52 protein-coding genes, 1 tRNA gene and 8 pseudogenes (1 of these 61 running past the window's edge) are annotated in these 57,671 nt (G+C 56.5%); 45 read left to right on the top strand and 16 right to left on the bottom strand.

The window, feature by feature from the left end; genetic code table 11:
• Positions 1-73, bottom strand: a pseudogene (locus FPT12_RS24725) (asparaginase domain-containing protein) (its annotated part extends 557 nt beyond the left edge of the window); the annotation flags it as partial.
• A 264-nt stretch (positions 74-337) separates the two neighbouring features.
• On the opposite strand from FPT12_RS24725, the gene FPT12_RS24720 reads away from it, so the two are divergent.
• The 8 genes from FPT12_RS24720 to FPT12_RS24685 all read left to right on the top strand — a co-directional run bounded on the left by FPT12_RS24720 (position 338) and on the right by FPT12_RS24685 (position 8,007).
• Positions 338-793: a hypothetical protein gene (locus FPT12_RS24720; protein WP_145021265.1), complete on the top strand. Its 456-nt coding sequence runs from the start codon at positions 338-340 to the stop codon at positions 791-793.
• A 236-nt stretch (positions 794-1,029) separates the two neighbouring features.
• Positions 1,030-1,983 carry a sugar ABC transporter substrate-binding protein gene (locus FPT12_RS24715; protein ID WP_145021262.1) on the top strand — a complete coding sequence of 318 codons (954 nt, stop codon included), beginning with the start codon at positions 1,030-1,032 and terminating at the stop codon, positions 1,981-1,983.
• A 57-nt stretch (positions 1,984-2,040) separates the two neighbouring features.
• Positions 2,041-3,594, top strand: coding sequence for a sugar ABC transporter ATP-binding protein (locus tag FPT12_RS24710; RefSeq protein ID WP_145021259.1), 1,554 nt, complete (start codon positions 2,041-2,043; stop codon positions 3,592-3,594).
• Positions 3,591-4,568, top strand: a complete 978-nt coding sequence (locus tag FPT12_RS24705) for an ABC transporter permease (RefSeq protein WP_054596652.1) — start codon at positions 3,591-3,593, stop codon at positions 4,566-4,568. Before FPT12_RS24710 ends, FPT12_RS24705 begins: the two co-directional genes overlap by 4 nt.
• Before the next feature lie 3 nt (positions 4,569-4,571).
• Positions 4,572-5,591: a LacI family DNA-binding transcriptional regulator gene (locus FPT12_RS24700; protein ID WP_145021257.1), complete on the top strand. Its 1,020-nt coding sequence runs from the start codon at positions 4,572-4,574 to the stop codon at positions 5,589-5,591.
• A gap of 23 nt (positions 5,592-5,614) precedes the next feature.
• Positions 5,615-6,532 carry a ribokinase gene (gene rbsK, locus FPT12_RS24695; RefSeq protein WP_145021254.1) on the top strand — a complete coding sequence of 306 codons (918 nt, stop codon included), beginning with the start codon at positions 5,615-5,617 and terminating at the stop codon, positions 6,530-6,532.
• Entirely contained in the window at positions 6,529-6,933 is a 405-nt protein-coding gene (rbsD, locus tag FPT12_RS24690; protein ID WP_145021251.1) for a D-ribose pyranase, read from the top strand. Before rbsK ends, rbsD begins: the two co-directional genes overlap by 4 nt.
• Before the next feature lie 45 nt (positions 6,934-6,978).
• A complete protein-coding gene (locus tag FPT12_RS24685) occupies positions 6,979-8,007 on the top strand; it encodes a nucleoside hydrolase (protein ID WP_145021248.1) in 1,029 nt (342 codons plus the stop codon).
• A gap of 42 nt (positions 8,008-8,049) precedes the next feature.
• Here the strand turns inward: FPT12_RS24685 and FPT12_RS24680 are convergent, their stop codons facing one another.
• A complete protein-coding gene (locus FPT12_RS24680) occupies positions 8,050-8,253 on the bottom strand; it encodes a hypothetical protein (RefSeq protein WP_054596657.1) in 204 nt (67 codons plus the stop codon).
• Between the two features lie 128 nt (positions 8,254-8,381).
• On the opposite strand from FPT12_RS24680, the gene FPT12_RS24675 reads away from it, so the two are divergent.
• Positions 8,382-8,687, top strand: a complete 306-nt coding sequence (locus FPT12_RS24675; RefSeq protein WP_145021245.1) for a hypothetical protein — start codon at positions 8,382-8,384, stop codon at positions 8,685-8,687.
• A 163-nt stretch (positions 8,688-8,850) separates the two neighbouring features.
• Positions 8,851-9,165, top strand: a complete 315-nt coding sequence (locus tag FPT12_RS24670) for an I78 family peptidase inhibitor (protein ID WP_145021242.1) — start codon at positions 8,851-8,853, stop codon at positions 9,163-9,165.
• A 72-nt stretch (positions 9,166-9,237) separates the two neighbouring features.
• Here the strand turns inward: FPT12_RS24670 and FPT12_RS24665 are convergent, their stop codons facing one another.
• Both FPT12_RS24665 and FPT12_RS24660 read right to left on the bottom strand, forming a co-directional pair.
• A complete protein-coding gene (locus tag FPT12_RS24665; RefSeq protein ID WP_003179963.1) occupies positions 9,238-9,450 on the bottom strand; it encodes a cold-shock protein in 213 nt (70 codons plus the stop codon).
• A 294-nt stretch (positions 9,451-9,744) separates the two neighbouring features.
• Positions 9,745-10,044 carry a hypothetical protein gene (locus FPT12_RS24660; RefSeq protein WP_145021239.1) on the bottom strand — a complete coding sequence of 100 codons (300 nt, stop codon included), beginning with the start codon at positions 10,042-10,044 and terminating at the stop codon, positions 9,745-9,747.
• Positions 10,045-10,429: 385 nt separating this feature from the next.
• Here FPT12_RS24660 and thrS point away from each other — a divergent pair, with 385 nt between their 5' ends.
• The 12 genes and pseudogenes from thrS to FPT12_RS24600 all read left to right on the top strand — a co-directional run bounded on the left by thrS (position 10,430) and on the right by FPT12_RS24600 (position 20,742).
• Complete coding sequence (gene thrS, locus FPT12_RS24655) at positions 10,430-12,352, top strand: threonine--tRNA ligase (protein ID WP_145021236.1); 1,923 nt, start codon at positions 10,430-10,432, stop codon at positions 12,350-12,352.
• Positions 12,352-12,903: a translation initiation factor IF-3 gene (gene infC / locus FPT12_RS24650; protein ID WP_169843736.1), complete on the top strand. Its 552-nt coding sequence runs from the start codon at positions 12,352-12,354 to the stop codon at positions 12,901-12,903. Before thrS ends, infC begins: the two co-directional genes overlap by 1 nt.
• Positions 12,904-12,963: 60 nt before the next feature.
• Positions 12,964-13,158, top strand: coding sequence for a 50S ribosomal protein L35 (rpmI, locus tag FPT12_RS24645; RefSeq protein WP_002553160.1), 195 nt, complete (start codon positions 12,964-12,966; stop codon positions 13,156-13,158).
• 29 nt (positions 13,159-13,187) lie between these two features.
• The gene (gene rplT / locus FPT12_RS24640) at positions 13,188-13,544 is read left to right on the top strand and encodes a 50S ribosomal protein L20 (protein ID WP_007905879.1); all 357 of its coding nucleotides are present in this window, start codon (positions 13,188-13,190) and stop codon (positions 13,542-13,544) included.
• A 109-nt stretch (positions 13,545-13,653) separates the two neighbouring features.
• A complete protein-coding gene (gene pheS, locus FPT12_RS24635; RefSeq protein ID WP_007905876.1) occupies positions 13,654-14,670 on the top strand; it encodes a phenylalanine--tRNA ligase subunit alpha in 1,017 nt (338 codons plus the stop codon).
• A 26-nt stretch (positions 14,671-14,696) separates the two neighbouring features.
• Positions 14,697-17,075 (top strand): phenylalanine--tRNA ligase subunit beta, encoded by a 2,379-nt coding sequence (pheT, locus tag FPT12_RS24630; RefSeq protein ID WP_145021233.1) that lies wholly within the window; start codon positions 14,697-14,699, stop codon positions 17,073-17,075.
• Positions 17,076-17,078: 3 nt separating this feature from the next.
• Positions 17,079-17,381, top strand: a complete 303-nt coding sequence (gene ihfA / locus FPT12_RS24625; protein ID WP_002553164.1) for an integration host factor subunit alpha — start codon at positions 17,079-17,081, stop codon at positions 17,379-17,381.
• Positions 17,362-17,718 (top strand): MerR family transcriptional regulator, encoded by a 357-nt coding sequence (locus FPT12_RS24620; protein ID WP_003179985.1) that lies wholly within the window; start codon positions 17,362-17,364, stop codon positions 17,716-17,718. Before ihfA ends, FPT12_RS24620 begins: the two co-directional genes overlap by 20 nt.
• Before the next feature lie 89 nt (positions 17,719-17,807).
• Positions 17,808-17,884: transfer RNA gene (locus FPT12_RS24615), tRNA-Pro, on the top strand.
• Positions 17,885-18,216: 332 nt separating this feature from the next.
• On the top strand, positions 18,217-19,038 hold the full coding sequence (locus tag FPT12_RS24610; RefSeq protein ID WP_145021230.1) for a transporter substrate-binding domain-containing protein: 822 nt from the start codon (positions 18,217-18,219) through the stop codon (positions 19,036-19,038).
• Positions 19,035-19,297, top strand: a pseudogene (locus tag FPT12_RS24605) (amino acid ABC transporter permease); the annotation flags it as partial. The gene FPT12_RS24610 and the pseudogene FPT12_RS24605, both read left to right, overlap by 4 nt.
• A 62-nt stretch (positions 19,298-19,359) precedes the next feature.
• Entirely contained in the window at positions 19,360-20,742 is a 1,383-nt protein-coding gene (locus FPT12_RS24600) for an LLM class flavin-dependent oxidoreductase (RefSeq protein ID WP_145021227.1), read from the top strand.
• A 132-nt stretch (positions 20,743-20,874) separates the two neighbouring features.
• Here FPT12_RS24600 and FPT12_RS24595 read toward each other — a convergent pair.
• From FPT12_RS24595 to FPT12_RS24570, 6 genes and pseudogenes are all read right to left on the bottom strand, one after another.
• Positions 20,875-21,083, bottom strand: a pseudogene (locus FPT12_RS24595) (hypothetical protein).
• 459 nt (positions 21,084-21,542) lie between these two features.
• Positions 21,543-22,355 carry an oxidoreductase gene (locus tag FPT12_RS24590; RefSeq protein ID WP_145021224.1) on the bottom strand — a complete coding sequence of 271 codons (813 nt, stop codon included), beginning with the start codon at positions 22,353-22,355 and terminating at the stop codon, positions 21,543-21,545.
• Between the two features lie 242 nt (positions 22,356-22,597).
• Positions 22,598-23,596: an NADP-dependent oxidoreductase gene (locus tag FPT12_RS24585; protein ID WP_145021221.1), complete on the bottom strand. Its 999-nt coding sequence runs from the start codon at positions 23,594-23,596 to the stop codon at positions 22,598-22,600.
• A 45-nt stretch (positions 23,597-23,641) separates the two neighbouring features.
• Positions 23,642-24,511, bottom strand: a complete 870-nt coding sequence (locus FPT12_RS24580) for an alpha/beta fold hydrolase (RefSeq protein ID WP_145021304.1) — start codon at positions 24,509-24,511, stop codon at positions 23,642-23,644.
• Positions 24,512-24,609: 98 nt separating this feature from the next.
• A complete protein-coding gene (locus FPT12_RS24575) occupies positions 24,610-25,398 on the bottom strand; it encodes an SDR family oxidoreductase (protein ID WP_145021218.1) in 789 nt (262 codons plus the stop codon).
• A 74-nt stretch (positions 25,399-25,472) separates the two neighbouring features.
• Entirely contained in the window at positions 25,473-26,573 is a 1,101-nt protein-coding gene (locus FPT12_RS24570) for an alkene reductase (protein WP_145021215.1), read from the bottom strand.
• 167 nt (positions 26,574-26,740) lie between these two features.
• On the opposite strand from FPT12_RS24570, the gene FPT12_RS24565 reads away from it, so the two are divergent.
• Positions 26,741-27,340 carry a TetR/AcrR family transcriptional regulator gene (locus FPT12_RS24565; protein WP_145021212.1) on the top strand — a complete coding sequence of 200 codons (600 nt, stop codon included), beginning with the start codon at positions 26,741-26,743 and terminating at the stop codon, positions 27,338-27,340.
• 101 nt (positions 27,341-27,441) lie between these two features.
• A complete protein-coding gene (locus FPT12_RS28460; protein WP_371922608.1) occupies positions 27,442-27,537 on the top strand; it encodes a hypothetical protein in 96 nt (31 codons plus the stop codon).
• 50 nt (positions 27,538-27,587) lie between these two features.
• Here the strand turns inward: FPT12_RS28460 and FPT12_RS24560 are convergent, their stop codons facing one another.
• Positions 27,588-28,517: a LysR family transcriptional regulator gene (locus FPT12_RS24560; protein ID WP_145021209.1), complete on the bottom strand. Its 930-nt coding sequence runs from the start codon at positions 28,515-28,517 to the stop codon at positions 27,588-27,590.
• 190 nt (positions 28,518-28,707) lie between these two features.
• On the opposite strand from FPT12_RS24560, the gene FPT12_RS24555 reads away from it, so the two are divergent.
• Positions 28,708-29,736, top strand: a complete 1,029-nt coding sequence (locus FPT12_RS24555; RefSeq protein WP_145021206.1) for an alpha/beta hydrolase — start codon at positions 28,708-28,710, stop codon at positions 29,734-29,736.
• 148 nt (positions 29,737-29,884) lie between these two features.
• Positions 29,885-31,078, top strand: coding sequence for an MFS transporter (locus tag FPT12_RS24550; RefSeq protein WP_145021203.1), 1,194 nt, complete (start codon positions 29,885-29,887; stop codon positions 31,076-31,078).
• Between the two features lie 341 nt (positions 31,079-31,419).
• On the opposite strand, the gene FPT12_RS24545 is transcribed toward FPT12_RS24550, so the two are convergent.
• A complete protein-coding gene (locus tag FPT12_RS24545) occupies positions 31,420-32,436 on the bottom strand; it encodes an IS110 family transposase (RefSeq protein WP_145021200.1) in 1,017 nt (338 codons plus the stop codon).
• A gap of 434 nt (positions 32,437-32,870) precedes the next feature.
• On the bottom strand, positions 32,871-33,017 hold the full coding sequence (locus FPT12_RS27755) for a hypothetical protein (RefSeq protein ID WP_178098883.1): 147 nt from the start codon (positions 33,015-33,017) through the stop codon (positions 32,871-32,873).
• Positions 33,018-33,212: 195 nt separating this feature from the next.
• Between FPT12_RS27755 and FPT12_RS24540 the strand changes: the two genes are divergently transcribed.
• Entirely contained in the window at positions 33,213-33,833 is a 621-nt protein-coding gene (locus FPT12_RS24540; protein WP_145021198.1) for a TetR/AcrR family transcriptional regulator, read from the top strand.
• Positions 33,834-34,028: 195 nt separating this feature from the next.
• A pseudogene (locus tag FPT12_RS24535) lies at positions 34,029-34,247 on the top strand (outer membrane protein transport protein); the annotation flags it as partial.
• A gap of 36 nt (positions 34,248-34,283) precedes the next feature.
• On the opposite strand, the gene FPT12_RS24530 reads toward FPT12_RS24535, so the two are convergent.
• Positions 34,284-35,744: an efflux transporter outer membrane subunit gene (locus FPT12_RS24530; protein ID WP_145021195.1), complete on the bottom strand. Its 1,461-nt coding sequence runs from the start codon at positions 35,742-35,744 to the stop codon at positions 34,284-34,286.
• Positions 35,745-35,960: 216 nt separating this feature from the next.
• Here FPT12_RS24530 and FPT12_RS24525 point away from each other — a divergent pair, with 216 nt between their 5' ends.
• The 3 genes and pseudogenes from FPT12_RS24525 to FPT12_RS28120 form a co-directional block, all read left to right on the top strand.
• Positions 35,961-37,070 carry an efflux RND transporter periplasmic adaptor subunit gene (locus FPT12_RS24525; protein ID WP_145021192.1) on the top strand — a complete coding sequence of 370 codons (1,110 nt, stop codon included), beginning with the start codon at positions 35,961-35,963 and terminating at the stop codon, positions 37,068-37,070.
• Positions 37,067-40,216 carry an efflux RND transporter permease subunit gene (locus tag FPT12_RS24520; RefSeq protein ID WP_145021189.1) on the top strand — a complete coding sequence of 1,050 codons (3,150 nt, stop codon included), beginning with the start codon at positions 37,067-37,069 and terminating at the stop codon, positions 40,214-40,216. Before FPT12_RS24525 ends, FPT12_RS24520 begins: the two co-directional genes overlap by 4 nt.
• Positions 40,217-40,274: 58 nt before the next feature.
• Positions 40,275-40,465: pseudogene (locus FPT12_RS28120) on the top strand (beta-ketoacyl synthase N-terminal-like domain-containing protein); the annotation flags it as partial.
• Here FPT12_RS28120 and FPT12_RS28115 read toward each other — a convergent pair.
• Positions 40,440-40,604 (bottom strand): annotated as a pseudogene (locus FPT12_RS28115) (IS5/IS1182 family transposase); the annotation flags it as partial. The pseudogenes FPT12_RS28120 and FPT12_RS28115 sit on opposite strands and share 26 nt — an antisense overlap.
• A 148-nt stretch (positions 40,605-40,752) precedes the next feature.
• Here FPT12_RS28115 and FPT12_RS24510 point away from each other — a divergent pair.
• From FPT12_RS24510 to FPT12_RS24440, 14 genes and pseudogenes are all read left to right on the top strand, one after another.
• Complete coding sequence (locus FPT12_RS24510; RefSeq protein ID WP_256676852.1) at positions 40,753-42,513, top strand: ShlB/FhaC/HecB family hemolysin secretion/activation protein; 1,761 nt, start codon at positions 40,753-40,755, stop codon at positions 42,511-42,513.
• Between the two features lie 11 nt (positions 42,514-42,524).
• Complete coding sequence (locus tag FPT12_RS24505; protein WP_145021187.1) at positions 42,525-43,037, top strand: toxin-activating lysine-acyltransferase; 513 nt, start codon at positions 42,525-42,527, stop codon at positions 43,035-43,037.
• Between the two features lie 60 nt (positions 43,038-43,097).
• On the top strand, positions 43,098-46,736 hold the full coding sequence (locus FPT12_RS24500) for a filamentous hemagglutinin N-terminal domain-containing protein (RefSeq protein WP_145021184.1): 3,639 nt from the start codon (positions 43,098-43,100) through the stop codon (positions 46,734-46,736).
• Complete coding sequence (locus FPT12_RS24495) at positions 46,654-51,957, top strand: hemagglutinin repeat-containing protein (RefSeq protein WP_145021181.1); 5,304 nt, start codon at positions 46,654-46,656, stop codon at positions 51,955-51,957. Before FPT12_RS24500 ends, FPT12_RS24495 begins: the two co-directional genes overlap by 83 nt.
• A 3-nt stretch (positions 51,958-51,960) precedes the next feature.
• Positions 51,961-52,476, top strand: a complete 516-nt coding sequence (locus tag FPT12_RS24490) for a hypothetical protein (protein ID WP_145021178.1) — start codon at positions 51,961-51,963, stop codon at positions 52,474-52,476.
• A gap of 187 nt (positions 52,477-52,663) precedes the next feature.
• Complete coding sequence (locus tag FPT12_RS24485) at positions 52,664-53,074, top strand: hypothetical protein (protein WP_145021175.1); 411 nt, start codon at positions 52,664-52,666, stop codon at positions 53,072-53,074.
• 281 nt (positions 53,075-53,355) lie between these two features.
• Entirely contained in the window at positions 53,356-53,607 is a 252-nt protein-coding gene (locus FPT12_RS24480) for a hypothetical protein (RefSeq protein ID WP_145021172.1), read from the top strand.
• A gap of 15 nt (positions 53,608-53,622) precedes the next feature.
• A complete protein-coding gene (locus FPT12_RS24475) occupies positions 53,623-53,859 on the top strand; it encodes a hypothetical protein (RefSeq protein ID WP_145021168.1) in 237 nt (78 codons plus the stop codon).
• 111 nt (positions 53,860-53,970) lie between these two features.
• Positions 53,971-54,480 (top strand): hypothetical protein, encoded by a 510-nt coding sequence (locus FPT12_RS24470; protein WP_145021165.1) that lies wholly within the window; start codon positions 53,971-53,973, stop codon positions 54,478-54,480.
• Positions 54,477-54,965 (top strand): M48 family metallopeptidase, encoded by a 489-nt coding sequence (locus FPT12_RS24465; protein WP_145021163.1) that lies wholly within the window; start codon positions 54,477-54,479, stop codon positions 54,963-54,965. Before FPT12_RS24470 ends, FPT12_RS24465 begins: the two co-directional genes overlap by 4 nt.
• Positions 54,966-55,086: 121 nt before the next feature.
• Positions 55,087-55,647, top strand: coding sequence for a hypothetical protein (locus FPT12_RS24460; RefSeq protein WP_145021160.1), 561 nt, complete (start codon positions 55,087-55,089; stop codon positions 55,645-55,647).
• Between the two features lie 65 nt (positions 55,648-55,712).
• On the top strand, positions 55,713-56,123 hold the full coding sequence (locus FPT12_RS24455; RefSeq protein WP_145021157.1) for a hypothetical protein: 411 nt from the start codon (positions 55,713-55,715) through the stop codon (positions 56,121-56,123).
• Positions 56,124-56,216: 93 nt separating this feature from the next.
• Positions 56,217-56,399: pseudogene (locus FPT12_RS24450) on the top strand (transposase); the annotation flags it as partial.
• A 426-nt stretch (positions 56,400-56,825) separates the two neighbouring features.
• Positions 56,826-57,215 carry a hypothetical protein gene (locus FPT12_RS24440; RefSeq protein WP_145021154.1) on the top strand — a complete coding sequence of 130 codons (390 nt, stop codon included), beginning with the start codon at positions 56,826-56,828 and terminating at the stop codon, positions 57,213-57,215.
• Between the two features lie 144 nt (positions 57,216-57,359).
• Here the strand turns inward: FPT12_RS24440 and FPT12_RS24435 are convergent.
• A pseudogene (locus FPT12_RS24435) lies at positions 57,360-57,464 on the bottom strand (IS5/IS1182 family transposase); the annotation flags it as partial.
• Between the last annotated feature and the right edge of the window lie 207 nt (positions 57,465-57,671).

Raw genomic sequence — 57,671 nt, 5'->3', positions numbered from 1 at the left:
GAGCATCTTTGCTACCCGCTACGGCGACGGCGTTGTACAGGTTGAGCATGCCGTCAGCCGACATCTGCTCGCCGCGAACATTGGCCAATTGGCTCAGTTCTTGGATTTAAAATTCTTTTAACATTTTGATTTATATAGATTTATATCTTTTGTGCGGTGGCGCTCAAGGCGATAGTCGTCCGGGTTTCCGAATATGTGCGATGGAAGTTTTCGGCTATCCGAAATCTCCTACAGCGTAAATCTAGGATTTCCCACATTTTCGAAGGGCATTAGTGCTAAAGAAAGCCGCTCAGAGGTCGATGATCCTTTCAGGATCATTTTTTGTGCAGGAGCTCATATGTCCATTTCAGTAGGTTTTCCAAACGCAGGCGGCATCACGATTGGCGGCAAGTCGCTCGCTACGATCAACGCATTGAACGACGCGAGGGCAGAGGCCGAGACACAACTGACGACTGGCAAGGAAGGTGACAGCAAGCAAGTCAGGACAGGCCCGGTAGGGCAAAACCCAGGCACGGAGACCCAAGCGGATGACGGTGGTAACCAAAGCATCACGGTGAAGATGCTGCTCAAGCGCATGAAGGAACTGCAAGAACAATTGCGCCAGCAGCAACAGCAACTGGCGGCGGCCCAGGCTGCGTCATATCCAACGCCGGAAGCCAAGACCACCGCGGTCATGGCGATTCAGGGGCAGATCGGTGAAACCAACGGTGCGCTAATGGAGGTGACCGGCAATCTGGTCAAGGAACTGGCCAAGGGGGCCGGTAGCGGATCGGTAGTCAACACCACGGCATAATCGGCATTGCCGTTTTTTTCGCCAACCAGACCACAAAACGGTTTTTTCTGACCGTTGACAAATGTCAGCAGGGTTCGCATAGTTCGGTCTAAGCAAACGTTTGCGCGATCCGGTCGACGGTTTGATCCCAGTTGGCCGGCAATCCTCGTTCCCGCGTATCAGAGCGCCGGTGAGCGGATTTGAAGCGTATGCAGTGCAAGCGTTGCTCACAATAATCATAAGAACGGAGTGAACTCATGAAGCTGCCATTCGCTGGACGTCTTCTCGCTGTCGCTATGCTGGCTGCCGCATCCGCCGCTTTGCCCCTCTCTTCGGCGTTCGCCGACACTGAAAAACCTAAAGTCGCGCTGGTCATGAAGTCCCTGGCCAACGAGTTCTTCCTGACCATGGAAGATGGCGCCAAGGCGTACCAGAAAGATCATCCTGCCGATTTCGAGTTGATCTCCAACGGGATCAAGGACGAAACCGACACCGCCAACCAGATCCGCATTGTCGAGCAGATGATCGTCTCCAAGGTTAATGCGTTGGTAATTGCGCCAGCGGATTCGAAAGCGATGGTGCCAGTGATCAAAAAAGCCGTCGATGCGGGCATCACGGTCATCAACATCGATAACCAGCTCGACCCGGCTGTGCTCAAAAGTAAAAACCTCAGTGTGCCCTTCGTAGGTCCGGACAACCGCAAAGGTGCGCGTCTGGTCGGCGAGTACCTGGCAAAACAGCTGAAAGCCGGTGACGAAGTCGGCATCATCGAAGGCGTTTCTACCACCACCAACGCCCAGGCACGCACCGCAGGTTTCAAGGACGCGATGGAAGCGGCGCAGATCAAGGTTGTGTCCCTGCAGTCCGGCGAGTGGGAAATCAACAAGGGCAACCAGGTTGCCTCGTCGATGCTGAGCGAATACCCGGAAATCAAGGCACTGCTGGCCGGTAATGACAGCATGGCGGTCGGCGCCGTTTCGGCAGTGCGCGCAGCAGGCAAGGCGGGCAAGGTACAAGTAGTGGGTTACGACAACATCAACGCCATCAAACCGATGCTCAAGGATGGCCGCGTCCTGGCCACTGCCGACCAGTTTGCAGCCAAACAGGCGGTGTTCGGCATCGAGACTGCCCTGAAAATGCTCAAGGGCGAAAAGGTCGACAGCGGCACCAACGGCGTAATCGAAACTCCGGTTGAGCTGGTTACCCAGTAATCATTCTGGCGACACAACGGCGCTCGCTCGCAAGGGCGAGCGCATGGAGAGTTTTTTATGTCAGTTTGTGCCCCGAACGCGGTCCTTTCGGTCAGCGGTATCGGCAAGACGTATGCGCAACCGGTATTGACCGGCATTGACCTGACGCTGATGCGTGGTGAAGTGCTGGCGTTGACCGGTGAGAACGGTGCTGGCAAAAGCACGCTCTCGAAAATCATTGGCGGGTTGGTCACTCCGACCACCGGCCAGATGCAATTCCAGGGGCGCGATTACCGTCCTGGCAGCCGAACCCAGGCTGAAGAACTGGGCATTCGCATGGTCATGCAGGAACTCAATCTGCTGCCGACCCTGTCTGTCGCAGAGAACCTGTTTCTCGACAACCTGCCAAGCAATGGCGGATGGATCAGTCGCAAGCAACTGCGCAGAGAGGCAATCGCCGCGATGGCTCAGGTCGGGCTTGATGCGATCGATCCGGACACGCTGGTCGGTGAGCTGGGGATCGGTCATCAGCAAATGGTCGAGATCGCCCGCAACCTGATCGGCGACTGCCATGTCCTGATTCTCGATGAGCCGACAGCGATGTTGACGGCTCGCGAAGTCGAGATGCTCTTTGAGCAAATCACCCGCCTGCAAGCTCGTGGCGTGGCGATCATTTATATTTCCCATCGGCTGGAAGAGCTGGCGCGGGTTGCTCAGCGCATCGCGGTATTGCGTGACGGCAATCTGGTCTGCGTCGAACCGATGGCCAATTACAACAGCGAGCAACTGGTCAATCTGATGGTCGGCCGCGAATTGGGCGAACACATCGATCTCGGTCCACGACACATCGGTGCGCCAGCCCTGACCGTCAAAGGGCTGAGCCGTTCGGACAAGGTTCGCGATGTGTCTTTCGAGGTGCGCAGCGGCGAGATTTTCGGAATTTCCGGATTGATCGGGGCAGGGCGCACGGAGCTGCTGCGGCTGATCTTCGGTGCCGATGCGGCAGACAGCGGCACAGTCGCGCTTGGTTCACCGGCGAAAGTGGTGAGCATTCGTTCGCCCGCCGATGCGGTCGGTCATGGCATTGCCCTGATCACCGAAGATCGCAAAGGCGAGGGGCTGCTGCTGACTCAGTCGATCAGCGCCAACATCGCCCTGGGCAATATGCCGATGATCTCCAGTGGCGGCATTGTAAATGCACGTGACGAGATGGCGCTGGCGCAGCGTCAGATCGACGCGATGCACATTCGCAGCTCCAGTCCTGCGCAGCTGGTTTGTGAGTTGTCGGGCGGCAATCAGCAGAAGGTGGTGATTGGCCGCTGGCTTGAGCGTGAGTGTTCGGTGCTGTTGTTCGATGAGCCGACTCGCGGCATCGATGTCGGTGCCAAATTTGATATTTACGCGTTGCTTGGCGAGTTGACGCGTCAGGGCAAGGCGCTGGTGGTGGTGTCCAGTGATCTGCGCGAGCTGATGTTGATCTGCGACCGTATTGGCGTGTTGTCGGCCGGACGCTTGATCGACACCTTCGAGCGCGACAGCTGGACGCAGGATGATTTGCTTGCCGCCGCTTTTGCCGGCTACCAAAAACGTGATGCGTTGCTCCATGAAGCGGCGCCTAGGGATCTCCCATGATAACTGCACTGTCTGCTGGCAAACGTAGTAGCAATTTTTACGGCCTCGGTACCTATCTGGGCCTGGCTGGTGCCTTGCTGGCGATGATTGCGCTGTTCTCGGTCTTGAGCAGCCATTTCCTCTCTTATGACACCTTCAGCACGCTGGCCAATCAGATTCCGGACCTGATGGTACTGGCAGTCGGCATGACGTTCGTGTTGATCATCGGCGGCATCGACCTCTCGGTGGGGTCGGTGCTGGCCTTGGCGGGCTCGACTGTCAGCGTGGCGATTCTCGGCTGGGGCTGGAGTGTCTTGCCGGCTGCGCTGCTGGGCATGGCCGCGGCAGCAGTGGCCGGGACCATCACCGGTTCGATCACCGTGGCCTGGCGCATTCCGTCGTTCATTGTTTCGCTGGGTGTGCTGGAGATGGCTCGCGGCGTTGCCTATCAGATGACCGGCTCGCGCACGGCCTATATCGGTGATGCCTTTGCCTGGCTGTCTAATCCGATCACCTTTGGTATTTCACCGTCATTCATTATCGCGTTACTGGTTATCTTCATCGCCCAGGCGGTGTTGACCCGTACCGTGTTCGGCCGCTACCTGATCGGAATCGGCACCAACGAGGAAGCTGTGCGTCTGGCGGGTATCAACCCAAAACCATACAAGATCCTGGTGTTCAGCCTGATGGGGTTGCTGGCGGGTATTGCCGCGCTGTTCCAGATTTCGCGTCTGGAAGCGGCGGACCCGAATGCCGGTTCCGGCCTGGAGCTGCAAGTCATCGCTGCCGTGGTGATCGGTGGCACCAGCCTGATGGGCGGTCGTGGTTCGGTGATCAGCACCTTCTTCGGCGTCCTGATCATTTCTGTACTGGCTGCCGGACTGGCGCAAATCGGCGCGACCGAACCGACCAAACGCATCATTACCGGCGCGGTGATCGTGGTCGCGGTGGTGCTGGACACCTACCGCAGCCAACGTGCAAGTCGACGGAGCTGAATCATGGCGACTATCAAGGATGTAGCAGCGCTCGCGGGGATTTCCTACACCACGGTTTCCCATGTGGTGAACAAGACCCGGCCGGTCAGTGAAGAGGTTCGGCTCAAGGTCGAGGCCGCGATCAAAAGCCTGGATTACGTGCCCAGTGCGGTGGCGCGCTCGCTCAAAGCGAAAACCACCGCGACTATCGGTCTGCTGGTGCCCAACAGTCTCAACCCGTACTTCGCGGAATTGGCCCGTGGTATCGAGGATTACTGCGAGCGTAACGGTTATTGCGTGATCCTCTGCAACTCCGATGACAACCCCGACAAGCAGCGCAGTTACCTGCGCGTGCTGCTGGAAAAACGCATCGACGGGCTGATTGTCGCGTCCGCCGGCGGCGATAGCGGGTTGGCGCAAGGGCTGGCGGGCGTGCGCACGCCGATGGTGATCGTCGACCGTGGCTTGGAGGGACTCGATGCGGACATGGTACGCATCGATCATGAATACGGTGCTTATCTTGCGACCCGGCATTTGCTCGAGCTGGGCCATCGCGACATCGCCACTATTGGCGGTCCGGCACATACCAGCGTGGCGCAGATGCGTCTGGCAGGTTACTGCCGGGCCTTGAAAGAGGCAGGCGTCGAAGTGCCGGGAGAATGGATGCTCGAAAGTGATTTCACCAGCATCGGCGGTTACAACGCGGCGACGATGTTGCTGGAAAAGCACCCGCCCAGCGCAATTTTTGCCGGTAACGACATGATCGGTATCGGCGTACTGCGGGCCGCCGCCGAGCGCAATATCCGGGTGCCGAGCGAGCTTTCGGTCATCGGTTTCGACGATATTCAGATGAGTCGTTATGTCTATCCGGCGCTGACCACCGTCGGCCAGTCGATCCTGCAGCTTGGCGAAATGGCTGCGGAGGTACTGTTGCGACGGATCGCGACACCCGAACTGGCGACCGATCAGCGGATCGTGACGCCTAGCATTGTCATGCGAGAGTCGACCGCGCCGCTGGCCGGCGTATTCGACCAATACCGCTGAAGCGAATTGATGAGTAGGGATGTATGCCAGCAAAAGTAGTGGTTGTAGGCAGTCTGAACATGGACCTGGTGACCCGCGCCCAGCGGTTGCCACATGCCGGAGAAACGCTGCATGGCGAGTCGTTTGCCACCGTGTCGGGCGGCAAGGGTGCTAACCAGGCGGTCGCGTCTGCCCGGCTGGGTGCGCGGGTGTCGATGATCGGCTGCGTGGGTGACGATGCTTATGGCGAGCAATTGCGCGCAGCGCTGCTGGCAGAACAGATCGATTGTCAGGCGCTGACATCGGTCGAGGGCTCCAGCGGCGTGGCGCTGATCGTGGTCGATGACAACAGCCAGAATGCGATTGTCATCGTTGCGGGCGCCAACGGTCAGCTGACACCTGACATGGTCGCGGGGTTCGATGCGGTGCTTGCAGCGGCCGACGTGATCATCTGTCAGCTTGAAGTGCCGATGCACACGGTTGGTTATGTCCTCAAACGCGGTCGTGAGCTGGGCAAGACGGTGATCCTCAATCCGGCGCCGGCAACGAGCCCATTGCCGGCCGACTGGTATTCGTCAATCGATTACCTGATCCCCAATGAAAGCGAAGCGTCGGCCCTGAGCGGTTTGCCGGTGGACTCTCTGGAGAGCGCCGAGCTGGCCGCGAGCCGATTGATCGCCGCCGGTGCCGGCAAGGTCATCATCACGTTGGGGCCCCAGGGTTCATTGTTTGCCAACGGGCAGGGCTGCGAACATTTTCCGGCACCCAAGGTCAAGTCCGTCGACACCACGGCGGCCGGTGACACCTTTGTCGGCGGTTTTGCCGCGGCATTGGCTGCTGGCAAAAGCGAAGTCGAGGCCATTCGTTTTGGTCAGGTCGCGGCAGCCTTGTCGGTGACGCGGGCCGGCGCACAACCCTCGATTCCTTCCTTGTCAGACGTACAGGCCTTCAAAGCATCATGAAAAAAACACCCTTGCTCAATATCGCGTTGTCGCGGCTAATTGCCTCTCTGGGGCACGGCGACATGCTGGTGATTGGCGATGCCGGTCTGCCGGTGCCGCCTGGCGTTGAGTTGATCGACCTGGCGTTGACCCAGGGCATTCCGGACTTTGTCAGTACCTTGCGCGTCGTACTCAGTGAAATGCAGGTGGAAAGCCATGTGCTGGCGGAAGAAATCCTGCTCAAGCAGCCGCCGGCGCTGCAGGCGATCGACGAGCTGACGGCCAATGCCGCGATGGGCCAGCGGCGGTTGCTGAGTCATGAAGAATTTAAAGTCCTTAGCCGACAGGCGCGGGCGATTGTTCGTACGGGCGAATGTCAGCCGTACTGCAACATCGTGCTGGTCGCAGGGGTGACTTTCTAGTCCGCCATATCCCGATTCGATTTATCCACGCACAAGGAGTGCGCTATGTACCGCTATGCTCAACGACTGCACCACCTGATCCGGAGTCTGCTGCTTTTGTCCTTGCTCACCGCTACAGGCGCCCACGCGGCGGAAAAAATTGATCTGATCATCGACACCGATCCAGGTGCCGACGACGTAGTGGCGCTGCTGTTTGCCCTGGCATCGCCCGAAGAACTGAATATTCGCGCACTGACAACCGTTGCCGGTAACGTGCGCCTGGACAAAACCTCGCGCAATGCGCGGCTGGCCCGCGAGTGGGCAGGGCGTGAAGAGGTGCCGGTTTATGCAGGGGCACCGAAACCGCTGATGCGCTCGCCGATCTATGCCGAGAACATTCATGGCAAGGAAGGCCTGTCGGGTGTCACGGTGCACGAGCCGAAGAAAGGTCTGGCCAAAGGCGATGCAGTCACTTACCTGATCGATACTTTGCGCGCGGCCAAACCTCACAGCATCACCATTGCAATGCTCGGGCCGCAGACCAACCTGGCGCTGGCGTTGATTCAGGACCCGGAAATCACCCAGGGCATCAAGGAAGTGGTGATCATGGGTGGGGCGCATTTCAACGGCGGCAATATTACTCCGGTGGCCGAGTTCAACCTGTTCGCCGACCCGCAGGCAGCTGAAGTGGTCCTCAAGAGCGGCGTCAAGCTGACCTATCTACCGCTGGACGTCACTCACAAGATTCTGACCAGTGACGCTCGCCTGAAGCAGATTGCTGCGCTGAACAACAATGCCAGCAAACTGGTGGGCGATATTCTCAACGAATACGTCAAAGGCGACATGGAACACTACGGTATTCCTGGTGGCCCGGTGCATGACGCCACGGTGATCGCGTACCTGCTCAAGCCCGAACTGTTTACCGGTCGTGCGGTGAATGTGGTGGTCGACAGTCGCGAAGGGCCAACCTTTGGCCAGACCATTGTTGACTGGTACGACGGTCTGAAAGCCCCGAAGAACGCGTTCTGGGTCGCGAACGGCGATGCTCAGGGCTTCTTTGACTTGCTGACGACGCGTCTCGCCCGTCTCAAGTAAGTTATGTCCCCGCAGGTGCCAGCCTGCGGGGTTTTACTCCCTTTACGTGTGGGCGGCGCCCATATCGTCGATGGGGTACTTCTCGAATACCTGCTCGATGAATTGTTGAGCGGCTTTCGTGCCCAAGTCCTTGACCAACAGGTCTATGCCAATGATTGCCAGCTCTTCCGGGGTGCTGGGGCTGTAAGAGCTGTGGCCTTGAGGCCAGCTGACTTTGATATCGGCGTCGATGGTCACGGTGGTCATAAATGTCTCGCGAGGTCGGGAAGTCTGTCCGTTGAGTTAACCACCTTGCGCAGCTTTTGGCACTCCGACTTAGGCATGAACGGAGGGCTATGCGACACTTGGGCTTTGTAGATTTCAAGGACAGTGCTGTGCAGATCGATTTGAATACCCCGGACGGTTTGACGCTTGAGGCTGTGCGCCAGCTGCTAGCGTCTGCCAGCGACGATATGCATACCCAGTTGCGGGTCAGCAAGTCAGGTATTGCCTACATTTCGTCGGGTGTTGTCGGCGGAACGGATATTGACGGGCTGCTGTTTCGCCTTGAGACGTGGGCCAAAGGCTCCGGGTATGTAGGCATGGTTGCCGCCAGTGATGAGGTTTGGGTCATGCAGATATTCAACGCATTGAAACAGAACTGGCCGAAACCGCCCTTTGATTACATTGATATCTACTGAGCCTGCTCATATTCAGTCACGATTGCGCACTGAACAGCAGGGGATAGCTCAGGCAAACTTGCGTGTTTGACGGCTTTGAGGGCGGGGGATGTCACTGACCATGAAACCAAACGCCCAAACGGCTGTCGCACGAATTCAGTTCAACTATTGAAAAGGAGGCGTCATGCCTTGGAAGCTCGCGTCATTGGGTACTTTGCTGGCCGCCGTCATGTTGGCGGGTTGCAGCAGTACCTCCGAGTCGGCAAAAGACCCTGTGGTAGCCGGGGCCGGTAATGGCCGTTGTGAGGCAAAGGCTGCCGAATTCACCATTGGCAAAAAAGCTTCGCCAGAGTTGCTGGAACAGGCCCGCACACGTTCCGGGTCGCAGACTGCACGAGTCCTCAGGCCGAACGACATGATCACTCTGGAATACCGTTCGGATCGTTTGAATCTCAACACCGACGCCAACCTGGTGATTACCCGCGTCAACTGCGGCTAATCGCTTCAGGCTTTGGTTGCGCCCATAAAAAACCCCGTCACATGGACGGGGTTTTTTTAGTGCGCCAGGAAATTACTCTGGGCGAACTTGTGCAGCTTGCATACCCTTTTGGCCTTTCTCAGCCACGAAGGAAACGGTTTGGCCTTCTTTCAGGCTTTTGAAACCGTCGCTTTCGATAGCTTTGAAGTGTACGAACAGGTCGTCACCGCCACCTTGAGGAGTGATGAAGCCGAAGCCTTTTTCATCGTTGAACCATTTAACGGTGCCGGTTTGGCGATTAGACATGGTGTATCTCCAAGAAACATATATTTTCAGTAGTACTGTGCTGCTCAGGCCAACTGGGCACACCGGAGTATCATAGTCGAAATGTTCGATTTGGGAGCCCCCCGGACGTGCTGTTTGCCTTCGTATCGCCTGTTCTTTGTCGTTGTGTATGGCTGGAAGCCCCGGTTTAAAAGGCCTGCAGCCAAATACATGACCTGTAAAAAAAGCTGTAAAAGCTGCGTAATTTGTCTGAAATAGCGGTTTTTTGGCTATTTTCTACTCGCCAAAGGCGTTGTTTTTCAGCCCTGCGGCAGCTTATTTAACGACTCTGCAGGCCGCAATGGCGTCCAGCGCCTTGGTTCGCAGCTCCGCACTCGGCTGTTTCGTCTTGCTCATCAGCTCGCTGATTTCGGCCGTTGTAAACTTCTCGTTCAGCTTGTCCGCGCCACAGGCACAATGCTGTTCGGCTGTCTTCTGGTCGACGCTCTGACTGGCGGCACCAACGCAGTCCTTCATATAGCTTTCGCGAACCCCGGCAGGCCAGGCAGCCTGCGCGCTCAGCGGGAGCAGCATGATCAGTGGGGAGGCAAGGGCGATAAGGCGGATAAGACGCATAGCTGGAACTCCGTGAGGTCGATAATGTGTGGCGATTCTCAGCCTATTTGAGGTGGGTCGTACATCTCAAGTTCACTTTTTGATGCAAAAGCCCTGAATTCGGCGTTGGACAAACAAGGTCGCGTCGACGACCGTTCATCTGTGCTAGGATCCAGCGCTTGGGTATTTTCAGGCTCTGGACGATCTGTTCGCCAGTAGCGGCCAATACCCGAATAACCCTGATTTGATCTCCAGTCACTCTGGTTCGGTTCCCGGTTGGCCGCAAGGCTCCTGCCGCTGTAAGGCAGGCGTTCATTATTGAATGGCCTGGACTGAGTCGCGTACTGGCTGCTCATCCCAACCCACGTGACCTTTGGTAGGGGTCACCACTAGGAGAGGAGGCGCCATGCCCACTATTACTCTTCCCGACGGCAGTCAACGTTCCTTCGATCATCCGGTTTCCGTAGCCGAGGTCGCCGCATCCATTGGTGCCGGTCTGGCCAAGGCCACCGTGGCCGGCAAGGTCAACGGCAAACTGGTTGACGCCAGCGATGTCATCGACAGCGACGCGACCCTGCAAATCATCACGCCCAAGGATGAAGAGGGAGTGGAGATCATTCGCCACTCTTGCGCTCACCTGATTGGCCACGCGGTCAAGCAGCTGTACCCGACGGCGAAAATGGTGATCGGTCCGGTCATCGATGAAGGCTTCTATTACGACATCGCCTACGAGCGTCCTTTCACTCCGGACGACCTGGCGGCGATCGAGCAGCGCATGCACCTGCTGATCGAAAAAGATTACGACGTCATCAAGAAAGTCACTCCGCGCGCCGAAGTGATCGACGTGTTCACCAGCCGCGGCGAAGACTACAAGCTGCGCCTGGTCGAAGACATGCCGAACGAACAGGCCATGGGCCTGTACTATCACGAAGAATACGTCGACATGTGCCGCGGTCCGCACGTGCCGAACACCCGCTTCCTGAAATCCTTCAAGCTGACCAAGCTGTCCGGCGCCTACTGGCGCGGCGATGCCAAAAACGAGCAACTGCAGCGCGTTTACGGCACTGCCTGGGCTGACAAAAAGCAACTGGCGGCTTACATCCAGCGTATCGAAGAAGCTGAAAAGCGCGACCATCGCAAGATCGGCAAGCGTCTCGGCCTGTTCCATACCCAGGAAGAAGCGCCGGGCATGGTTTTCTGGCACCCGAACGGCTGGACCCTGTACCAGGTGCTCGAGCAGTACATGCGCCAGGTTCAGCGTGAAAACGGCTACCTGGAGATCAAGACCCCGCAAGTGGTTGACCGTAGCCTGTGGGAGAAATCCGGGCACTGGGCCAACTACGCCGAGAACATGTTCACCACGCAGTCGGAAAGCCGCGACTACGCGATCAAGCCAATGAACTGCCCTTGCCACGTGCAAGTGTTCAATCAGGGCCTGAAAAGCTACCGTGAACTGCCGATGCGTCTGGCCGAATTCGGTGCTTGTCACCGTAACGAGCCGTCCGGTGCGTTGCACGGCATCATGCGCGTGCGCGGGTTCACCCAGGACGATGCGCACATCTTCTGTACTGAAGAGCAGATGCAGGCCGAATCCGCCGCGTTCATCAAGTTGACCATGGATGTCTACGCCGATTTCGGCTTTACCGACGTCGTAATGAAGCTGTCCACTCGTCCGGAAAAACGCGTCGGCTCCGATGAGTTGTGGGATCGCGCAGAATCCGCGCTGGCCGCAGCCCTTGATAGTGCGGGCCTGCCGTACGATCTGCAGCCAGGCGAGGGGGCTTTCTACGGCCCGAAAATCGAGTTCTCGCTAAAAGATTGCCTCGGTCGTGTCTGGCAATGTGGTACCTTGCAGCTCGATTTTAACCTGCCGATCCGTCTGGGAGCCGAATACGTCTCCGAAGACAACAGTCGCAAGCACCCGGTGATGTTGCACCGGGCGATTCTGGGTTCCTTTGAGCGATTCGTCGGGATTCTGATCGAGCATTACGAGGGCGCGTTCCCTGCGTGGCTGGCTCCGACTCAGGCAGTGATCATGAATATCACTGATAAACAGGCAGATTTTGCCGCTGAAGTTGAAAAAACTCTCAATCAAAGCGGTTTTCGTGCCAAGTCTGACTTGAGAAATGAAAAGATCGGCTTTAAAATCCGCGAGCATACTTTGCTCAAGGTTCCCTATCTCTTGGTTATTGGAGATCGGGAAGTCGAGATGCAGACTGTCGCTGTGCGTACTCGTGAAGGTGCTGACCTGGGCTCGATGCCCGTCGCCCAGTTCGCTGAGTTCCTCGCGCAAGCGGTTTCCCGGCGTGGTCGCCCAGATTCGGAGTAATTATTATTAAGCGTGAAATGAGACAAGATAAACGAGCTGCACCGAAAGCCCCGATCAACGAGAATATCTCGGCACGCGAGGTTCGGTTAATTGGCGCTGACGGCGAGCAGATTGGCATCGTCTCGATTGATGAAGCGCTTCGTATTGCTGAAGAAGCCAAGCTTGATCTGGTAGAAATCTCCGCAGACGCAGTCCCACCGGTTTGCCGTGTGATGGACTACGGCAAATCGATCTTCGAAAAGAAGAAGCAGATTGCTGCGGCGAAGAAAAACCAGAAGCAGATTCAGGTTAAAGAAATCAAGTTTCGTCCAGGGACGGAGGAAGGGGATTACCAGGTAAAACTGCGCAACCTGGTACGTTTCCTGAGTGACGGGGACAGGGCCAAGGTATCCTTGCGATTCCGCGGCCGTGAGATGGCCCACCAGGAGCTGGGGATGGAACTCCTCAAGCGGGTTGAAGGTGACCTGCTCGAGTACGGTTCGGTCGAACAGCATCCTAAGATGGAAGGACGCCAGCTGATCATGGTCATCGCCCCGAAAAAGAAGAAGTAATCAACAGGGCACGGCAGGCCTTGCGATTATGTTTATCAACTGAATGCGGAGTATCCGAACATGCCAAAGATGAAAACTAAAAGTGGTGCTGCTAAGCGGTTTCTGAAAACTGCTAACGGTATCAAGCACAAGCACGCTTTCAAGAGCCACATCCTGACCAAAATGTCGACCAAGCGTAAGCGTCAACTGCGCGGTAGCAGCTTGCTGCATCCGTCTGACGTGGCAAAAGTCGAGCGCATGCTGCGCCTTCGTTAATTTTTGGTTAAGAATAGAGGAAGTAACTCATGGCTCGTGTAAAGCGTGGCGTCATTGCCCGTAAACGTCACAAAAAAATTCTGAAACTTGCTAAAGGCTACTACGGCGCTCGCTCGCGCGTATTCCGTGTTGCCAAGCAAGCGGTAATCAAGGCAGGCCAATACGCCTACCGTGACCGTCGTCAGAAAAAACGTCAGTTCCGCGCTCTGTGGATCGCTCGTATCAACGCTGGTGCACGTATCAACGGTCTGTCCTACAGCCGTTTCATCGCCGGCCTGAAAAAAGCGTCCATCGAGATCGACCGTAAGGTTCTGGCTGATCTGGCAGTGAACGAAAAAGCGGCGTTTGCTGCGATTGTCGAGAAAGCTAAAGCCACCTTGGCTTAAGTACCCCCGACAGTCACCCGGCCTCACCTCTGTGGGGCCAGGTGTTAAACGTCATAAATAGGGGAAGAGCCTTCAAGCTCTTCCCCTATTTTGTATCTGGAGTCTGTACATGGAAAACCTGGATGCGCTGGTCTCTCAAGCACTAGAGGCTGTGCAAAGCGCTGAAGATATCAATGCCCTGGAGCAAATCCGGGTTCACTACCTTGGCAAAAAGGGTGAATTGACTCAGGTGATGAAGACCCTGGGGAATTTGCCGGCAGAAGAGCGTCCGCAAGTCGGCGCCCTGATCAACGTTGCCAAGGAGCGTGTCACAGAGGTTCTCAATGCGCGCAAGGCACTGTTTGAAGAGGCCGACCTGGCCGCCAAACTGTCCGCCGAATCCATTGATGTGACCCTGCCTGGCCGTGGTCAGACCTCCGGTGGTCTGCATCCGGTTACTCGCACTCTGGAACGTATCGAACAGTTCTTCACCCATATTGGCTACGGCATTGCCGAAGGCCCTGAGGTCGAAGACGACTATCACAACTTCGAGGCGCTCAACATCCCAGGCCATCACCCGGCCCGGTCGATGCATGACACCTTCTATTTCAATGCCAACATGTTGCTGCGCACCCATACCTCGCCGGTACAGGTCCGCACCATGGAGTCAAAACAGCCGCCGATCCGCATCGTCTGCCCAGGCCGTGTGTACCGCAGCGACTCCGATATCACCCACTCACCGATGTTCCACCAGGTCGAAGGCCTGCTGGTCGACCGCGATATCAACTTCGCCGACCTGAAAGGGACTATCGAAGAGTTCCTGCGTGTGTTCTTCGAAAAAGAACTGGCAGTGCGTTTCCGTCCTTCGTATTTCCCGTTCACCGAGCCGTCCGCCGAAGTCGACATGGAATGCGTGATGTGTAGCGGTAAAGGCTGCCGCGTCTGCAAGCAGACTGGCTGGCTGGAAGTGATGGGCTGCGGCATGGTTCACCCGAACGTGCTGCGCATGTCCGGGATCGACCCGGAAGAGTTTTCGGGCTTTGCCTTCGGCATGGGCGTTGAACGTCTGGCCATGCTGCGTTACGGCGTGAACGACTTGCGTCTGTTCTTCGACAACGACTTGCGGTTCCTCGCGCAATTTCGCTAGTCGTAACGAATTCTTAGGAGAGCAGGATGAAATTCAGTGAACAATGGCTGCGCGGCTGGGTAAGCCCGCAGGTAAGTCGCGACGAGCTGGTTGCTCGTCTGTCGATGGCCGGTCTTGAGGTCGATAGCGTTACGCCGGCCGCCGGTGAATTCAGTGGCGTGGTCGTGGGCGAGGTGCTGAGCACCGAGCAGCACCCGGACGCCGACAAGCTGCGTGTTTGCCAGGTCAGCAATGGCGCGGAGACCTTCCAGGTAGTTTGCGGCGCGCCGAACGTGCGCCCGGGCCTGAAGATCCCGTTCGCCATGATCGGTGCCGAACTGCCAGGCGACTTCAAAATCAAGAAAGCCAAGCTGCGTGGCGTTGAGTCCAACGGCATGCTGTGCTCGCAGGCCGAACTGCAAATCGGTGAAGGCAACGATGGCCTGATGGAATTGCCGGGCGATGCGCCGGTCGGTCAGGACATTCGTGAATACCTGAGCCTGGACGACGCCAGCATCGAGGTCGACCTGACCCCGAACCGTGGTGACTGCCTGTCCCTGGCCGGTCTGGCCCGTGAAGTCGGTGCGCTCTATGCTGCCGAAGTCACGCGCCCGGTCGTTGCCAGTGTTCCAGCCGCGCATGATGAAGTGCGTTCGGTTGAGGTCCTGGCACCTGCCGCTTGCCCGCGTTACCTGGGGCGGGTGATCCGTAACGTCGATCTGTCCAAGCCTACACCGCTGTGGATGGTCGAGCGTCTGCGTCGCGCTGACGTGCGCAGCATCGACGCTGCCGTCGACATCACCAACTATGTGATGCTGGAGCTGGGTCAACCGCTGCACGCTTTCGATCTCGCCGAAATCAATGGCGGCATCCGCGTACGCATGGCCGAAGAAGGCGAGAAGCTGGTGCTGCTCGACGGTCAGGAAGTCAGCCTGCGTAGCGATACGCTGGTGATCGCCGACCATTCCCGTGCTCTGGCGATTGCTGGCGTGATGGGTGGCGAGCACAGCGGTGTTTCCGCAACCACTCGCGATGTGTTCCTGGAAAGCGCGTTCTTCGATCAGATCGCCGTTGCTGGCAAGGCTCGTTCCTACGGCCTGCACACCGACGCCTCGCACCGCTACGAGCGTGGTGTGGACTGGCAGCTGGCCCGTGAAGCCATGGAGCGCGCCACCGGCCTGCTGCTGGAAATCACCGGCGGCGAAGCTGGCCCGATCATCGAAACCGTCAGCGAGCAGCACCTGCCGTCGATTGCTCCGGTCACCCTGCGTGCCCAGCGCATCACCCAGATGCTGGGTATGGAAATGGATTCGGCCGAAGTCGAGCGTCTGCTCAGCGCTTTGGGTCTGAAGATTTCCGCCGACGGGGCAGGGCAGTGGCGCGTAGAAGTGCCAAGCCATCGCTTCGACATCAGCCTGGAAGTCGACCTGATCGAAGAGCTGGCCCGCCTGTACGGTTACAACCGTCTGCCGGTTCGCTACCCGCAAGCCCGCCTGGCACCGCAAGCCAAGGCTGAAGCGCGTAGCGATCTGCCTGAACTGCGTCGCCTGCTGGTGGCTCGTGGTTATCAGGAAGCAATCACCTACAGCTTCATCGATCCGAAGCAATTCGAACTGTTCAACCCGGGCGTCGAGCCTCTGTTGCTGGCCAACCCGATCTCCAACGACATGGCCGCCATGCGTTCGTCCCTGTGGCCGGGTCTGGTCAAGGCGCTTCAGCACAACCTGAACCGCCAGCAAGACCGCGTCCGTCTGTTCGAAAGCGGCCTGCGCTTTGTCGGTCAGCTGGAAGGCCTGAAGCAAGAGCCGATGCTGGCCGGTGTGGTTTGCGGTGGCCGTCTGCCGGAAGGCTGGGCCCAAGGTCGCGATACCGTGGATTTCTTCGACGTCAAAGCCGACGTGGAAGCAGTGCTGGGCTTTGCCGGTGCGCTGGACTCTTTCACGTTCGTACCTGGCAGCCACCCTGCGTTGCACCCGGGTCAAACCGCGCGCATCGAACGTGAAGGTCGCGTAGTCGGCTACATCGGCGCTATTCACCCTGAATTGTCGAAAACCCTCGGTCTCGACCGTCCGGTCTTCGTTTTCGAGCTGGTACTGGCCGAAGTGGCGTTGGGCAAAATGCCTAAATTCAGCGAGTTGTCGCGCTTTCCTGAAGTGCGTCGTGACCTTGCGCTGCTGGCGGACAAAGACGTTGCAGCCAGTGCCGTACTGGACGTAATCCGTGAAAATGCAGGCGAATGGCTGACGGACCTCAGGCTATTTGACGTGTATCAGGGTAAAGGTATTGATCCGCATAGAAAAAGCCTTGCAGTTGGCTTGACCTGGCAGCATCCATCGCGCACTCTTAATGACGATGAGGTGAATACCACGACGCAAAACATCCTCACCTCGCTCGAACAAAGGTTGAACGCCACGTTAAGGAAGTGACGTATGGGGGCTTTGACGAAAGCTGAGATGGCGGAACGTCTGTATGAAGAGCTGGGCCTGAACAAGCGGGAGGCCAAGGAATTGGTCGAACTGTTCTTTGAAGAAATCAGGCACGCTCTTGAAGACAACGAACAGGTGAAGTTGTCCGGTTTCGGCAACTTCGACCTTCGTGACAAACGCCAGCGGCCTGGCCGCAATCCGAAAACGGGAGAAGAAATCCCGATCACGGCTCGCCGTGTGGTCACCTTTCGTCCAGGGCAGAAGTTGAAGGCCCGAGTTGAGGCTTATGCTGGAACCAAGTCATAACGACGAGCTTCCCGTCATCCCAGGCAAACGCTACTTCACCATTGGTGAAGTCAGCGAGCTTTGTGCGGTAAAACCGCACGTGCTGCGCTACTGGGAGCAGGAGTTTCCTCAACTCAACCCCGTCAAGCGCCGCGGAAATCGCCGGTACTATCAGCGGCAGGATGTGCTGATGATCCGGCAGATCCGCGCGTTGCTCTACGACCAGGGGTTCACCATCGGCGGAGCGCGCCTGCGCCTTTCCGGCGATGAAGCCAAAGACGACACCACCCAATACAAGCAAATGATTCGCCAGATGATCGCCGAGCTCGAAGATGTTCTGGTGGTACTCAAGAAATAAATTCCTGCTTTTAAATACTTCCAGTTTTCAAAAGCTTGCGATATATTCTTAAGCGTTCCTCGAGATGAGGAACAGGTTTCACGCCTAGTCGGGGCGTAGCGCAGTCCGGTAGCGCACTAGCATGGGGTGCTAGGGGTCGAGTGTTCGAATCACTCCGTCCCGACCATATAATTTAAGGGGTTGCGAGATTTTATCTCGCGACCCCTTTTTATTTTATAACGTTTTTACCCCTACAAAACGACTGGCTCTCGGTGGATTCCTCACCTCTTTCGGAGGGGATGGACGCAAGATTTCTGTGTGCCAAAGTCCTCCCTTCCCCGCAGGAAGCTTGGCGATGGAGGGCAGGGATGGACCTCGTTGACGGCTCGTAAGTAGCGTCTGAATCGCTAGATCCAATATAGCTTGAATGCAGTCTTATATTCCATAAATGTAGTATTAACTATTTTTATAGTGCGTTTTAATCTATTCGGTATTTTGAATCGATTGGAGCACTTGTCTGTGAAAACTAAGGCGCTTTTACCTTTTGGCTTGGCATTATTGGCTACATGCTCGACGGCTTTCGCTGGCGCCACTCTGGATCGCGTGACCAAGAGCGGAGAGCTGACCGGCGTTTTGATGGAAAATTATCCGCCATTCTCCTTTCTCAATGAACAGAACCAACTGGACGGGTTTGACGTAGATGTCGCCAAAGCTGTCGCGCAACGGCTAGGCGTGAAGCTCAAACTGGAAACACCATCTTGGGATGTAATTGCTGCTGGACGCTGGAGCGGACGATATGACATCTGCGTCTGCTCTATGACCCCGAGCAAGGCACGTGCCGAAGTGTTCGACTTCCCGGTCGAGTATTACCAATCACCGGCCGTGATTGTGGTGAATGCCAAAGACAAGAGCATTGTCACGGGCAAGGATCTGTCAGGTAAAAAAGTCGGTGTGATCAGTGCGTCGACCTATGAAGCCTATCTGAACAAAGATCTGGTGATTGAAGGCGCCGAGGACAAGCCGTTGAGCTATCCATTCGAAAGCGTCCAGATCGCGCCATACGACAACGAAACGGTAGCCTTCCAGGATCTGGCTTTGGGCACGGGCGTGCGCCTGGATGCAATGGTCACCAACCTCATCACTGCTCGCGAACGCACCGTCCAGGATCCTCGCTTTAAAATTGCTGGCGACACGCTGTATGCGGAGCCCAACGTCGTAGCGATCGAAAAGGGCGATCCACAATGGAATGTCAAAATCACTGAAGTCGTCACTCAGCTCAAGGCCGACGGCACATTAAGCAAGATTTCACAGAAGTGGATCGGTGCCGATATCAGCCAATGACAGCCCTCAATCCATACCCAGCCAAGGCGACTGTCGCCCCCGTAACCGAGACGCGCCATTTCAGCCGGCTACTTGGTTTTCGCACTCGCCTGTACTTGACCTGGGTGGTGCTGTTCGGCTTGTGCGTCATGTTTTTCATGAGCTTCGATCTGAAGTTCTCGATCATTCTGGAGAAGTTGCCCAATCTGGTCGGCCTGCATTTGGGGCCGAACGGCTTCTTGCAGGCGCCGCACTGACGCTGTTTTTGTGTTTCTGCTCGCGGGAAAGGTTTCAAGAATCAGCGGTGAACCGCCCCGTTCATTGATTTTTACAGGAACTACGATGTCCGATCCAAAACCTCTTTTGTTTGCGCTGTATGAGCAAGCCAGCGTTGGCTGTGGCGGCGCGCCAAGCCTCTGGACGCACCCGGCTGATGAACGACTGACCATCAACTCTCTGGGCTACTGGTCGAACCTGGCACGTGTCGCCGACCAGGCTCATCTCGATATGTTGTTTTTTGGTGATGTGTTGGGCTTCTACGACGTGTTTGGCGGTAATGCCGACGCGGCCGTGAAGTGGGCCGTGGAAGCCCCGGCCAACGATCCGTTGATGATCATCCCGGCATTAGCTGCGGTGACGGAAAACCTGGCCTTCGGCGTCACTGTCACTACCAGTTACGAACATCCTTTCACCCATGCCCGTCGCTTTAGCACGCTGGATCACCTGACCAATGGCCGAGTCGGGTGGAATATCGTCACCTCCTACCTGACCAGTGCCGCTCGCAACTTCGGCCTGGAGCAGATGATCAAGCATGATGATCGTTATGAGCGCGCCGAGGAGTTTCTCGATGTCGTTTACAAACTCTGGGAAGGTAGCTGGGCAAACGATGCTGTGGTTGCCGACAAGTCTCGCCAGATCTATGCCAAGGGCGATCGCGTGCGACCAATCAACCATGTTGGCGAGCACTACCGGGTGGCCGGGCCGCATTTGACTTCTCCATCACCACAACGCACACCTCTGCTGATCCAGGCCGGTTGGTCAGGTCGTGGTCGTGAGTTTGCGGCCAAACACGCCGAACTGATTTTCATCGCCAAGTCCAACCCGCTGGAGATTCGCCACGGATTGGAAGATATATGGACACAGGCCAGGGGTCGGGGTCGTCACGCTGAGGATGTAAAATCACTGACGGTACTTCGGATCGTCACGGCCAAAACGGAGATAGAAGCCCAACGCAAATATGATGAACTGCAAAGCAACTACCACTTGCAGGCGCAACTGGTGAGTTATGCCGGCGATACCGGTATCGATATCAGCCGCTACGCGGACGGCGACGCGTTGTCGACTCACACCGAAGGCATGACCTCCTATGTGATGCGTCCCGATGGCAGTGGCAAGCCTTTGACCGCCGGCGATGTCAAACAGCGCTTTGCCAACGTCACCCGGGGCAGTGACCTGATTCTGGTGGGAACACCGCAACAAGTGGCCGATCGGATAGAGGAGCACGCCCGTATTTCCGGAACCAGCGGCTATATGCTCAACCCGCTGATTAGCCCGGGCAGCCTCGAAGACTTCGTTGAGTTGGTCATTCCTGAACTACAAAAACGTGGCTTATATCGTACTCAGCCACAGAGCGGTACTTTCCGTTCGCGGTTACGGGCCGATGGCGCTAACCATTTGCCGGATTCCGCTTATGGAGCCTCGTTCCGTTTTGATAAAGATTTGTAGGGTAAAGGTGCCTGTCTCGTTGAGTCGGCACAAGAGGAGGCGGCTCAACTCGCCATGCGTATATGGTCGGCGAGAGTTGGCCCCGGTGTGTACGGATAGCTGCTTGTCATGAAGGGCAGCTTTCGATAGCAGTCACTTGGGCGCCATCATCACCGCGAGCGTCTACCGATGAATTCTTCATTCTTGTCGATGGCGTCCTGGGCGCCGTGGACATTATCGGCAACCTCGGCCGCACCTCGCTGCTCTACCCAGTTCGAAAGCTCCATAATTGTGGCTTCTAATGCGAGCTGGCTTTCGTTGATCTTGAACAGCAAGGAAGGGAGCAGGTCTGCGTTGGACATAGTGATTCCTCCGTGGAAGAGGTCAGCGTAGCAGGAGGAAAAATGAGGAGGGACGCTTTCAGGAGGGGGGATCATTATCTTGAATCCGCGTAACCCAACTAATAACTAGACTGCGATAGCAGCCAGGCGCCTACCTTTTCCTGCTTGCTCAGCACACAAAGCTTTGGCCTCCTTACGTCTCGGAGGTCGAGCAATCGTTGCCTGTCCATCTCTGATGGAAACCACTCGTTGACTTCGACATGACATTGCAGTATTGGGACTCGCTTAGTGCCCACCTGATGATCATGCCCGGTGCGGCCCGGTAGTGATCTGCCATGGACAGAGTCCGCCCCTCTGAAGCCCATCCGCACCGAGCGAGCAGGTCGGTGCCATCGAAGATCCCCGTTGCACCAAAAATCCTGTGGTACCCGGGGAATGGATCCCTGCCAACGAGACCTAGGCGACCGCAGGCCCTGTGGTTCAGACCGGCAGGCGGAATTGCTTGCGCAAGCTCTTATCAAACATTCCTGCGGGGGCGAAGCGGCGCAGCATGCTGATTTGTTGCGCTGCCTTGCCGGCAGTATAGCGATGCTGCGGGCGGACATCGGTCGCCGCTTTCAGCACTACAGCCGCCACAACTTCTGGCAGATCGGCTTTTGGCATCACCTCGTCTAGCAACGCTCTGAACCCGGCTCGAGCCTGATCGTACTCCTTCAATAGCGAATCCGGCTCAATCCCGTTCTGATCGAAGACGGTACGCACGAATGCCGGCTCGATGACCGAGACTCTAATATTGAAGGCACGAACCTCGTGATCAAGAGATTCCGAATAGCCCTCTAAAGCGTGCTTAACCGCCGAATAATGAGCGGAGTAGGGCGCTGGTACCAATCCCAAAATCGATCCGATATTGATGATGCGCCCCTGGCCACACTGCCGCATCGACGGTAACACCGCATTGGACATGCGGATTACTCCAAACAGATTGACATCGAACAGTGCCTGCACCTGTGAGATCGAAAACTCCTCAGCGCCACCAAGCAGGCCGACGCCAGCATTATTGACCAACAAGTCGATCCGCCCGGTCTGCGCGAGTACAGTTGAAACGAGAGCACTGACAGAGTCACCATCTGTCACATCGCAAATGAGCATGGACACCTGCGTTGGACTGTTGCCGGCCTTGCGGCTCGTGCCAAATACCGTATATCCCGCCCGCACCAGAGCCTCGGCGGTCGCGCGACCAATACCAGATGATGCACCGGTCACTATCGCGGTTCTTTCGGAAAGTGCACTCATTCGATACTCCAGTGCCAAAGGGCTAGATGTAAGAAATTTTGTTATGAACATAATCAGGTATTGCGATCATAATTCATTGCCGATATGTGGAAGCCAGTAATCAGTAATGACGCCGGACTGACGAGCGGGTTCTTTTATTAACAACTTCAATCAATGGAGTTCGCTGCTGACATACCGATAGCATCGGAATGCCAAGACATGCTGCTCAATCTAATCTCTCGTCATAGAGTGGTGGCGGTTAGTTATTGTATTTTAATAATGACCTTGCCTTTTGATCTCCCTTGCCCGATATAACTCAACGCCTCGGCTGTCGATTCGAAAGGGAAGGTTCGGTCGATCACCGGCTTTATAATGCCGGACTCGATGAGCGCCGTTATCTCATCCAGCTGGGCACCACTGGCACGCATAAATACGAACGCATAGTTGATGTTTTTTTTGCGCGCTTTTCTGCGGATCCCGCTGCTCAACATACGCATGATCAGGCTCAATACCCAGGGCAGCTTTTGCTCTTGGGCGAACTGTGGCGTCGGCGGCCCTGAGATGGATATGAGCTGGCCACCAGGCCTCAGAATGGTGAGCGACTTTTCCAGCTCATCAGCGCCCAGGCTATTCAATACGACGTCATAATCTTGCAGAATACTTTCGAAGTTTTGCTTCTTGTAGTCGATAACAACGTCTGCTCCCAGTGCCTTGACCCAATCCACATTGTTTGTGCTGGTGGTTGTCGCGACGAAGGTGCCCAGATGCTTGGCGAGCTGGATGGCGAGGGTGCCGACGCCACCGGAGCCGGCGTGGATAAACACCTTCTGGCCTTTTTTCAACCTGGCTGTTTCAACCAACACCTGCCAGGCCGTCAGAGCGACCAAGGGGAGAGAGGCGGCTTCTTGCATATTGATATTTTGGGGTTTTAACGCCAGCGCATTTTCCTTCACTGCAATGAGCTCAGCGAACGTGCCTATGCGCTCTTGAGGAGGGCGCGCGTAGACTTCGTCACCTGGCTTGAAGCGCTGCACAGCGGATCCAACGCTAGTCACGACCCCAGCCAGGTCGTTTCCCAATATCAGCGGGAATGAATACGGCAGGATCAGTTTGAATTCGCCTGTGCTGATCTTCGTATCGAGCAAGTTCACGCTTGTCGCATGCACTTGAACCAGAACGTCATGATCACCCACCTCGGGAACGGCCACCTCGCCAATACGTCCCGCTTTTTTGCCATAACGGTCGATTAAAAATGCCTTCATGATGAGTCAACTCTTATAGCTTCAAATGGGAATGGCGGAACATCCTCAGGCATCGAGGAATGCTGTTGCTTTCGCCACGAAGTCGGCATGATGTTGGAAAATCCCGCCATGCCCGGCGTCTTCGTAAATGATTAGGTGTGAATTCGGGATCCGGTTTGCCAGGTCGGTGGAGTTCACCGTTGGAACCATGATGTCGGTATCACCGTTGGCGATCAGCGTCGGTACCTGTATGCGGCTGAGGTTTTGCGAAGGCTGTCTGCCCCACGCGTTAATGGCTTTCAACTGCCGCATAAAAGCGGTTGGCGTAGAGTTTTCAACTCGATCTTTCCTGCGCTCTTTCAAGCGCTTCAGAAAATCCTTGGCGGCTCGCCGACCATTGACCGTCGAGGTGAAGAATAGGTAGGTCTTTGGATCGCGCAACGTCAGCAATCCTTTAAGCATCAACGGCCAGGACACTGACCAGACTTTGTCGATGCCCTTGCCGCCGGCGGGCCCCGTGCCGGTCAGAATTAGTCTTCGCACCAGGTCAGGGGCGCTAAGGGCAATTTCCTGGGCCACGAACCCTCCGAGTGAAAAACCCAGCAGGTCGATTTTTTTGAACCCCAGCGCCCGAATCACGGCGATGGAATCGTTTGCCATTTCCCTGACTGTCGCCGGGGCGGTACCACCTGATGCGCAGATTCCCCGATAGTCAGTGGCGATGATGCGTCTGGTGCTTGCGAGCCCATCCATGACCCGTGGGTCGAAGTTGTCCAGCACTGCGCCCCAATGGTTAAGCAGAACGAGCGGCAACTCACTCTTGGGGCCTATGTCACGGTAAGCGAACGCTGTTCCTTCGACCTTGATCCATTGGTTCGCTGCATTTACGAACGGCGTGTGCGACCCGGGATGAAGTTTTGTGTCTTGAATATTCATGTTTGCCCCGTGTTGCGGGTCGAAAAACTGCAAGTGAGACTGTGTGTTGCAGGCGCTTTTAAATCGAGAGCTGCGCACCAGCGCCTGCTGCACGATGATTACGCCTTGGCTTGATAACGCTCGGCGACATCGGATTGCCTGATCTGCGACAGCAAGCCCTGACGTGCACCCTGCAATGCATCCCAACGTGCGGCGTCATGTAATGGTGGAATGGTCACGGGCTCGCGACGATCAAATCCGACCAGCGCGGCATCGACCAGATCACCCACTTCCATGACGTCACTGAGGGTATTGATGTCGATACCCGCTCGCTCCCAGATTTCGGTACGAGTGGCTGCTGGCAGAACGGCTTGCACATAGACGCCTTTGGGCGCTAGCTCCAGGCTCATACCTTGTGAAAGAAACAACACAAACGCCTTGGTCGCGCCGTAGACCGTCATGCCGAACTCAGGTGCCAGGCCAACAACCGAGCCTATGTTGATAATCGCTCCGTCCCCGGCTTGTGCCAGGCGTGGGGCGATGGCGCTGGCAAGCCGTACCAGTGCGGTAGTGTTGAGCGTAACCAACTGAGCAACGCTGTCGGTGGATTGTTCGATAAAGCTGCCGGATTGTGCGGCGCCTGCATTGTTCACCAGGATGCCAATGCTGGCGTCATCGCGCAGGCGAGCCTCGACCGTGGTCAAATCTCTGATTTGGGTCAGGTCAGCCAGGAGAACATCAATGGTGATGTTGTGTTTCTCACGCAGCTGGGCTGCAAGAGCATCCAGCCGCCCTTTGTCGCGGGCAACCAGTACGAGGTCGTGTCCGCGCTGTGCAAAGCGCTCGGCATAGGTGGCGCCGATGCCAGTGGAGGCGCCGGTAATGAGAACAGTGGTAGGGATGCTCATGAATTGATCCTCTGTTTCAGATATCGATAGGCGAGTCATGCGTGGTGTCCGGAGGACGTGCGCAGACGTGATTTTTAGCCGTGTCGGGTGCTGGATTCAGCAAGGGTTGGGTAGTCGATGTAGCCTTCTGCACCACCGCCATACAGGGTCGCAGAATCGAATGCCGACAAAGAGGCAGCGTTTTTAAGGCGCTCCACCAAGTCCGGGTTACCTATGAAGGGACGTCCAAAGGCGATCAAGTCAGCCTTGTCATCGTTGAGTTGAGAGGTGGCCAAATTCGCGTCGTAGCCATTGTTCGCGATGTAAGTGTTTTTGAAGCGTTGGCGCAAAGAACCAAAGTCGAAGGGCGCAATATCGCGCGGCCCGCCAGTCGCGCCTTCGACCACATGGAGGTACACAATGCCCAAGGCATCGAGTTGGTCGACAATGTAGTCAAACTGGGCCTGCGGTTCGCTGCTGGAGACTCCATTGGCTGGCGAAACTGGCGATATACGGATACCTGTGCGTCCGGCACCGACCTCGTTTACTACCGCCGCCGTCACTTCCAGCAGTAGGCGAGCGCGATTTTCAATCGAGCCACCGTAGGCATCGGTGCGGATATTGGCACCGTCCTTGACGAACTGATCCAGCAAATAGCCGTTTGCGCCGTGGATCTCTACGCCATCGAATCCCGCAGCGATGGCATTTGCCGCCGCTTGGCGAAAATCATTAACGATCTCAGGAAGCTCGCTGATATCAAGCGCTCGCGGCTCTGAAACGTCCCGGAAGCTATTGTTGACGAACACCTTGGTCACGGGACGGAGAGCGGAGGGTGCTACCGGAGCGGCACCGTTCTCCTGCAGGTCAACGTGCGATACGCGTCCGACATGCCACAACTGCAGGAAAATTCGTCCGCCTTTTGCGTGGACGGCATCGGTGACCTTGCGCCAGCCATCAATCTGCACCTGCGTGTAGATGCCGGGCGTGTCCTGGTAGCCCTGTCCCTGCTGCGAGATCTGCGAGGCTTCGGAGATCAACAGGCCTGTAGAAGCTCTCTGGCTGTAATAGGTTGCAGCGAACTCGCTCGGGACGAAGCCTTCCCCCGCACGGTTACGCGTCAGCGGAGCCATCACGATTCTGTTGGAAAGTGTCAGCGAGCCGAGCGTGTACGGCTCAAATAACGTCTTATCGTTCATATCGTTTCCATACTCGTTGATTAATGAAGGCAACATGCGCCGTGCCAGGGAAGATTCGCGTTGGTGTATTTATGATGTCGATCATGCTCAAAGCTGTCAACGCTTTTGATTGTGATCGACATCATAGTATGATGGGGGCATAGCTTTGAGATGCAGAGGCGCACGAAATGAAGATCACCAAGGCGCAATCACTCGCCAATCGAGCTCACATCGTTGAGACGGCTTCAGAGCTGTTTCGCGAGCGTGGCTACGATGGCGTGGGGGTGGCGGAACTAATGGCTGCAGCCGGTTTTACGCAAGGAGGTTTCTACAAACACTTCGGCTCCAAGGCTGATCTGATGGCTGAAGCGGCAGCGAACAGTCTTTCGCATTCGCTGAACAGTTCCGAAGGTCTCGACGTTGCTGAATTCGTCGATCTTTATGTGTCGAGGGATCACCGAGACGGCAGGGGCAGCGGTTGCACCATGGCGGCCCTTTGTGGAGACGCTGCGCGTCAATCAGATGAGTTGAAAGCCACCTTTGCCAGCGGTGTAGAAAGCGCGCTGGCAGCGCTTGAAGAAAAGTACAAGGCGAGGCAAGACGCGCCGCAGGATGGGGTACGGGCAAAAATGATCGACATGCTGGCGCATGCAATCGGTGCGGTCATGTTGTCACGCGCCTGCCCAGATGATTCTTCTCTGGCTGATGAAATACTCGAGGTTTGCCACGCTGAGATAATTGCTTCATTGCCGTTTTCGCCAGTCAGTGAACCGTGGGGGAACACATAGATGGACGCCCCTAAATAGGGTGTTGGCTCCATTGGCGATTAGATCAAGTTGCCTAAGGCGTGCAGTGCAGTGCAGTGCAGATCTTGATCATTTAGCCAGGCATTGAAGGTGCTGCGAGAAATGTTGTCGTTGAGACAATGGGTGGGAATCACCGAACCTTGAAAGAGTTGGTGGATAGCTACGGCTCTGACTCGTAGCGTCCTGGCTCAGCATTGCCCCGGAAAGTAGGCACCATCTTCCGTGAACGTTATTCAGCAGTCTCTAAACTTCGCCCAAAACTCTTCAGCGGATCACCTCGAAGAGCATTCAGAACAAGCGAAAAAGCCGGTGTTGGCAAGCGACGGCTTGGGTAGTACAGGTGATAGCCCGAGAACAAAGGGCACCAGTCCTCTAGCACCCGTACCAAGCGGCCATCCTCAATATGCGGTGCAAATTCCTCTTCCGGCAAATAGGCGATGCCCAAGCCGTTAACTGTCGCCGCTGGGACATGTGTGCTTGTGTTCAGAATGACCTGGCCACCGACACGCACATTAACCTTGCGACCACGCTTTTCGAACTCCCAAACAGCAAGCCCGCCAAGAGTTGGATAGCGTATGTCGATGCACCTGTGATTCACGAGATCCTGCGGCTTCTTTGGCGCACGGTTGCTTGCGAAATACGATGGCGACGCTACTGCCGCCATCCGTACTTCTGGCCCGATTGGAACGGCGATCATATCTTTATCGACGGTGTCGCCAAATCTGATGCCCGCATCGAAGCGGTCGGCAACGATGTCTCGGAAGCCATAGTTGATATCAAACTCAACCTTGATGTCGGGGTATTCGAGAAGCAAAGGTGTGAGTCTGGGAAGCAGGATTGTTCTCAGGACAAAATCACCACAGGTGATGCGTACCGTGCCCGCTGGCTTGTCACGAAGCTCGATCAAAGTATCCAGCTCAGCTTCGATCTCGTCGAAGCGATGACCGATGGTGTGCATCAGTCGTTCACCGGCGCTGGTCGGCGAAACGCTGCGAGTGGTGCGCGTCAGTAGTCTTATCTTCAGGCGCTTTTCAAGTCCGGAAATCGTCTGGCTCAGTGCAGACTGCGTGACACCCAAGTGGGCGGCCGCTCGGGTAAAGCTGCCTTCCCTTGCGACTGTCACAAAGGCCAGTAGGTCGTTCAAATTATGTCGTGGCATCGAAGCCGCCTATCGATATTGATTAGCTGTTCTTATAACTTCAACAAGCTTTCATTAGATTATCAAGCGTGGCGTATTCCCAGAGAATAGGGCAAGCCTCACCTGTCGTCACAGGTATGGCCCAAACCACTCGCTGATCCAGACCCAAGAACCCGATCGATCAGCACCTATTCACCTATGGGAGCAGCCCATGAGAAAATTCGTTATCTTGCTCGGCCTTCTGATGGCGTCGCTCTCCGCACTGGGAGCAGACATGTCTAACGGAGCTGATAATTTTTATAAAAGTGAGAAGGTCACGATGCGAAAGGTGACCTTCAAAAATCAGTACCAGATGAAAACTGTGGGCAATCTATTTGTCCCTAAAGATTCGAAGCCCGGTAGCAAAAGTGCAGCGATCATCGTTGGCCATCCCATGGGGGCGGTCAAAGAGCAGAGTTCGAACCTATATGCCCAGAAACTGGCTGAGCAAGGTTTCGTGACCCTTGCCATCGATCTGTCGTTCTGGGGCGAAAGTGATGGTCAACCGCACAATGCGGTTTCGCCAGAAGTCTATGCAGAAGACTTCAGTGCGGCCGTGGATTACCTCGGCACACAGACATTCGTTGATCGGAACCGGATTGGTGTCCTGGGCATCTGTGGTAGCGGCAGCTTCGTCATCAGCGCTGCCAAGATCGACCCTCGAATGAAGGCCGTTGCCACGGTCAGCATGTACGACATGGGCGCGGCCAATCGAAACGGCTTGAAGCATTCCGTCACTGTCGAGCAGAGGAAGCAAGCCATCGCCGCTGCCGCCGAGCAGCGTTATGTCGAGTTCACTGGTGGCGAAACCAAGTACACCAGCGGAACTGTCCATAAGCTGACGGAGAAATCCAACGCTATTGAGCGCGAATTCTATGATTTCTACCGCACGCCACGCGGTGAATTCACCCCCAAAGGCCAGTCACCGTTACTGACCACTCACCCGACGCTGACCAGCAATGCCAAGTTCATGAACTTCTATCCGTTCAACGATATCGAGACTATCTCGCCACGCCCGATGCTGTTCATCGCCGGTGAGAATGCGCACTCGCGTGAGTTCAGTGAGGAGGCCTATCGACTGGCTGGCCAACCCAAAGAGCTTGTCATCATTCCAGGTGCGGGCCATGTGGATCTCTATGATCGGGTCAACCTTATCCCGTTCGCCAAGTTGACTTCGTTCTTCCAAACCAATCTTAAGTGACATTTATCGTTGGGCGTTCAGGCAACTGAGTAGCAGGCCCCTCGATTGAGTGGGGCCTTTCGAATTATCCAGCTCAACCGTTCTGAGCTGATGCCGACGGCATGAATTGTTCGACGGTGTTGGCGCTTTGCGCATTGGGGGAGACTAGATGAGCAGCACCGCTTTACCTATTCAAACAGCGAGCCGCCAAGTGTGGGGCGCCGTCCTGGCGATGTCGCTGTGCGCCTTCGCTCTGGTAACTTCCGAGTTTCTGCCGGTGAGTTTGCTCACACCAATTGCCACCGATCTCGCGCTGACAGAGGGGCAGGCCGGACAAGCGATTTCAATTTCTGGCCTCTTCGCGGTCATCACCAGTCTTTTCATCTCTTCAGTCATTCGCCGACTCGACCGAAGGCCCGTTTTGCTTTTCCTGACGGCCTTGATGATTGCCTCTGGCACGCTCGTCGCCTTTGCCCCGAACTACTCGACACTGATGGTGGGCCGGGCCATTTTAGGGATCGCGATTGGTGGCAGTTGGTCAATGTCGACCGCCGTCATGATGCGGATTGCACCCGATAGTTTCGTTACAAAAGCCATTGCTTTGATCCAGGGCGGTACTGCACTCGCCACGGCGGTCGCAGCCCCCATTGGCAGTTTCATGGGCGGGCTGATCGGCTGGCGAGGTGCATTCTTCTGTGTGGTTCCGCTCGCTGCTCTGGCGCTCTGTTGGCAGGCATTCACGTTGCCGAAAATGCCAAGTCAAAATGAGTCTGGATCTGCAATTGATGTGTTTCGGCTGTTAGGTAGCGCCAAAGTCTCACTGGGCATGGCTGCGGTGGCATTTTTGTTTATGGGGCAGTTCGCGTTATTCACCTATCTGCGCCCGTTTCTTGAGTCGGTGACCCGCGTTGATGTGTCTGGATTATCCTTGCTACTGCTGATCATTGGGATGGCCGGATTGGCGGGCACGATGGTGATCGGTTCAGTGCTGAACCGAAGTCTTTTTCAAGTGCTGATGCTCATTCCGCTGTTGATGTCGGGAATTGCCGTGGCTCTAATTGTCTATGGCAGATCAATGGCGGCTACAGCCGTTTTGCTGGGGATATGGGGTCTGATCGCTACGTGCGCACCCGTGGGCTGGTTTACTTGGCTATCACGCGTACTTCCACAAAATGCAGAGGCGGGCGGCGGCTTAATGGTGGCCGTGATTCAGCTGGCAATTACGCTCGGCGCGACCGTGGGTGGGATTCTGTATGACGGCGTTGGCTATCAGGCGACATTCATCACCAGCAGCGCATTTCTTCTGGGGGCTGCTGTACTAGCGTTGCTTGCATCGCGAGCCGCAATGCCTCGATCACGATGATCCTCTGAGGGGGATGTGATGCGCGACAGGGTACCTTCGACTACAAAATGGAACGGTCAGGCTTCGTTCGGCTAGAGGCGTCCGTATATGGACTCCTCCTCATTGCAAGCCTCCTTTGCTTTGGCGCCCGTGCCGACTGCACATGTATATTCGGCCTCTGACTTCGGCATCGATTCGATGCAGGGCCATGATGGGCTATTCGCGCGTCGGCTCCCAATCGCTTCTACGTGCTTTGCGCACCTGGACACTTGAGGGTTTTGCCGACGCCGGTTCGACCGGTTTGCCATTGCTCGGGTTGCTTCGCAATCGTGGTGTGGGGTGCTTCTCCCGGGATGAATAGGTCAGGCCGCTGCTCGATCCGGTTGGTAATCAGTGCCGTTGCGCAGCATCGCCCAAGCCATGCGTGCAGTTTTGTTAGCCAGTGCGATAGCGGCCACGTTGGGATGTGAGCGCTCGGCTAAACGGACAGCCCACTGGCTGAGTCGATCGTCTTTGGATTTGGCTGTGCGCAGTGCCGAGCGCGCACCGTGGATGATCAGCGTTCGCAGATAAGCATCCCCGCGTTTGCTAATGCCAAGCAGTCGATCCTTGCCGCCAGAGCTGTGTTGCTTTGGCGTCAGGCCTAGCGAGGCGGCCAGTTGTCGGCCATTGGCAAACTGGCTGGCATCACCGATGGCAGCAACAAGTGCGGTGGAAATCATCGGGCCGACGCCACGCAGCTGTTGCAAACGGGCGGCCGCTGGGTCACTTGCCGCGATCGCTGATATCTCGCCATCGAGTTCTCTCACGCGGTCATCAAGTGCTCGCAGGTCGTCCCACAAACCGTTCAGCAGACGACGAAAGCGTGCCGTCAAACCATTATCGGCATCTTCTAGCCAGCACGGTATTGCGCGACGCAGCATCAGTAACTCCTTCGGCGCTACGAGGCCGTACTCGGCGATCAACCCACGAATCTGATTGGCTTTGGCCGTCCGCTGTTCGATTAAGCCGGCCCGGATGCGATGCGTCGCCTGGATATCCTGTTGTTCGATGGTCTTGATGGCGACGAAGCGCATGCTGGGACGGCTCATCGCTTCGCAGATTGCCTCGGCATCGTTGGCGTCGTTTTTGTTGCTCTTGACGTACGGCTTGACGAACTGCGGCGCGATCAGCCTCACCCGAAATCCGCGTGCTTGTAGTTGCCGCGCCCAATGGTGCGCACCACCGCAACTTTCCATGCCGATCTCACAGCCGGGTTCGATCTTCTCCAGCACCGTTTGCAGCCAGCGATCGCGAGGCAGACGCTGCCGCCAGACTGGCTGCTCATGACGATCCACGCCGTGGATCTGAAACACGTTCTTGGCCAGGTCGACCCCCAATGCGCATAAGCTTCATGTGTGGACTCCTTCTCACGGTTGACTGCGGTTCGCACCTTCAGTCTGGCACTCAAGATGCCGAGGTGAGGAGGAGTCCATCCCATTGCTTCTGGTCAAGAGTGTGTAAAAACGTTTTCAGGCCGCAGCGCGTCCCTACGCAAATTTTAGCTCTGCTTACCAAGCGGGCGGCAGCCGAATTTACATAGCAACGCAGACTTCAAAGAGACGGGTACGTGTTTACACAACCTCGGCCGATATCTGCCTGTGTTAAGGGCAGCTGTCGCCTCAAAGCGGATACCTATGGAAGGGCGGCGATATCGGCGAGCTAAGGCGGCCGCACTCGCGATTGAAGGACTATCAGATAATGTTGTTCAATAAATCACTAGTGCGTCGCGTTCCAAAAAACGTGGTTTACGAGTGGGTCAGTGACGAAGAATTCAGCGGGCCACGTTGAAGCTGCGATTAAATGCAACCATGTCATCATGCGAAGGATTTTTGGCGAACAGGGCAGGGAGTTGCGTATTGAAGGCCTCGCGCTTCTGTGCTGCTGCTCCCTTGACTGCGGCATTCAGCGCCGGATGCATCTCATCAGCGATGTAGTCACAGCGTCTAGCGTTAGCGACAATGAACTTTTGGAACGCTAATCCGCCATGTGCGATTACTCAAGCGTCAGCCCGTTTCAAATCTGATCAACTGTGGTTTCCAAACGTTCGATTTGTGACTATATGTCTAATTAGTCACAGTTTGTAAGTCCTCGATAGGGTGAGTAAGCTATTTCCATGAATCAGCCATCAATATCTTCGCCCAGCCCACGTGGCCCAGCCGATCACGACATTCGAGACCAGATTGTCGCGGCTGCCAACGAACACTTCAGTCAATACGGCTACGGCAAAACCACGGTTTCCGACCTGGCTAAGGCCATCGGGTTCTCCAAGGCCTACATCTACAAATTTTTTGATTCCAAGCAGGCGATCGGTGAAGCCATCTGCGCAAATTGTCTGGCAGAAATCGTCGCGGCTGTGGAGCAGGCTATCAATGTAGAAGACCTGTCGCCGACGGAGCGCTTTCGACGCTTGGTCAAAACTGTGATCGCCACAGGTGTGAATCTGTTCTTTAACGACCGAAAACTCTATGACATTGCAGCGTTCGCGGCGTCGGAAAGCTGGCCCAGTTCGCAGGCTTATGACGCACGCATCAAACACTTCGTGTTGCAAATCGTGCGGGAGGGACGAGAGATCGGCGAATTTGAACGCAAGACTCCGCTGGACGAGACAGTAGAAGCGATACATCTCGCGCTGCGACCATTCGTTAACCCCTTGCTGCTGCAGTACAACCTCGATTTCGTCGAGGAGGCGCCCACGCTCACCTCCAACCTCATCTTGCGTAGCCTCATGCCTTGACCTTCGGCTGAAGATTTACGGCATACCCGGGTAAGCGACAGATCATCAAACGGCTTTTTACTTTGCCCTTCTTTCATCCGTCGAAGGGCATTTTATTTACCTGTGTCGTGACTATTTACTGATTTGGTCACGTGAGCAAGTATGGGGGAGTCGCTTCTACTGCTTCATCTCAGTGATACCCATAGAGTTCAAACAATGAAAAAAATAGTGTTCAAGAGCCCATTTGGCCTTGCTGTCGTGCTCGCATCTTCAAACGTTTTTGCAAGCGGCTTCGCTCTCGATGAACAAAGCATCAGTGGGATGGGATCGGGGTTTGCCGGTCGCTCCTCCTCCGCTGAAGACGCGAGCACGGTCTTCGGTAATCCTGCGGGTATGTCTCGCTTGAAAAGGGAGCAGGTCAGCGTGGGCGCGGCGAGGCGCGTGCATCAAGTGCTATGTCGCCTGGTTAAATCATCGTGTCGCAACAGGCTGGGCTTCAGGAGGTTGCCAGCCACCACCTAGCGATTTGAATACCGCTACCGCCGCCCGTGCCGATTCCGTTCGCGCTTGCGCCCGGGCATCGGAAGCCTGGAGCATCGTCTCGTCAGCGTGCAGGACATCGATCAGGCTGGCCGTGCCTTTCTCATAGGCAATGAACGACGATTGGCGAGCCTGTGTCAGAGACGCCTCCCCCCCGGTGAGGGTGTTTGCTTGAGCTTCCCGATTCACCAGTGAGGAGAGCGAGTTCTCGACATCCTCGGTGGCGCGCAGCACAGACTGACGGTAAGCGGCCAGGGTTTCGGCTTCCTGTCCCTTGGCTTGGTCGATTTGGGCGTTGATGCGACCGAAGTCGAAGAGTCTCCAGCGCAGTCCCAGTACGCCCACCGACTGGCTGGCACCGCCGGTAAAAAGGTTGCCTGCGGATACAGCCGTGGCACTGCCCAGCAATGCGCTAAGGGAGAATTTCGGATAGTACTCAGCAATCGCCTCCCCGATGCGTGCGTTTGAGGCCGCAAGGCGGCGCTCAGCCACAATGAGATCTGGCCTGCGGCGCAGCAAATCGGCCGGCGTTCCCATCGCCTTTAACTGCGGCGCTACAGGAATGCTCCCCGCACCTGCCAGTTGCGTGCGGTGAGTGCCGGGTGGCGTGCCGAGCATCACATCCAGCGTATTCATGGCCGCATCCAGACCGGTCTGCAGGACCGGCACTGTCGCTTGGACCTGCGATAGCTCCCCCTCGGTCTGACGAACCTGATAATTGGCGGCGAGCCCCTTGCTGTAGAGCAATTGGACTTTCTCTAGTAGCGCCTGCTGCGTTTTGACTTGCCGATTCGCAATGTCCAGCCGGGTCTGCAATCCGCGGATAGTGATGTAGATATCGGCGGTCTGCGCGGCGATGGCCAGTCTTGTGGCAGCGACGCTCGCCTCGGAAGCCTGGTACTCGGCCAGTGCGGCCTCGCGTCCGCGTCTCAGGCCGCCAAAGACATCTGCCTCCCAGCTGGCACCGAGGTTGACCTCGTAGGAACTTCCGTACCGATCATAGCCAGGCGTTGAGTTCAACACCTGGCCGAGTGGGGTCTCGATTGACTGGTAGGAACGCGCGGCTTGGCCGTTGATGTTTCCCGAGGGTAATAAAGCGGCATTTGCGGCGCCTAGTCCGGCCCGTGCCTGCGTTACTCGCGCCGACGCCTGCGCCAGATCCAGATTCTGCGCAAGTGCCTTGGAGACGAAGTCGGCTAGCAGTGGATCACCGAAGCCTTCCCACCAAGCAACAAGGTTGGTCGGCGTCGCTCCAGGCCGCTGTTCGACAGAAGGCTGACCCAAGTAACGATCCGAGAGCGGAGCGTCCGGACGATGGTAGTCCGGACCGACCGCGCAACCTGCCATTAAGCCGGCGCTCACCAAAAGAGCAATTGGACGGAGGGGAGGCATTGAGATTCCTTCAATCGAGGATATTGGTGACTATATTACGTGCTGGTCACATCCTGTCAATTGACGTTATTTGAGCAAAGCCAGATTTTATTATTGATTGCCGTGGTTTCTGTTCTGAGTTTGAGGAGCTATACGCATCACAATTAGTGACCATTGACACAATCGGTCACAAGGCTGAAAATATGACGCTCGTCCTATTTTTAAGTAAGGGAACCTATGCGCCGGCTTCGACCTTTCCCCATTGCCGCTTGCTTGTTGCCTCTCGTCCTGACGGCGTGTGGCGACTCATCCACCGTTGAGGATCCGCGTACGCTTGCCCCACTGGTGAGGGTCTCTGCGGTTCAGGCTTCGTCCGACGTCTCGCGTTCCTTCACAGGTGTAGTGGCTTCCCGCGTCCAGGGCGACCTGGGTTTTCGGGTATCAGGCAAGGTACTTGAGCGTCTGGTTGACACTGGTCAGACCGTTAAACATGGTCAGCCGCTTATGCGCCTCGACCCCATCGACCTGGGGTTACAGGCGCGAGCACAGCAAGAGTCGGTCATAGCCGCTCGGGCCCGAGCCAAGCAGACAACGGATGACGAGGCTCGATATCGCGACCTGGTCGCCGCAGGCGCTATTTCTGCATCGGCCTACGACCAGATCAAAGCCGCAGCGGATACCGCAAAGGCGCAGCTTAGCGCCGCTGAAGCGCAGGCTGATGTAGCCCGCAATGCTTCTGGTTATGCGGTGCTGTTTGCGGATTCCGACGGCGTTGTGGTGGAGACGCTCGCCGAGCCAGGGCAAGTCGTCAGCCCGGGGCAGCCCGTGGTTCGACTGGCGCGGGCAGGTCAGCGCGAAGCCATCGTGCACCTGCCCGAGACGTTGCGCCCCGCAGCAGGATCCACCGCACAAGCGACGCTTTATGGCAATACCACGGGTGCTGTTACAGCGAAGCTGAGGCTGCTTTCTGACTCGGCCGACCGTATGACGCGCACCTTTGAGGCGCGGTATGTGCTTGAGGGCGCGCTGGCCAATGCACCGATAGGTTCGACCGTCACGCTTCGGATCGCTGAAGGCACCGCGCAAGGGCAAGCGATGCAAGTGCCGATCGCAGCCGTTTATGACCCAGGCAAAGGCACTGGCGTGTGGGTCATTGTCGGTAATCCTGCGAAGGTGGCCTGGCGACCTGTTCAAGTCTTGGGTCTGAGCGACGACTCGGCCCGAGTCGCGGGCGATCTCAAGGTCGGTGAGCAGATCGTAGCGTTAGGCGCACATCTGTTGCGAGAGGGTGAAGAAGTGAGATCGCCTCAACAGGATCACGCCAAAGTTGCCGGAGGTCGTCCATGAGCGAGGGGCGCTTCAATCTTTCCGCGATCGCAGTTCGTGAGCGCTCTATCACGGTGTTTCTGATCTTCCTGATTGCCGTTGCGGGCATCTTGTCGTTCTTTCAGCTGGGACGTGCGGAAGATCCTCCGTTTACGGTCAAGCAGTTGACGGTCATTACCGCGTGGCCGGGCGCCACGGCGCGGGAGATGCAGGATCAGGTAGCAGAGCCACTTGAAAAACGCCTGCAAGAACTGAAATGGTACGACCGCACGGAAACCTACACCCGTCCTGGCCTCGCTTTCACGATGGTGTCACTGCTCGATAGCACGCCGCCCTCGCAAGTGCAGGAGGAGTTCTATCAGGCACGCAAAAAGCTCGATGATGAGGCCCGGAAGCTGCCGGCGGGTGTCATCGGGCCAATGGTCAACGACGAGTTTTCGGACGTGACATTTGCGCTTTTCGCCCTGAAAGCCAAAGGCGAGCCGCAGCGACTGTTGGTGCGTGATGCAGAGTCGTTGCGCCAACAACTGTTGCATGTGCCGGGCGTGAAGAAGGTCAACATTATTGGGGAGCAGCCCGAACGTATCTTTGTTTCCTTTTCCCATGATCGGTTGGCCACCTTGGGCGTATCTCCTCAGGACATCTTTGCCGCGCTGAATAATCAAAACGTGCTCACGCCCGCCGGTTCGATCGAAACCAATGGACCGCAGGTCTTCCTCCGGCTGGATGGCGCCTTCGATAAGGTGCAGAAGATTCGTGACACACCCATTGCGGTTCAGGGGCGCACGCTCAAACTCTCTGACGTGGCGACGATCGAACGTGGTTATGAAGATCCGGCAACCTTTCTCGTGCGCAATAACGGTGAAGAGGCCTTGTTGCTGGGGATCGTGATGCGTGAGGGTTGGAACGGTCTTGACCTCGGCAAGGCGTTGGACGCGGAGACGGTCAAGATAAATGAAGGCATGCCGTTGGGCATGACGCTCTCCAAGGTCACCGATCAATCTGTAAATATCAGTTCGGCCGTCGGCGAGTTCATGGTCAAGTTTTTCGTCGCGCTGCTTGTGGTGATGCTTGTCTGCTTTCTTAGCATGGGCTGGCGGGTAGGCGTTGTGGTCGCTGCGGCTGTGCCGTTGACGTTGGCTGTGGTGTTTGTGGTGATGGCGGCCACTGGAAAGAACTTTGACCGTATTACCCTCGGCTCGTTGATCCTGGCGCTTGGACTGCTGGTGGACGACGCCATCATTGCTATCGAAATGATGGTGGTGAAAATGGAAGAGGGCTACGACCGCATCAAAGCTTCCGCGTACGCCTGGAGTCATACGGCCGCGCCGATGCTGTCCGGTACCCTGGTGACGGCGATCGGCTTTATGCCCAACGGATTCGCGCAGTCGACAGCCGGCGAGTACACCAGCAACATGTTCTGGATCGTGGGCATTGCCCTGATTGCCTCCTGGGTGGTCGCGGTAGCTTTTACCCCGTACCTGGGGGTGAAGGTGTTGCCGAACATCAAGAAGGTCGAGGGTGGTCACGCGGCCATCTACAACACCCCTAACTACAACCGCTTCCGCCAGGTGTTGACGCGGGTCATCGCTCGAAAATGGCTGGTGGCCGGTACTGTCATCGCTTCGTTTGTCGTGGCGATCCTCGGCATGAGCCTGGTCAAGAAGCAGTTCTTCCCTACCTCGGACCGTCCAGAGGTATTGATTGAAGTGCAAATGCCGTATGGCACCTCCATTGAGCAGACCAGCGCCACCACCGCCAAGATAGAGGCCTGGCTGCAAAAGCAGGGTGAGGCAAAAATCGTCACCGCTTATATCGGGCAAGGCGCGCCGCGCTTCTATCTGGCGATGGCGCCGGAACTCCCTGATCCGTCGTTCGCGAAGATTGTGGTGCTGACGGACAGCCAGGAGGAGCGCGAGACCCTCAAGTTCCGTATCCGCGAAGCGGCGGCTGAGGGACTTGCCCCAGAAGCGCGTGTCAGGGTGACTCAGCTTGTGTTTGGTCCGTACTCGCCATTCCCTGTTGCCTACCGGGTGATGGGACCTGATCCGTCAACGTTGCGCGGGATTGCGGGCCAGGTACAGGACGTGTTGCAGTCGAGCCCGATGATGAGAACCGTCAACACCGATTGGGGGCCGCTGACGCCGACGCTGCATTTCGCTCTGGATCAGGATCGCTTGGAGGCGGTGGGGTTGACGTCAAGTTCAGTCGCGCAACAACTGCAGTTCCTGCTGGCGGGCGTACCGATCACCGCGGTTCGTGAGGACATTCGTTCGGTGCAGGTGGTGGGTCGCGCAGCGGGTGATATTCGGCACGATCCCGCCAAGATAGAAGGCTTTACGTTGGTAGGTACTGCGGGTCAGCGGATTCCGTTGTCCCAGGTGGGAGCGGTCGATGTGCGTATGGAAGATCCGATCCTCCGACGTCGAGACCGCACGCCGACCATCACCGTGCGCGGCGACATTGCCGAAGGCTTGCAGCCACCGGACGTCTCGAGCGTGATCATGAAGGAGCTGCAGCCGGTCATCGACAAGCTGCCTGGCGGGTACCGGATTGAGCAGGCGGGTGCAATCGAGGAGTCGGGCAAGGCCGGTAAAGCGATGTTGCCGTTATTCCCGATCATGATTGCCATGACGCTGCTGGTCATCATTGTGCAGGTCCGTTCGATCTCGGCGATGATCATGGTGTTCCTCACCTCGCCGCTGGGGTTGATTGGTGTGGTGCCGACACTGCTTATCTTCCAGCAGCCGTTTGGTATCAACGCTCTGGTCGGTCTAATCGCCCTTTCGGGCATTTTGATGCGCAATACGCTGATTCTGATTGGGCAAATCCATCACAACGCGCAAGAAGGGCTGGACCCGTTTCACGCAGTGGTCGAAGCCACGGTACAACGTGCCCGCCCGGTATTGCTGACAGCACTCGCCGCAATCCTGGCGTTCATTCCGCTGACACACTCCGTCTTCTGGGGGACGCTGGCCTACACGCTGATCGGAGGCACGTTCGTCGGAACCATCATGACGCTGGTGTTCCTGCCGGCGATGTACTCCATCTGGTTCAAGATCCGTCCTGACAATACGGGTCAAACTGAAACAGCGAATAAGCAAGCAAACCTGGTGGATAGGACGCCACCCCGTCCTCTCTCCGTTCACCTGACCACAAAGCTTTAGCCATAGGCCATAACTTGCTGCTTTTAGTGGGCGTCGACTGAAAAATGAAGAGGGTTCAATGATTAATCTCGAAGGTCAAAAGCGGATCGTAGTCACGGGCGTCGGAATTGTCGGGCCTCTGGGGGCGGAGTAGAAGAAGTCTGGAAGAGACTGCTGGCTGGGCGTTCTGGCATCCGTAACCTGCCCGACGATATTACTGAGGGTACGGGCGTTGCAGTAGGCGGTCAGGTGCCGTCTCTAGAAGATGATTGATACTCGATTCAATTTCTTCCATGCGCCGCTTCAGTTTGGCGCTGGTGAAATTGCGGTCGCGATTGTTGACTGCCTTGAATTTACTGCCGTCGATGGCAACCAGATTTTCTCTGAATAATCCCAGCTGCTGGCACAGAGATGCCTCCTTTGTTTCCCTGAGACTGGGGGCTTCTCTGATTGAATGTTGCTAATTGTTTCGATCCTGTCACCTTTCGATTACAATTGTCCGACAACGCACCTGACTAACGGGTGCGTGCAGGAAGTTTCATTCTCAGGGAAGTGTCGTGTTTTTCAAGCCTCATTCGTGTACCCGGCTGCGTGCTTTTGTGCGTGGCCGCTTCGTCGTGCAACGCTCGTTGTATCCCCTCGCAATCGTCAGCCTGTTTGCCAGTCTTGCCGCCACGGCGGCAGAGCCGAGCGCGCAGGAACAGTCGTTGCTGCGCCAACAAGAGCGCGAACGGGTCTTGCGCGAGCAGCTCGAACCCTCTCCTGACGTACGCCTCAAGGCCTCCCCGGATGATGGTCAAGGCCTGCTGCCGGCCAATGAAACGCCATGCTTCACGATTCGCCATATCGTGCTCGAAGGTGAGGATTCAGCCGCCTTCCAGTGGGCGCTGCGTGCTGCCAACCCGGCGTCCGATCCGGCGCTGAACCGTTGCCTGGGGGCCGCGGGCATCAACCTGACCATGAAGCGCATACAGAACCTGATCATCGCGCGGGGTTTCGTCACCACGCGGGTGCTGGCCGCCCCTCAGGACCTGAGCCAGGGGACGCTTGCTCTGGTACTGGTTCCGGGACGCATCAAACACATTCGGTTTACCGACGGCACCTCGTCGCGGGCGACGCTGTGGAACGCCATGCCCGCCCAACCCGGTGATCTGTTGAACCTGCGGGACATCGAGCAAGCCCTGGAGAACTTCAAGCGGGTGCCCACGGCCGAAGCTGACGTGCAGATTACGCCGGCAAACGACGCTGACGCCAAGCCGGGAGAAAGCGATGTGGTGATCCTCTGGAAGCAAGCTTCCGTGGCGCGCCTGAGTCTGTCGACGGACGACTCGGGCACCTACGACACCGGTAAATATCAGGGCAATGTCGCGCTGTCGCTGGACAATCCGTTGGGCCTCAATGACCTGTTCTATGCCAGTTTCAGCCACAACCTGGGCGGCGGCAAAAGTGGTGATCGTGGTTCTGAAGGGCACACCCTGCACTATTCGCTGCCGTACGACTACTGGCAACTGGGCCTGACGTCCAGCGAGTACGACTATCACCAGACCGTGGCCGGGAGCAGTCAGACTTATGACTATCAGGGCCACAGTAGCAACAACGAACTGAAACTTTCACGACTGCTCTACCGCGATGCCGTGCGCAAGACGTCGGCATGGGCCAGTGGCTGGTCGCGCACCTCCAGCAACTCTATCGACGACACCGAAATTGAAGTGCAGCGTCGGCGTATGGCGGGCTGGGAGCTGGGGCTCGATCACCGCGAGTTCATGGGCAGCAATACCCTGGATCTGGGCCTGAGCTATCGACGTGGAACCGGGGCGGACCATGCCTTACGAGCACCGGAAGAAGACCTCGACGAGGGGACGTCACGGCCGAAGATCATCAGCGCCAACGCCCAGTTGCAAACCCCGTTCCGTCTGGGGACGCAGCAATTTCGCTACATCGGCGCTTGGCGCGGCCAATGGAATCGCTCGCCGTTGATCGCTCAGGATCGTTTCTCCATTGGGGGGCGCTACAGCGTCCGCGGGTTCGATGGCGAACAGATCCTCTCCGCCGAACGCGGCTGGACCCTGCGCAATGACCTGGGCTGGTTCGTCTTTCAGAGCGGCCAGGAACTCTATCTCGGCGTCGACTATGGCGAGGTCGGCGGACATTCCAGCCAGTCCTTGTCCGGGCGCCGTCTGGCGGGCTCGGTGGTCGGTGTGCGGGGCGGCTACAAGCAGTTTTCCTATGACCTGTTCGTCGGCCAACCGCTCATCAAGCCCAGCCATTTCGAAACGGCCGCCGTAACCACGGGTTTCAACCTCAACTGGTCGTTTTGACGGAGACCGGCATGCACTTCGACAGTCTTGAAATCATCGCCCCCCAGCTGTCCGACGAACCCTGGAACGAGGCGACCGCGTTCGGTTCCGCCGTCTGGTTGTGGATGCAGTCGGCGGCGCATCGTGATGCGCCGCTGCATACCTTGTCGGCACTGCTGCTGCCGGCGATCAAGCAGCGCCAGTTCATGCTCGCCAGCGAGCAAGGCACGCCGGTGTTTTTCATGTCCTGGATGAACCTCAGTGCCGAGGCCGAGCAGCGCTATTTGAACAATGCTCCGGTGTGCATGTCTGAGGCTGACTGGAACAGTGGCGAGCGTCTTTGGGTCAGCGATTGGGTCGCGCCTTTCGGGCATACCCGACAACTATCGAGACTGCTGCTGCGTCGGCTCTGGGCGCAACGCTTTGGCCGCTTCCTGGAGCATCGTGGCGATGAGCGCGGCTTTCGTATCAAGAAGTGGCAGGGCATCGGTGTCCTGCCCGCCGAGGCGCGCGCCTGGTTCGCCGCTCACCCGCTGCTTCAGTAGCTTTCGGCCCCATTATTTTGGCGTCTGGCGCATCTGTGGCCTGGCGCAGTTCAAAAGGAATTGATCATTAACAAGCATCTGTATCGGATCATTTTCAACAAGGCGCGTGGCCTGTTGATGGTAGTTGCCGAAAATGTGAGTAGCGGTTCGAAATCAGCCAGTGGTAGTGCAGCCGGTACAACGTCTGGCGGCTGCGTGGTCCGCCTGACACCCCTGCGTTTTGCCCTGATGGCGGCGCTCGGCCTGATCATGCTGGACACCTCGTCGGCCCAGGCGGCCGTGGTCGCCGACCCCGGCGCGCCGGCCGCGCAGCAGGCGGGCGTCGGGGTGGCCGGGAACGGGGTAACCCAGGTCAACATCACCGCGCCCAGCGCGGGCGGCGTGTCGCGCAATACCTATCAACAGTTCGACGTCGAGCGGCGTGGCGTGATCCTCAATAACTCGGCGACCAGCGTTCAGACCCAGCTGGGCGGCTGGGTGGACGCCAATCCGGCGTTGGGTCGCGGCACGGCGCGGGTGATCCTCAACGAAGTCAATTCGAGCAATCCGAGCCAGCTCAACGGCTATGTCGAAGTGGCCGGGTCCCGGGCGCAGGTGGTGATCGCCAACCCGTCCGGGATCAGCTGTGATGGCTGTGGTTTCATCAACGCCAATCGCGCGACCCTCACCACGGGCAAGGCGCAGGTCGAGAACGGAGTACTGCAGGGTTATCAAGTCGACGGCGGCAAGATAACCGTCAACGGTGCCGGGATGGATACGCGTGACAGCGATTACACCGAAGTCATTGCGCGCACCGTCGAGGTCAACGCGGGCATCTGGGCCAAGGACTTGAGCATCCAGGCCGGCAAGACCAGCGCCGGTAACGGCGCAGCGGGCACGCCGGTGGTCGGCATTGATGTCGCGCAACTGGGCGGTATGTATGCCGGCAAGATCGTCCTGGTGGGCAATGGCGCGGGTGTCGGGGTACGCAATGCCGGGCAGATCGGCGCCAGTGTCGGCGATGTGGTCATCCATGCAGACGGACGTCTGGAAAACAGCGGGCAGATCAGCAGTGCCGGTTCGACCACGGTCGTGACAGGCACCGGAGTCCAGAACAGCGGCACGCTGTACGCCAAGGGCGACCTGACGCTCACCGGCACCGGAGTCCAGAACAGCGGCACGCTGTACGCCAAGGGCGACCTGACGCTCACTACCTCGGCCGACCTCGACAACAGCGGTATGGTGGCCGCCCAGGGCAATACCCGGGTGACGGTTGCGAACCTGCGCAGCACCAGCGGCTCGACCCTGGCTGGCGGGGTCGACAGCAGTGGCAAGCTGGGCCAGACCGGCGGATTGACCCTGGAGGCTTCGGGCCAGCTCAGCGCCCACGGGCAGAATATTGCCGCCGAGACTTTGCAGGCCCAGGCAGGGGCCCTCGACTTGAGCGACAGTCAGACCTCCGCCGCCCAAGTGACGCTCACCGGCCGCCAGGGTGATGTCGATGTCAGCCGGGCGCACGTGACCGCGAAGGGCACGCTGACCGCCACCGCCGCGAAGGTATTGCGCACCGATGGCGCCAAAGTCAGTGCGGCTCAAGTAGGGATCAAGGCCGGTCAGTTGTCCAACGTGAAAGGCGAAGTCCTGCAGAGCGGCCTTTCGCTCATGAGCATTGATTTGCAGGGGGCACTGGATAACAGTCAAGGTGTGATCGCCAGTCAGGGCGCAGTGAAAGTCACCGCCGCCTCGCTGAGTAACTACCAAGGCAGCCTCGGTTCGGTGAAGTCGAGCCTGACATTGACGGCCACGAACGGTTTGCTGGACAACAGTAGCGGTCACCTTGAGGCGCTGCAATCGATCACGCTGGTCTCGGGCCAGTTGCTCAACACCGCAGGCTTCGTCGGTGCCGGGCAGGCCCTGGGCATCGACGCGGGGACCATCGGCAATGGCGGCGCCGGGCAACTACAGAGCGGTACCGGTACGACAATCGTGGGCGCCAGCCTCGACAATCACGGTGGACGCATCGAAGCGCTGGGCGACCTCAAGTTCACTATCGACGGCAAGCTTGATAACAGCGGCGGCCTGATTCGCACCGGTGCTGATCTGCTGATGACCGCGGCGCAGATCGACAACGCGGGCACCCAAGGTCTGGATCAAGGTATTGGAGGGCGCACCCTCACCCTTACCGCCGATCAGTTGGGCAACCAGGACGGCTCGATCATTGCCGATCAGGCACTGACCTTGACCGGAAGCGGGGTGGTGAACAACCAGTCCGGGAAGATCTCGGCCGGTACTCAGTTGTTGCTGACCGACCGTAACCTGGCGGCTAAAACCCAAACCGTGAACAACCAGGGCGGCACCTTGGTCGCCGGACGCTCGTTGACGCTCAACAGCGCCAGCTATAGCGGCAGCGGTCAGGCCTTGAGCCTGGGTGATCTGTCCTTCACGCTCAATGGCGATTACGTCCATACCGGCCTGCTGCAGGCCAATGGCAACCTGACACTGGCAACCACGGGGCTACTGAGCAACCAGGCCAGCTTGCAGGCGGGCAACCTGTTGACGCTGTCGGCCCGGCAAATCGATAACGCCGCGGTCGGTGTGATCAGTGCCCCGCAGGTACAACTGAGAGCCAGCCAGTCGCTGGTCAACCGCGGCCTGATCGACGGCCAGTCCACCCGGCTGAGCGCGCCCACCCTGAGCAACCTGGGTACCGGGCGAATCTACGGTGACCAGCTGTCGCTGGCAGCGGGCACGCTGACCAATACCGTCGAAAACGGCAAGGCGGCGGTGATTGCCGCCCGCGTACGGCTGGATATCGGTGCGCAATACCTGAACAACAGCGAACACGGGTTGATCTTCAGTGTCGGTGACATGGCCATCGGTGGGGCGCTGGACAGCGCCTACCAGGCCACCGGTCAAGCCCGCGAACTCAATAACGCCAGCGCGACCATCGAGGCCCTCGGCGGCCTGACGTTGAACGCAGCTTCTGTGCGCAACACCAACGAACACTTCTCGACACGCGAGGTCGAGGTCTCGCGCCAGGCGCTGCAACAGTATCAACTGACCGGCTCGGTCAATCGCTACGATCCGAATCAGATTTCGACCTATAACGACGAAGTCGACATTCTGGTGACACCCGAAGGCAGTAATGACGACTGGAACCGCTACAACCTGACCCGTGTCGTGACCCAAACCCAGATCGCCAGTTCCGATCCCGGGCAAATACTCGCCGGCGGCAATCTGCGCATCAACGCCGACCAGATCTTCAACGACAAGAGTCGGATCATCGCCGGTGGCGCGTTGCAAGCCAGCGCCAACAGCCTGACCAACACCGAAGTCGCCGGACAGCAGGTCACCACGGACAGCGGCGTACTCGAACACTTTTATCGCCACCAGCGCAAAGGCCGCGACAGTCAGGGGATGGACTCTGCCGCCTACAACCCGGCGCCCAGTGTGCAGGCCATTTCCTTGCAACCGACGGTCTATAAACAGAACACCGCCCCGCAAGGCAGTGGCACCCAGCTCGCCAGCCTGAGTCTTGGGAAGGTGGGCGCTAGCGAGGTGTCCAGCCGCACGATCACTGCACCCAGCCTCACGCCGATCAGCGAGGTACTGGCCAACGCCACCAACAACGTCGGTGGTGTGGCAGAGCGCATTCTCCAGCCGCACGATCACTGCACCCAGCCTCACGCCGATCAGCGAGGTACTGGCCAATTCCACTAACAACGTCGGTGGCGTGGCAGAGCGCATTCTCACCGGCGGGGTGAACAGCGCCTTGCCGGACAACGCACTGTTTCGGTCGATGCCCAGCAGCACCTCCGGCTATCTGATCGAGACCGATCCGCGCTTCACCAACTATGCCAAATGGCTGTCTTCGGATTACATGCTCGGCAGGCTGAACCTGAACCCGGCGGCGACCCAGCAACGCATGGGTGATGGTTTCTATGAGCAGAAATTGATTCGCGAGCAGGTGGCGCAACTGACCGGTCGCCGTTTCGTCGACGGCTATGCCAACGACGAAGCGCAGTACCGAGGCCTGATCGACAACGCCGTCACCTACGCCAATAGCTGGAAGCTGATTCCCGGTGTGGCCCTGAGCGCCGAACAGATGGCCCAGTTGACCAGCGATATCGTCTGGTTGGTGGCCAAGGATGTCACCTTGGCCAGTGGCGAAGTCCGCAGTGTGCTGGTGCCGCAGGTGTATGTGCGGGTCCGTGATGGCGACATCAACGGCGCGGGCGGGTTGATGGCCGGGCAGCAACTGAACCTGAACGTGACGGGCAATCTGGTCAACAGCGCGAGCTTGTCGGGACGTCAAGTGGTCGCGATCAAGGCGGACACGCTCAATAACCTGGAAGGGCGCATTCAAGGCAGCGCCGTCAGCCTTGAGGCGACGCAGGACCTGAACAACTTCGGTGGCCAGATCGCCGCCGACAAGAGCCTGATGGTCAGTGCCGGGCGTGATCTGAATGTGCGGTCCAGCACGATCACTACGCACAGTGCGCAGGGCAGCCAGACCAACCTGTCGCGGGTTGCCGGTCTGTTCGTTACCGATCCGGCGGCCAGCCTGATGGCCACTGCCGGACGTGACATCAACCTGCAGGGCGCGCAGGTGGTCAATAGCGGCAGCACGGGCGTCACCCGCCTGTCCGCCGGTCGTGACCTGAACCTGACGACGGTCATCGAGAGCCGCGACCAGAGCAACCACTGGGACCAAGACAACTGGCGTACCGAAACCAGCCGTAGCGAGAGTGGCAGCAGCCTCAAGACCCAGGGCGACCTGGGCCTTCGCGCCGGCAACGACCTCAACGCGCGTGCCGCCAGCCTCAGCAGCACCGCCGGTGCGGTGATTGCCCAAGCGGCGCGGGATGTCAACCTGACGGCCGGCGAGAGCGCGCGCAGCGCCGACGAAGCGCACAAGGTCAAAGGCAGCAATGGCTTCCTTTCCAGCAAAACCACGACCACCCGCGACTCCACCAGTGAAACCACAGCCCAGGGCTCGCACCTCGATGCGCAGCAACTGGCGGTTCAGGCCGGTCGCAACCTGGTGGTTCAAGGTAGCCAAGTGGTTGCGGAAAAAGGCGCGGCGCAGCTTCAGGCCGGCAACGATATTTCGATTATCGCCGCGGTCGACAGCAAGCAGACGCGCCACGACAAAGACAGCAAAAGTCGCAGCGTCGGTGGATTCAAGGCCAGCAAAGTGACCGACAAGGTCAACGAAAGCCGGACCACGGCGGTCGGCAGCCTGGTCTCCGGCAACAGCGTCGATGTCCACGCAGGGCAAGACGGACTGGTCCGCGGCTCGTCACTGGTAAGCACGGCGGACCTCTCGGTGAGCGCGGGGCGTGACCTGCAGATCGATGCGGCGCAAAACACCTTCAGCCGCGACGAGCTGCACAAGGAAAAGAACCACGACTTCACCGGCGTGTTGACGGGGAACAAGCTGGGCCTCGATGACATGACCGGCAACCAGCATTTGTCCACCAGCAGCCAGAACCATACCGGTGACTCCTCGGAAACCACCTTGACCGGCAGCACCCTCGGTTCCAGTGCCGGCAATGTGTCGCTCAACGCCGGTCGCACGCTCGGGGTGACCGCCAGTGACCTGGTCAGCACCCAGAGCATGAGCCTGACCGGTGCCAACGTGACGATCGCCGCCGGTATGGCAAGCGCGAGTCAGAACAGCACCGACGAGAGCCGCAGCCTGGCGGTGGGGCGAGTGGTGGGCGGCATGGTGATCGATAGCATCAACACCATGCGTAGCGCGATCAAAGCCGCGAACAGCGCGGATGATCCTCGACTCAAGGCGGTGAAGTGGGCGCAGGCGGCGTTGGCGGGTTACAACCTGGGGGGCGCGTCGTCGGATGCCTACGATGGTCGGTCGGGCTATGCGGATAAGAAAGGCGGTTCCGGCAGCAATGGTTCGTTGATCAAGATCGGCACCGAACTGGCGAGTACCCACAACACCAGCACCAGCGAGTACAACAGCCAGACCGCCAAACAAAGCTCGCTCACGGCCGGTAAAACCCTGACGATCATCGCCGATGGCGGCGCGCCGGATACGGCGGGCGATATTCATGTCATTGGCAGCAGCCTGAAAGCGGCCGATACGCTGTTGCTGGCAAAAAACAACCTCACCCTGGAAAGCGCGCAGAGCACCGCGAACTGGGCCAACGACAGCAATAACGACAGAACCGCCATTGGTGTCAGTTTCAATATCGGCGAACAGAATGGCTTCACCCTCGATTTGGGCGCGTCCATCGCCAAGAGCATGGGTACCGGCGATTCGGTAACCCAGGTCAACAGCACGCTGGATACCGGTTCGCTGGTCCTGCGCAGTGGACAAGACACCACCCTGGCTGGCGCGCAAGTCCGGGCGCAGAGCATCAAGGCGGATATCGGCGGCAACCTCACTATCACCTCGCGCCAGGACAGCGAGACCCAGAAGAGCGAGCAGGGCAGTGCCGGTTTCGGCGGGAGCATTTGCATTCCGCCGTTCTGCTACGGCGCGCCCGTGACGGCTTCCGCCAGCCTGGCTGCCGGCAACATGAACAGCAACTACGAGGCCGTGACGGATCAGAGTGGTCTGTTCGCCGGGGCGGGTGGTTACAACATTCATGTCGGCGACAAGACCACGCTGCAAGGCGCAGTGATTGCCAGTGAAGCGTCTGCGGACAAGAACCTGCTGGACACGAATCGGTTGATTGTCAGTGACATTAAAAACGTCAGCGAGATCACGAGTCAGTCGGCTGGCTTGAGCGTGTCCTATAGCAGTAAATCCGGGTCGACGCTGGGGGGGAGCATTCCGCTGTCGCTGAGCGACTCGGACCACAGCCGCACACGCAGTGCGGTCAGCGAAGGCACGATAGTCGTCCGTAGCGCCGAGGGCGCGAATGATCTGGTCGGACTCAATCGCGATACCGCGAACGCCAATCAGAAGCTGGACAAGCCTGACCAGAAGGCGATGCAGGAGCGAATCGACCTTATTCAAAGCACCGTGCAATTGGCCACCGGCATCGTAGGCGCGGTGGCCAAAGCCAAGGCGGATACTGCGAATAAATTGGCAGAAGAGGCGAAAACGGACACGAAGGTAGCGCCGGCGGCGAACGCTGCTGCGGCAGAGGCGGCCAGTTGGAACATCGGTGGCGACAAGCGGCTTATGGCCGATATTGCCACGGGCCTGATCGCTGCTGGATTGGGTGGAGCGGGAGGCGCGACGGCGGTGGGGATCGTGGCCAATACCACGGCGGCGGATACCTATAAGGCGATCGGCGACTACGCCGATCAGCGCGAATTCGAAGCCACTGACAGCGTGGTCAAAAAGGCCTGGGGCGAAGGCGGAGCGGCGCGAATCCTGCTGCATACCCTGGCAGGCGCTACGCAGGGGTTGTCCAGTGGCAATGCGCTTGCCGGCGCACAGGGTGCGGCAGCGTCGGCGACGTTTATGCCGATGGTGGACAAGGCGCTGAAAGACAGCAGCGTCAAGGAAAGCGAGCGCAACTCACTTGCTACCTTGATCTCGGCTGGGGTTGGTGCGGCCGCCGCCTCGGGAGGCAATCTGGGCGGGCAAGTGACGGCGGCGATCACCGGCAACGCCGTGGATGCCTACAATCGCCAGTTGCACCCGAAAGAAATCCCCCTGCTCAAAAATGAAGCGCCTGCGTTGGCGCTGGCGGCAGGTATTAGTGTGGAAGAAGCGGAGACCCGTCTGGGCCGGGCATTGGCTTACTACACCGATGCTGGCTGGCATAGCTTGCTCAGCAGTAAGGGCTTGCCGCCGGATCAAACCACCCTGACATACCTGGGGCGGGCACTGGCACCGCTGGGCAGCACCTATGACCCAGGCCCTACGACGGGCGACGTGCCCGTTCTCACCTCGGCCAACAAGACCTATACCCCTGATGAAACCCTGAGTCTTGTGCAGAATTATCAGCTCACTCATTCCGCAGCGTATGCGGACAAAAAGATTAACCTGAGCTACCTGACACCGATAGCGGAGTACGATCCGGGGCAAACCGAGGCGCGCGATTTCTACAACAAGCGCGTGAATCTCCAGGAGAGGGCTAATATCCGGCAGGTTCTCAGCGCCGGTTTTTACAGCGCCAGCGGTGATGTTGTAGGCCAAGGGCAGGCGCTGGCCGGTATCGCTGAAGGTATCTTTTCGCTGGGCAAAAGCTTGGTCACTCACCCCGTCGATACCTCCGATCAGATTGCCAATGGTCTGGTCGTGATGGCTTCGCGTCCTGGCGAACTGGTAAGCGGGCTTTGGAATGAGAGCCAAGAGACCTATGGGCTCGCCAAGCTTTATGAGCTGCAGGATGATCCATACGCCAGCGCTGCGTTGAAGGCCAAGTATAGAACCGAGTGGGCGGCGAGCGTGTTGCCGGTCAGCCGGGTGAGCAAGGTTGCGAAGATTGGCAACCTTGCTAAGCTGGGTGACGAGTTGGTTGTGGCTGGGCGGGGGATAGATGGTGCAAAAGCGACTGGTGCAGCTGAAGTGCCGGCTACTTCTGCAATTGCGCGTGTTGGGCTGAGAGACGATCTGGCCGCCCAAGCAGGGATTCCTCGAAATATTGCTGAATCGCCGTCGAGCATGTGGGGTAAATCGATTGATGATATCAAGCAGTCGCTAACGCTTGATGGTGCGAGCGTTACGCCGAAAGCACCATTGGCTGGTACTTCAGGTAAAGCACAGGTCTTTAACGTTGAAGGACACCCGACAATAAAAGAGGTAGAGTTCCATCCGGGCGGTGGAACCCACGGTGATAGTCCGTACTACAAGCTTGTTAGTACTGAGAAGATTGGCAATAAAAATATAGAAATACGGGTAATTGATCCGTCGCCTGATTTTAGTCCGGGCACTATTACGCGTTATCAACAATACTATGATACCCAAGGAAATCGTCTGAAATATGAGGGCGGTGAGTGGAAGGGCTGGAAGTGATCTATGAGAAATTTATTCCCTGATTTGTACTCTGACCTTGTTCCAGGTATGTCAGCAGCAGGATTCTCTTTAGGTGAATCGTTTTCCAATGTTAGCGAAAAAATTGGGGTGGTTGAGTGGTACGGTCCGGAAGTACCTGTTCGTGATATTCTCCTTCAGAATAACTCTTGGGTCGGAATTAAGAGGAAGATCGGTTTTGGTAATGAGCTTTTATTTTCATATCGATTTATGAATGAGGCGGTCTCGCTGTACTTCGAAAATAGCGGAAGGCTTTATAGAATTGCCGTAGGTGAAGGGTATCGTGGAAAATTTAATAGTGTCAGTGTGGGGGATGATCTTCGGAGCTTAGAAAGGGAGTTTGATGTTTTGTTTAATGATGCGGATGATGACTTTCTTCTAAAAAAAAGTGGAAGCATATTGACGGGGATTAGTTTTGTTACAGACTACAGAGCTTCCTTAGAAGATGCGCCAGAACAAGTTATTAAGTTTATATCAATACATGACTGGTCCCTTCGATAAAAATAGTTGTCAGACCACGTTCTTCATAAGCCCATCAAAATAAATAGGTGCAAAAGGGAGGGCGGCGAGTAATCTGGAGCATCTAAAAGGGGACGGATTTATTTTTTATGCGTGAGTAAGGTGATAGTCCTGTCAGGCGCATCGAAAATAAATTCGCTCCCTTTTAAATTTCTGTGGATTTTTAGAAATGAAAGATTTTTTGTATTACTGCTCTTTGCCAGACTCTATGTCAGGGGGTGAGTTGTATATTGAGTTTTTAGAGATTGTTGAAAGTGGCGCGGATACTAAGTGCAATAAATCCGATGTTGTAAATATTTTGCTTGAGCTGAGTGAGCGTCAGTGGAATACATGTATGATATTATCTGACTCTTTGAAAAGAGAGTTGGAGGGTATTTTGATATCGTATTGGGATGGAAGTGATTTAGAATTTGTTGAAGGTGCTATCGCTATCACTGCAAGACTTGGTCTTGTGGGGTTTTTTAATTTTATATTGGTTCAGGATTTTAAGGTCTTATCGTTGGAGGTTGCTGAGGAAATTAGAGGTGCAATAGCTGAGTTTGGACATTCTGTTGGTGATCCATATAGTGGTGTTCAATGATTTCTATGGGCTAGGACCTAAAAGGGGATGGATTTATTTTTTATGCGTGAGTAAGGTGATAGTCCTGTCAGGCGCATCGAAAATGGATTTATTTTTTATGCGTGAGTAAGGTGATAGTCCTGTCAGGCGCATCGAAAATAAATCCGTCCCCATTAAATTAAATTTCAGTTGAGGAGTTTCTAAAGCGTGAGCAATGGGCGGTAGATCAATACGATAGCATTCGGAACTCTAGTGCTGATGTTTCAGATATTGCTGCTAATCTAAGAGTTCCTGAGTTTCAAGTGGAAAGAGTAAAGGATCACCTGTTCTTTAAGGATCATACTCTGCGCGATGGAAGTGTCGGTCGTTTTGATGCTGATGCCGATATAGCTGAAATTTGGAAGGGTTTTCAGAATGGAACCTATAAGGCGGATGACGTACAATTGTTTAAGCATGAGTATTTTGAATCTAGATTCGAAGGTATCTTTCGGACGGACTACGGTACGGCTCATGACAAAACGCAGTTGCGCTACCCAAGTCCACTGGGCGATTGAGAGGAGTATTGATGTATGGCGTTTTATATAGAGATGGATAAGATTGAAGAAACTGATGAATATGTTGAGTATGCGTTTGGCCGTAATCCAGAGTTTGGGTTGATCCGGTTGGATAAAAAAAATGAGACTGTTCGTGTGTTAAAAGAGTGTTTATTGGATATTAGCGGTAAATGGTCACAAAGAGCGGCTGTTAAGCTGGTTCGTCTTTGGAGAAGTGGGAGTCTCCCCGAAAAGACCCAGTGGGCATCTTGACGAGATTTAATGTAATAGGGAAGAGCGAAAAAAAGAAAAGGGGACGCCCATTGGCCGGTCTCAAATCAAGGCTAATGGGTGTCAGGTTGGGACGCAGTGGAGGCCACAAAAGTGAGCGAGGAATTAGGCTTTTTATCTGAAAAAGTGGCGAGATATGATCTTGTTTTTGTCAAGATTGTTGATGCGCCGCGCCCGCAAGTATTACGGGCGAAAATTGAAAAAATATATACGACAGGGAAAGGGATTGATAGCACCTTCCTTGGTTCAGAGGTTGAGTTCGTTCGATCTGGTGGGACATGGGGGGATATGGCTTTGATTGTGGGGGATCAGGCTATTTTATTTGTTAAATCAATTTCTGGGGAGTTGTATGAAAATGCTTGGCGCGGGCATATGGTCGTGGAGGATATCGAAGGAACTTCATATGCTATATTTCAATATAAGGAGTTGTGGCTAAGGGAGGATATTCCATCTTCGATTAGGGCGTGTTCACGGCAAGACCCCAAACGCCCGTATGCGACGGCGATCCGCTTCGATGTCATGGAAGCTTATTTATCGAGTCTAATTGAAAAGGTGAGTGCTAATGCAAAAAAATATGATAGTCATCGAGGAACAGTTGTATGAGTGAAAAGAAGATTGATCTATCGGTTTTTTGTATGAGGGCGAGAGTATTCCTGTCCCAGGGTCGGGCTGATGATGCCCTTGGTTTATACGGGGATGTCATTCAAGTCGACCCAGACAATGCTTTGGCATATGCTGATCGTGGTACAGTGTATGCGATGCTGAAGAGGTCCGATATGGCGCTCAGTGATCTGGAGCGAGCTTTTGCTCTTGGGTATGCTGATGCGTCAGCTTATAGCACTGTGGCTACAATCTATTTAGAGTTGAAGCGGTTTTCAGATGCGCTCAGGTATTTTGCTAAAGCTATCGAATTGAATCCAAACTACCCGTGGACCTACTATAATCGGTCTGATGTTTTTCACGAGTTGGGTGATGATAGGGCTGCTGTTGCGGATCTTGAAAAATGTCTTGAATTTAATCCAGAGGAGAATTTAAAAAAATTGATTTTGAGTCGCCTTGGCTTACTGAGAAATCAGCAATGGACCTAAAAGGGGACGGATTTATTTTTTATGCGTGAATAAGGTGATAGTCCTGTCAGGCGCATCGAAAATAAATCCGTCCCCTTTTAAATTGGCGGCAAGTAATTTTAATAATGTACATGGAGTGTTTATGAAAAAAACGTCACTGCTAATGTTGAGCCTGATTCTGACATTACCTGGGTGTAAATCCAACGTCAGAGACTCTTCCCCCAGTTTGCTCAGCGACGGTATTCAACTGCGCCAGAACAAAGTGACTATCGATGCGCAGCACGCCAAGGTCATTATGAAAGCGTCGGGTGCCACCCACCCAGTAGAGTTTTCGATCAGGCGCGCAACGGATCCTGACCAGCGTATGGATGTGCAGGGAACTGTAGTGGATACCGGTCGGGGCAAGGTGTTCGGCTGGATTGCCACTCTCAACGAAACGGTTAGCAGCGCAACTTTGAAGCGCTTCCCGCAGTTGGAAGTACAGGCCGACGCCGATCAACCGTTCGTGGTCTCGGGTTACGCCAGTGACGAGAGCATTGGGCGTCTCTATCGATGTGGCCCGGTTAGAAGCACATTCACACCGGAGCGAAGCAAGGTCTATCTGGTGGAGTTTCAGTTTGTGGATGATCGCTGTGAACAACATGTCTACGATGTCACCCAATCGGAGGCGCGTATTCCCGTGGCCAGCGTACCAGGCCGTTGAGGCCGATTTGAGTCAGCGCTGAGCCGGCGCAACACACAGAATCCATTTGAAGAAGGAAGCACTACGTGAAACGGAATTTCTCCCTGAGCCTTATCGTCCTGGCTGCAACGTTAGGTGGCTGCGCCGCCAACAAGCCGGCCAACGATCCATCCTTGATTGGTTCGTGGAAAGGCCTGCGGGCAGAAAACGGCAAATGCCAGTTCCTATCCTGGAACAATGACTTCAAGCCCGACGGCAGCTTCACCATCACCTTTTTCCGGGATGCCCAGCAGACCCAGCCGATTCAAACCGAACATGGCCGCTGGTCGGCCGCCAATGGCAAGAACGAATTGAGAACTGATGGAGTGCGTTTGCCAGATGTCTACGCCTACAAGTTGATCGATGCCGACACGGTGCATTACGTGAATGTGGCGTCAGACCCTTCCGGCGATTGCCAGGAAGATTATGAGTTCACTGAGCGCCGCATTCGCGGTTAAGCCAATCAGGTGTTCGGCCGCGCATTGCATGTACGAGCAGCCATAGAGCTGCGCAGGTGACATAAATGGGGTCGTCGCAGTAACAGCTTAACCGAAGCCAGGCGCAAGATCGAAAAGGCCAAGGCCCGGGTGCGCGCCAAGGTCGAGCACCCGTTTCGGGTGATCAAGCGCCCGTTCGGTTACGTGAAGACGCGCGACCGTGGTCTGACGAAGAACACGGCGCAACGGGTGACACTGTTGGCGCTGTCGAACTTGTGGATGGCGCGTAGATATTGACTGACGAGTGCGAGAGAGGTGCGCCTGTAATGTGGGGAATGGTTACCGCGAGATGCTCGTAGTGGCTAAAAACACAGAAATGAGCGTGTGACCTGATCGTCTTTGATTGATTTGCCGCGTTCAAGGTCGGCAGAGGCTGCAGTCAGCCAGAAATACATGACTACTTCAGACCCTCCCTGGCTGCTGCGGCTCTTTCGTTGGTTCGTGACGGCTTGATCAGGCTTGACGACACTGTGTACCCGAGGGCCAATTCACTCTGCGTCAACTACTGAGCCATCAGGCTTATGCCCTGACAAGGCGCTCGGTAAAAATACATCCGTCGGGATAGACGTTGACAGTGAAATAAACGAGGCCCGGTTGATGGGGGGCGATTGTCGAATGACACGTTTTATTCGTTAATCAGGGCCTTTGTTCGCATGATTCATCATGTTGCTGGTAATTGATTTCAAGTTATTGCCGTGGCGCCACTTTTTTGTTAGATTGCGCGCCTCAAAAATTAACCAGGGACGTGTTATGTTTTTTATTATTTGGCAAGGCTGGGGCGTTCTTTCGATTCTTATCCCGCTGCTCTGCATGGTGCCTTTCGCTGGGCTCTTCAATGGGCTCGGGCTGGGTGTCGGTCTATTGGTTGGTGCGGCCGCCAACGCCTATATTGGCCACAAGCTGAATAACCAGCCGGGCAAAACCTACATAGATAAAAACACGGGTGGCGAAGTGATCTTTCGCAAGAAACACACGTTGTTTTATGTGCCCATGCAGTATGTGTCAGTGCTGTGGGCCGTGGTGGGTGTATTTGCGTTGTTTAGTGCGCACTAAGGAAGGACTGAAGTACCTACCGATTTTTCATGCCCTCGCTACTTGAGGTAAAAAAATCATGAGTTGGTCGAAAAACAGATCTTTCCTGTCCTTAACTCATGGATCTTTCCTCTAGTCGTACGGTTTCAGGGTGATTGGTCCACGCTGCGGGCGCTTACCCACTTCGGTGTCCCCCGTATCGCCGCAGACGTAAGTTTCCTCGCCATGAAGCGACTGATCGACCTGTGTCACGTCCGCCAAATTTTTTGCGCATTGCGAAAGCCATCAGGTACATGCCATCCGATCTACTGATTGACGCCGGGCGTTGAACTTGGAGCTCGGGGGCATGTTTTACTCTGGTCACGTAAACGTCTAGCCAGTAGGCATCAGCGTGCTTATTCCACAATCGTATGTACATCCTCCGTAAGCGCTCCATGAACCCCACATTTTAAAGGTGGGATCTATGGCTATCTTGGA

The organism is Pseudomonas sp. H3(2019) (genome assembly GCF_007713465.1).
GTDB lineage: Bacteria > Pseudomonadota > Gammaproteobacteria > Pseudomonadales > Pseudomonadaceae > Aquipseudomonas.
The sequence above is the reverse complement of the archived record's forward strand: the minus strand, read 5'-3'. Positions and strand labels throughout refer to the sequence as shown.

Coding starts and splice junctions, on each gene's coding strand:
- FPT12_RS24720 (WP_145021265.1), top strand. CDS start 338: ATGTCCATTTCAGTAGGTTTTCCAAACGCAGGCGGCATCACGATTGGC.
- FPT12_RS24715 (WP_145021262.1), top strand. CDS start 1,030: ATGAAGCTGCCATTCGCTGGACGTCTTCTCGCTGTCGCTATGCTGGCT.
- FPT12_RS24710 (WP_145021259.1), top strand. CDS start 2,041: ATGTCAGTTTGTGCCCCGAACGCGGTCCTTTCGGTCAGCGGTATCGGC.
- FPT12_RS24705 (WP_054596652.1), top strand. CDS start 3,591: ATGATAACTGCACTGTCTGCTGGCAAACGTAGTAGCAATTTTTACGGC.
- FPT12_RS24700 (WP_145021257.1), top strand. CDS start 4,572: ATGGCGACTATCAAGGATGTAGCAGCGCTCGCGGGGATTTCCTACACC.
- rbsK (WP_145021254.1), top strand. CDS start 5,615: ATGCCAGCAAAAGTAGTGGTTGTAGGCAGTCTGAACATGGACCTGGTG.
- rbsD (WP_145021251.1), top strand. CDS start 6,529: ATGAAAAAAACACCCTTGCTCAATATCGCGTTGTCGCGGCTAATTGCC.
- FPT12_RS24685 (WP_145021248.1), top strand. CDS start 6,979: ATGTACCGCTATGCTCAACGACTGCACCACCTGATCCGGAGTCTGCTG.
- FPT12_RS24680 (WP_054596657.1), bottom strand. CDS start 8,253: ATGACCACCGTGACCATCGACGCCGATATCAAAGTCAGCTGGCCTCAA.
- FPT12_RS24670 (WP_145021242.1), top strand. CDS start 8,851: ATGCCTTGGAAGCTCGCGTCATTGGGTACTTTGCTGGCCGCCGTCATG.
- FPT12_RS24665 (WP_003179963.1), bottom strand. CDS start 9,450: ATGTCTAATCGCCAAACCGGCACCGTTAAATGGTTCAACGATGAAAAA.
- FPT12_RS24660 (WP_145021239.1), bottom strand. CDS start 10,044: ATGCGTCTTATCCGCCTTATCGCCCTTGCCTCCCCACTGATCATGCTG.
- thrS (WP_145021236.1), top strand. CDS start 10,430: ATGCCCACTATTACTCTTCCCGACGGCAGTCAACGTTCCTTCGATCAT.
- rpmI (WP_002553160.1), top strand. CDS start 12,964: ATGCCAAAGATGAAAACTAAAAGTGGTGCTGCTAAGCGGTTTCTGAAA.
- rplT (WP_007905879.1), top strand. CDS start 13,188: ATGGCTCGTGTAAAGCGTGGCGTCATTGCCCGTAAACGTCACAAAAAA.
- pheS (WP_007905876.1), top strand. CDS start 13,654: ATGGAAAACCTGGATGCGCTGGTCTCTCAAGCACTAGAGGCTGTGCAA.
- pheT (WP_145021233.1), top strand. CDS start 14,697: ATGAAATTCAGTGAACAATGGCTGCGCGGCTGGGTAAGCCCGCAGGTA.
- ihfA (WP_002553164.1), top strand. CDS start 17,079: ATGGGGGCTTTGACGAAAGCTGAGATGGCGGAACGTCTGTATGAAGAG.
- FPT12_RS24620 (WP_003179985.1), top strand. CDS start 17,362: ATGCTGGAACCAAGTCATAACGACGAGCTTCCCGTCATCCCAGGCAAA.
- FPT12_RS24600 (WP_145021227.1), top strand. CDS start 19,360: ATGTCCGATCCAAAACCTCTTTTGTTTGCGCTGTATGAGCAAGCCAGC.
- FPT12_RS24590 (WP_145021224.1), bottom strand. CDS start 22,355: ATGAGTGCACTTTCCGAAAGAACCGCGATAGTGACCGGTGCATCATCT.
- FPT12_RS24585 (WP_145021221.1), bottom strand. CDS start 23,596: ATGAAGGCATTTTTAATCGACCGTTATGGCAAAAAAGCGGGACGTATT.
- FPT12_RS24580 (WP_145021304.1), bottom strand. CDS start 24,511: ATGAATATTCAAGACACAAAACTTCATCCCGGGTCGCACACGCCGTTC.
- FPT12_RS24575 (WP_145021218.1), bottom strand. CDS start 25,398: ATGAGCATCCCTACCACTGTTCTCATTACCGGCGCCTCCACTGGCATC.
- FPT12_RS24570 (WP_145021215.1), bottom strand. CDS start 26,573: ATGAACGATAAGACGTTATTTGAGCCGTACACGCTCGGCTCGCTGACA.
- FPT12_RS24565 (WP_145021212.1), top strand. CDS start 26,741: ATGAAGATCACCAAGGCGCAATCACTCGCCAATCGAGCTCACATCGTT.
- FPT12_RS24560 (WP_145021209.1), bottom strand. CDS start 28,517: ATGCCACGACATAATTTGAACGACCTACTGGCCTTTGTGACAGTCGCA.
- FPT12_RS24555 (WP_145021206.1), top strand. CDS start 28,708: ATGAGAAAATTCGTTATCTTGCTCGGCCTTCTGATGGCGTCGCTCTCC.
- FPT12_RS24550 (WP_145021203.1), top strand. CDS start 29,885: ATGAGCAGCACCGCTTTACCTATTCAAACAGCGAGCCGCCAAGTGTGG.
- FPT12_RS27755 (WP_178098883.1), bottom strand. CDS start 33,017: ATGCATCCGGCGCTGAATGCCGCAGTCAAGGGAGCAGCAGCACAGAAG.
- FPT12_RS24540 (WP_145021198.1), top strand. CDS start 33,213: ATGAATCAGCCATCAATATCTTCGCCCAGCCCACGTGGCCCAGCCGAT.
- FPT12_RS24530 (WP_145021195.1), bottom strand. CDS start 35,744: ATGCCTCCCCTCCGTCCAATTGCTCTTTTGGTGAGCGCCGGCTTAATG.
- FPT12_RS24525 (WP_145021192.1), top strand. CDS start 35,961: ATGCGCCGGCTTCGACCTTTCCCCATTGCCGCTTGCTTGTTGCCTCTC.
- FPT12_RS24520 (WP_145021189.1), top strand. CDS start 37,067: ATGAGCGAGGGGCGCTTCAATCTTTCCGCGATCGCAGTTCGTGAGCGC.
- FPT12_RS24505 (WP_145021187.1), top strand. CDS start 42,525: ATGCACTTCGACAGTCTTGAAATCATCGCCCCCCAGCTGTCCGACGAA.
- FPT12_RS24490 (WP_145021178.1), top strand. CDS start 51,961: ATGAGAAATTTATTCCCTGATTTGTACTCTGACCTTGTTCCAGGTATG.
- FPT12_RS24485 (WP_145021175.1), top strand. CDS start 52,664: ATGAAAGATTTTTTGTATTACTGCTCTTTGCCAGACTCTATGTCAGGG.
- FPT12_RS24475 (WP_145021168.1), top strand. CDS start 53,623: ATGGCGTTTTATATAGAGATGGATAAGATTGAAGAAACTGATGAATAT.
- FPT12_RS24465 (WP_145021163.1), top strand. CDS start 54,477: ATGAGTGAAAAGAAGATTGATCTATCGGTTTTTTGTATGAGGGCGAGA.
- FPT12_RS24460 (WP_145021160.1), top strand. CDS start 55,087: ATGAAAAAAACGTCACTGCTAATGTTGAGCCTGATTCTGACATTACCT.
- FPT12_RS24440 (WP_145021154.1), top strand. CDS start 56,826: ATGTTGCTGGTAATTGATTTCAAGTTATTGCCGTGGCGCCACTTTTTT.